The organism is Pseudomonas sp. GW821-FHT09E12 (assembly GCF_059416085.1).
In genome coordinates this window covers 341683-398875 of sequence record NZ_JBWKOM010000007.1, presented here as the reverse complement: position 1 = coordinate 398875, position 57193 = coordinate 341683, and the positions used below count along the sequence as shown (strand labels likewise).

Sequence of the window (57193 nt, the reverse complement as noted above, 5' to 3'; positions counted from 1 at the left end):
CGCTGGATTTGGCCTTCGTCTTTGGGCGCGCAGGCTCGAATGTTTCTACTAATCGGACGGGGATTCTTTCGCTCATGGTCGTTCGCTCATCAGCCTCCATCAGGCAGACGAACTATGCCCAGCGATCTGTTTGCATAACAGACTCAGGTATCGCAATAAAAAGCAGATCAGATGCCCGTCAGACGCCGCCCTGCGACAACTTGCCATACCCGGCCAGGCGCCCGCTATCGGGCGCCGTCGGCGTCTGGCACAGGCCTGCGCCGGGCGCCGTGATGCAGATCAGTCAAATCACCGAATCACTGTCGCTGGCGCGCAGATGACGCCGGCCGTCGGTGGCGCCTGCTACGGTCAATGCGTCGGCTTCTGCTTCGGTGATGTAGATACGCCGGCCTTCGAGGTCGACCGCCGACATCGACCTGGCCGCGTCGGTGATCACGGTCACGGCGCTGGCTGGCAGGCGGGCGTGAAGGTCTTCGGTGTCGAAATGGCAGATCCGGTTTTCGATGCGCAGGCTCATGGTCGAATCCTGTTGTGCGGTGGGTACGGTTTTCAGGGCCCGGCTGCCGTCCGGGGTTCTGCCCGATCGATCAATGGTCGCCCGCTGGCGGATCGCACCTTTTGCCCGGCGTCGCTGTCCTTTGATTAAGGAGGGCTGCCTCGTTGCCCGCCCGCCAGCCAACAAGAACCTGAGAACCCGAACGGAAAGGACCTGCGCATGAACGCCTGGTGGCATGAAGTCTGGGTCACCCTGCAAGCGGAGTTCGCCGACATCGGCGATGCCCGGCAACTCACCCAGATCACCGTACGCCTGCTGATCGCCGCGCTGCTGGGCGGCATTCTCGGTTTCGAACGCGAGCACAAGGGCAAGGCCGCCGGGGTGCGCACCCATATGCTGGTGGCGTTGGGGGCGGCGCTGTTCGTGCTGGTGCCGCAGATGTCCGGCGCCCAGGCCGATGCCATGAGCCGGGTGGTGCAGGGGGTGATCGCCGGTATCGGTTTTCTCGGCGCGGGCACCATTCTCAAGGGCAAGCAGGACGAGGAAGGGCACGTCAAGGGCCTGACCACCGCGGCCGGGCTGTGGATGACCGCGGCGATCGGCGTCTCGGCGGGCGTCGGCCGCGAAGCCACGGCGGTGTTCAGCACCCTGCTGGCGCTGGCGGTCTTCAGCGTGATGCCCTGGATAGTGCGCAAGCTGGAAGGCGACGATGAACCGCCCGGATAAACGCCCTGAAGCGTCGCGGGCACACTCGCCGCCAGCAACGAAGGGATGCCCGCTGCCGGCTGGCGACGGCAGCGACGGGCAACCGATTGTCTACGCTTGTCATGGTTTGGGCGTAATGCTGTGACCGCAAGCGATGACCGGTGCCGGATCGATCGGCGGGTCCTCCTTGGGCGGTGGGGTAGTTTCGGGTGGATCTTCCTCGGGCACCGGTTGCGGCTCGGTTGGCGGCAACGTCGGGTGGTCGATGTTCGGGTCGGGCGTTTCCGCCGGGATCGGGATACTCATCGGCATGGCCTCCTTTGTGCTTGGTTTTGCACAGTCTCCCAAGGTGGACCCTCGCCCCGGCGATTTGATTCCCGGCGCGAAGGGAGGCAAATCCGGGTGAACTTTCCCGGCCCTGGTGTCTCGGAACCTAAGTGCTTCGCTGATCCGCGCGGCCATTGCCGACCCTGGGGCCGTTCCCAAGGGAGGGCGCCGCGCCGGAATAGACCAGCAACAGAGCGTCCATGGGGCGTAAGGAGTGATGCTCGATGACTGCCGAAAAAAGACCGACCGAACTGCAATACAACCCGAACCTGCCCCTGTCGCAGGCCTTGCTGCTGCCGCGTATCGTCATCGAGAACACTCGGCCGCTGATCGACGGTGGCCAGTTCGCGGTCAAGGCGGTGGCGGGGCAGGTGGTGCGGGTCAGCAGCAAGGTGTTCGCCGACGGCCACGACAAACTGGCCGTGCGCATCCGCTGGTGCGCCGAAGCCGACAGCCACTGGCACAGCGAAACCATGGAAGACCTCGGCAACAATAGCTGGGAAGGCCAGTTCACAGTGCCCAGCCAGGGCCGCTACCTGTATTGCATCGAGGCCTGGATCGATCAGTTCGCCAGCTTCTGCTACGACCTGCAGAAGAAACACCAGGCCGGCATCGCGGTCAGCCTCGAATTGCAGGAGGGCCGCAGCCATGTGCTGCACGCCGCCGAGCGTAGCGAAGGGCCGCTGCGCGAGCAGTTGCTGGCGCTGCACCATCAGCTGGCGATGCTGCTCGAAGCCGAGCAGGTGGCGCTGTTCCTGCACGAACGCAGTGCACGGCTGATGGCCGAGGCCGACCACCGTCCCTACCTGAGCCTGAGCCCGCAATACCCGCTGGACGTGGAGCGCGAACGCGCGCAGTTCGCCAGCTGGTACGAGCTGTTTCCCCGCTCGATCACCGATGATCCGGCCCGTCATGGCACCTTCGACGATGTGCACTCGCGCCTGGCGATGATCCATGACATGGGTTTCGACGTGCTGTACTTCCCGCCGATCCATCCCATCGGCCGCAGCTTTCGCAAGGGCCGCAACAACTCGCTGACCGCCGGCCCCGACGAGCCCGGCAGCCCCTATGCGATCGGCAGCGAAGAGGGTGGCCACGAGGCGATCCATCCGCAGCTCGGCAGCCGCGAGGATTTCCGCCGCCTGGTGGCGGCCGCCGCCGAGCACGGCCTGGAGATCGCCCTGGATTTCGCCATCCAGTGTTCCCAGGACCATCCCTGGCTCAAGCAGCATCCGGGCTGGTTCAACTGGCGTCCGGACGGCAGCATCAAATACGCCGAGAACCCGCCGAAGAAATACCAGGACATCGTCAACGTCGACTTCTATGCCATCGAGGCCATCCCCAGTCTGTGGCTGGAGCTGCGCGACATCGTGGTCGGCTGGGTCGAGGAGGGGGTGAAGATCTTTCGCGTGGACAACCCCCATACCAAGCCGCTGCCGTTCTGGCAGTGGCTGATCGCCGATGTGCGGGCGCGGTTCCCGGAGGTGATCTTTCTCGCCGAGGCTTTCACCACGCCGGCGATGATGGCGCGCCTGGGCAAGGTCGGTTATTCCCAGAGCTACACCTATTTCACCTGGCGCAACACCAAGAGCGAACTGGCGACTTACTTCACCGAACTCAATCAGTCGCCGTGGCGCGAATGCTACCGGCCGAACTTCTTCGTCAATACGCCGGACATCAACCCGTTCTTTCTCCATGACTCGGGGCGCCCGGGGTTTCTCATCCGCGCCGCGCTGGCCACCATGGGCTCGGGCCTGTGGGGCATGTATTCGGGGTTCGAGCTGTGCGAGGCGGCGCCGGTTCCGGGGCGCGAGGAATACCTGGACTCGGAGAAATACGAGATCCGCCCCCGGGACTTCAGCGCCCCCGGCAACATCATTGCCGAGATCGCCCAGCTCAACCGCATCCGGCGACAGAACCCGGCGCTGCAGACGCACCTGGGCTTGCAGGTCTACAACGCCTGGAACGACAACATCCTGTATTTCGGCAAGCGCACCGCCGACCTCGGCAACTTCATCCTGGTGGCGGTCAGCCTCGACCCGTTCAACGCTCAGGAAGCGCATTTCGAATTGCCGCTGTGGGAACTGGGCTTGCCCGACGATGCGCAGACCCAGGGCGAGGACCTGATGAACGGCCATCGCTGGACCTGGTACGGCAAGACCCAGTTCATGCGGATCGAACCCTGGCAGCAACCGTTTGGCATCTGGCGCATCAGCGTTGCCTGATTCACACCGGTAGCCGCTGCCGCAGGCTGCGATCGGCCCGGAACGGGGCGCGCTCTTGAGGCCGTCGAAGGTCCTGCGGACCTTATCGCAGCCTCGCAGGCTCGGCAGCGGCTACAGGCGCGATCGGTGTAGCCGCTGCCGCAGGCTGCGATCGGCCCGGAACGGGACGCGCTCTTGAGGCCGTCGAAGGTCCTTCGGACCTTATCGCAGCCTCGCAGGCTCGGCAGCGGCTACAGGCGCGATCGATGTAGCCGCTGCCGCAGGCTGCGATCGGCCCGGAACGGGATGCGCTGTTGAGGGCCTCGAAGGTCCTGCGGACCTTATCGCAGCCTCGCGGAGCTCGGCAGCGGCTACAGGTGCAGCGCTATATCTGCGCGGCACGGACCCATGAATGTTCAGGAGTTACCCATGGCGAAGAAAACCAGGTCAGCCACCTTCATCAAGGACCCGCTCTGGTACAAGGACGCGGTGATCTATCAGGTTCACGTCAAATCCTATTTCGACTCCAACAACGACGGGATCGGCGATTTTCCCGGGTTGATCGCCAAGCTCGACTACATCGCCGACCTGGGGGTGAACACCATCTGGCTGCTGCCGTTCTACCCCTCGCCGCGCCGCGACGACGGTTACGACATCGCCGAATACCGCGGCGTCAGCCCCGACTACGGGACCCTGGCCGACGCCCGGCGCTTTATCGCCGAGGCCCACCAGCGCGGGCTGCGGGTGATCACCGAGCTGGTCATCAACCACACCTCGGACCAGCACCCCTGGTTCCAGCGGGCGCGCAAGGCCAAGGCCGGCTCCAAGGCGCGGGATTTTTATGTGTGGTCCGATGACGATCAGAAGTACGACGGCACGCGGATCATCTTTCTCGACACCGAGAAATCCAACTGGACCTGGGACCCGGTGGCCGGCCAGTACTTCTGGCACCGCTTCTATTCCCACCAGCCGGACCTCAACTTCGACAACCCGCAGGTGATGAAGGCGGTGCTGTCGGTGATGCGCTACTGGCTGGACATGGGCATCGACGGCCTGCGCCTGGACGCCATTCCTTACCTGATCGAACGTGACGGCACCAACAACGAGAACCTGCCCGAGACCCACGACGTGCTCAAGCAGATCCGCGCCGAGATCGACGCCAACTACCCGGACCGCATGCTGCTGGCCGAAGCCAACCAGTGGCCGGAAGACACCCAGTTGTACTTCGGTCAAACAAAGAAGGGCGACGTGAAGGGCGACGACGGCGACGAATGCCACATGGCCTTCCACTTCCCATTGATGCCGCGCATGTACATGGCGCTGGCCCAGGAAGACCGCTTCCCGATCACCGACATCCTGCGCCAGACCCCGGAGATTCCCGCCAACTGCCAATGGGCGATCTTCCTGCGCAACCACGATGAGCTGACCCTGGAGATGGTCACCGACCGCGAGCGCGACTACCTGTGGAACTACTACGCCGCCGACCGCCGCGCGCGGATCAACCTGGGCATTCGTCGGCGCCTGGCGCCGCTGATGGAGCGCGACCGGCGCCGCGTGGAACTGCTCAACAGCCTGCTGCTGTCGATGCCCGGCACGCCGACCCTGTATTACGGCGACGAGATCGGCATGGGCGACAACATCTACCTGGGCGACCGCGATGGCGTGCGCACGCCGATGCAATGGTCGATCGACCGCAACGGCGGCTTCTCCCGGGCCGACCCGGCGAGCCTGGTCTTGCCGCCGATCATGGACCCGCTGTACGGCTACCAGTCGGTGAATGTCGAGACCCAGGCCGGCGACCCCCATTCGCTGCTCAACTGGACCCGGCGCATGCTGGCGATCCGCAAACAGTCCAAGGCCTTCGGCCGCGGCAGCCTGAAGATGCTGTCGCCGAGCAACCGCCGGATCTTGGCCTATACACGCGAATACACCGGGCCCGACGGCAAGCACGAAATCATCCTCTGCGTGGCCAACGTGTCGCGCAGCGCCCAGGCGGCGGAGCTGGACCTGTCGGCGTTCGCCGGCATGGTGCCGGTGGAGATGCTCGGCGGGAATGCCTTCCCGCCAATCGGCCAGCTGAATTTCCTCCTGACCCTGGCGCCCTACGGTTTCTACTGGTTTGTCCTGGCGGCGGAGAACCAGATGCCGAGCTGGCATGTGGAGCCGGCCCAGAGCCTGCCGGACTTCACCACCCTGGTACTGAAAAAACGCCTCGAGGAATTGCTCGAAGCGCCATCGCGCACCACCCTGGAGCAGAGTTCGCTGCCGACCTGGCTACCCAAGCGCCGCTGGTTCGCCGGCAAGGACAGCGCCATCGAGCAGGTGCACATCGCCTATGGCGTGCGCTTTGGCGATCCGCAGCATCCGGTGTTGCTCAGCGAGCTGGAGGTCAGCGGCGGCGGCCAGAGCGGGCGCTACCAACTGCCGTTCGGCTTGCTCGGCGAAGAGCAGATCGGCGCCGCGCTGCCGCAGCAACTGGCCCTGGCGCGGGTGCGCCGTGGCCGCCAGGTGGGGCTGATCACCGACGCCTTTGCCCTGGAAAGTTTTGTGCACAATGTCCTGCAGGCGATCCAGGCGCACACCGTGCTGCCCTGTGGTGATGGCGAGATCCGCTTCGAGGCCACGGAGCAACTGGCCGGGCTCGGCCTGGGCGCGGAATCCGAAGTGCGCTACCTGTCCGCCGAGCAATCCAACAGCTCGGTGGTGATCGGCACCAGCCTGGTGCTCAAGCTGATCCGCAAGGTGGCCAGCGGCGTGCACCCGGAACTGGAGATGAGCGCCTACCTGACCGCCGCCGGCTTCCAGCACATTTCACCCTTGCTCGGTTCGGTGATCCGCCGGGACGGGCAGGGCGAGGACAGCCTGCTGATGATCGCCCAGGGTTACCTGAGCAATCAGGGCGATGCCTGGGAGTGGACCCAGAACAACCTGGAGCGGGCGATCCGCGATGAACTGGCCGACGCCATGTCCGAGCAGGACCAGCACTACAACGCCCTGGGCGAGTTGCGCGACTTTGCCGGCATGCTCGGCCAGCGCCTGGGGGAAATGCACCAGGTCCTCGCGGCGCCGACCGCCAACCCGGCCTTCCGCGCGCGGCCGAGTACCGACAAGGACGCCCAGGCCTGGGCCAGGCAGATTGGCGCGCAACTGGAACGGGCCTTGCACTTGCTCAAGCAGCATCAGGCTGAGCTGACGGCCGAGGATCGACAGCGCGTGGCGTCGTGGAGCCAACACAAGACGGCGATCCTGGCGCATATCCAGGGCCTGGCGAAACAGGCGGTCGGCGGCCTGCGCATGCGCGTCCACGGCGACCTGCACCTGGGCCAGGTGCTGGTGATCAAGGGCGACGCCTACCTGATCGATTTCGAGGGCGAACCGGCCCGGCCGCTGGACGAGCGCCGGGGCAAGCACAGTCCGTACAAGGACGTCAGCGGCGTGCTGCGCTCCTTCGACTATGCCGCGGCGCTGGCCCTCGGCGGCCAGAGCCTCGACGCCTCGGCCCACGCCCTGGCGGCCCGGCAGCGGGTCACCGAGCGTTATCTGCGCGAAGCCCGCGAGTCGTTTGTCCAGGCGTACCGGCTGGCGGCAGCTAGTCTTGCTCATGCCTGGCAGGAAAAGAATGGCGAGGACGCCGCGCTGGCCTTGTTCAGCCTGGAGAAAGCAGCCTACGAAGTGGCGTATGAAGCGGAAAACCGTCCGGCCTGGCTCGCGGTGCCGCTGCGGGGGCTGCATGTGCTGCTAAGTGATATGAAGGTTGAGTGATGTGAAACCCTTTTCCGATACAAAAAGTGCTGGAGAGCAGTCATGAGTTTCTCGAACAAGGAACAGGGTCAGGTCAAACAGGCAATGCCCGCCGCGCGGGATGTCGAGGCACTGGTGCGTGCCGAGCACCAGGACCCCTTTGCCGTGCTCGGCCCCCATGGCGACGGCGCCGGCGGCCAATTCATCCGTGCCTTCCTGCCGGGCGCCCTGAGTGTGCAGGTGCTGGCTCGCGATGGCGTGACAGTGCTGGGCAGCCTGGAGGGCACCGAGGTGCCGGGGTTGTTCGTCGGGCACTTTGCCCAGGCCCAGCCCTATCTGCTGCGCACGCAATGGGCCGGTGGCGAGCATATTGGCGAAGACCCTTACAGCTTCGGCCCGTTGCTGGGGGAGATGGACCTGTACCTGTTCGCCGAGGGCAACCACCGTGACCTCAGCGCCTGCCTCGGCGCGCAGCTGAAAACCGTGGAGGGCGTCGACGGCGTGCGTTTCGCGGTCTGGGCGCCGAATGCCCGGCGGGTCTCGGTGGTCGGCGACTTCAACGTCTGGGACGGACGGCGGCACCCGATGCGCCTGCGTCATCCGTCCGGGGTCTGGGAGCTGTTCGTGCCGCGCCTGGGCCCGGGCGAAGCCTACAAATATGAAATCCTCGGCGCCCACGGCATCCTGCCGCTGAAGTCCGACCCGGTGGCGCTGGCCACCCAGTTGCCGCCGGATACCGCCTCGAAAGTCGCCAGCCCGCTGAGCATCGACTGGCAGGACCTCGACTGGATGCAGGCCCGCGGCGAACGCCAGCGCACAGACGCGCCCTTGTCGATCTACGAACTGCATGCCGGCTCCTGGCAATGCGAGGTGGACGATCTGGGCGAGGTGGCGCGCCAGTACGACTGGCACGAACTGGCCGAACGCCTGATCCCCTATGTGCAGAACCTGGGGTTCACCCATATCGAGCTGATGCCGATCATGGAGCATCCCTTCGGCGGTTCCTGGGGCTATCAGCCGCTGTCGCAGTTCGCCCCCAGCGCCCGCTATGGCAGCACCGACGACTTCGCGGCGTTCGTCAACGCCTGCCACCTGGCGGGCATCGGGGTGATTCTCGACTGGGTGCCGGCGCACTTTCCCACCGACGCCCATGGCCTGGCGCAATTCGACGGCACCGCGCTGTACGAATACGGCAACCCGCTGGAAGGTTTCCACCAGGACTGGGACACCCTGATCTACAACCTGGGGCGCACCGAGGTCCACGGTTTCATGCTGGCGTCGGCGCTGCACTGGCTCAAGCATTTCCATGTCGACGGCCTGCGGGTGGATGCCGTGGCCTCGATGCTCTACCGCGACTATTCGCGCAACGCCGGGGAGTGGGTGCCCAACCGCCATGGCGGGCGCGAGAACCTCGAAGCCATCGACTTTTTGCGTCACCTGAATGACGTGGTGTCCCTCGAGGCGCCGGGCGCCCTGGTGATCGCCGAGGAGTCCACGGCCTGGCCGGGCGTCAGCCAGGGCACCCAGCAAGGCGGCCTGGGCTTTGCCTACAAATGGAACATGGGCTGGATGCACGACTCGCTGCATTACATCCAGCAGGACCCGGTGTACCGCGCCCATCACCACAACGAACTGAGCTTCGGCCTGGTGTATGCCTGGTCCGAGCGCTTCATCCTGCCGATCTCCCACGACGAAGTGGTGCACGGCAAACGCTCGCTGATCGACAAGATGCCCGGCGACCGCTGGCAGAAGTTCGCCAACCTGCGGGCCTACCTGAGTTTCATGTGGACCCACCCGGGCAAGAAGCTGCTGTTCATGGGCTGCGAGTTCGGCCAGTGGCGCGAATGGAATCACGATCAGCAACTGGACTGGTACCTGCTGCAATACCCCGAGCACCGCGGCGTGCAGAAGCTGGTGGGCGATCTCAACCGGCTGTACCGCGAGCATCCGGCGCTGCACGACCAGGACGACGCGCCCCAGGGCTTCCAGTGGCTGATCGGCGACGACGCGATCAACAGCGTCTACGCCTGGCTGCGCTGGAGCAAGGACGGCAAGCCACTGCTGGTGGTGGCCAACTTCACCCCGGTGCCGCGCCAGGCCTACCGGATCGGCGTGCCCTTCGCCGGGCGCTGGGGCGAGTTGTTCAACAGCGACTCCGATACCTACGCCGGGTCCAACTATGGCAATGGCGGCGGGGTGTTCACCGAGGACGTGGCGAGTCACGGCCAGGCGTTGTCGCTGGCGTTGAACCTGCCGCCGCTGGCGGTGCTGATCCTGCAACCCGAAGCGTGATGTCGACTGGCCGCTGCGCGCAGCGGATCGCGAGCAAGCTCGCTCCTACAGAGGTTGCGCGTTTCCTGTAGGAGCTTGCTCGCGATGACATCTGCCCAGACACCCTCAAGCTGTCCCTGAAAACCCAATCCCCTGTAGCCGCTGCCGCAGGCTGCGATCGGGCTCGCAGAGCCCGCAACCCGGACGACGCGTGTGGCCGATGCTCCCTTTGCGTCGGCTGCGCCGCCGATCACAGTCTGCGGCGGCTACAGGTTTTTACCAGCGCATCCGCACACCCAGGCTGCCGATCAGTCCGTTGAGGTCGTTGTCGTCCACGTCGCTGCTGTAGTCGGCGCTCACGTACAGGCTGACGGCGGGGGTGAGCCTGGCCACCAGGCCCAGGCCGACTTCGACCGTGGAGGACTTGCGGCTGCTGCTGATCTTGTCGACCTTGTCCAGGGTCAGGGTGTCGCCGCTGTACACCGTGTGCCACAAGCTGGTGCGCACATAGGGTTCCACCGAGTGCCCGGCGACGTCGTAACGGCCTTGCAAGTGGGCCCCGACGCGGCCGCTCCAGGCGTTGAGGTTACCGGCGGAGCGGGTGCTGCTGTCGGCATTCGGGTTGTCCAGGCTGACGCGCTGGTTGATCAATTGCGCCTGGGGTTCGACCACCCAGTTGTCGCTGATGCCGATGGGAATCCCGCCTTGCACCGACAGGGTCACCGCGCTGCCTTCGGCGGCTTGTCGCTGGCCTTGCTCGGTGCGGCTGAAGCCGCTGACCCGGGCGCCGCTGGCCGACAGATCGACGTGCCAGCCCTGCGGACCGGTCAGGCTCCAGAACGCGCCAAGACTTTGACCCTGGACACTGAAACGGTCGTTACGCGGGTCGCTGAAACCGCCGGGCACGCCCTGGCCGTTGGCCTGGAACTGGCTCTGGCCGCCCAGCAGGCCGATGCGCTGGGTATGCCCGCTGCTGCTTTCCAGGGTGTAGAGCACCGGGCCGCCGGGCGTGTCGTTGATGCTGCTGGCAAAACGCGAACCGAGGTAGCCGACTTCGGTCTGCCGCGCCGCGGGCCCGTACAGCGGGTCCCAGACCTGCGGGCTGCCTTGCACGATACCCAGGCTGTTGCCCTGGGGCTGGCTGGCCGGCATGGGCGTCGCGGATGTCGCGGGTGTCAACAGGCGGTTCAGGAGCAGGTCCTGGTGATACCAGAGCTGCGCCTCGTCCTCGGCAGGGGACGCTTGTACCTCCATGGAAGAACACAGCAATACCGAAGCGGAAACTGTGCACAGAATGATCTTGATCTCTTGTGGGGTGAGTGAAGTTTTCATGGAGGGCTACCTTGCAATCGCATGCCGTGTCTCGCCGTGGCGTCTCTCCTACCCCGAATGAGGGGCGACCGAGTTCGTTGAGGCAAGGCTCGGCGACCCGCTCTAGAGCAGGTATCCGAGGCTTGCCCCTGATTGTATTTCCGGGGGTAGTAAGCTGTAGCTAAGGAGACGACTCCGCGATCGTCAAGAAAATGACCGACCAATGGCGTAGGTAATTCAGGCGCTGTAACCGACTGAAAAAAAGCGATTCTCTAAGTTCTTGTTTGTACGAAAAAACGTCAAGAAAGGTGGGGAAAAGCGATTTTCGGTAGCCCACTACCGACTCGCCCTTTGCGGGCGAGTCGGTGACTTTCCTGGGCCAAGGGCCGCGTCAGGCCTTGGCCAGCGCGCTGGCCGCTTCGTCGATCAGGCCGGCGACCGCGGTTGCCGGAGAGGCGAGAGTGGCCTGGTGGGCCGCCAGACCGATGATCCTCGATGCCTGGGCGAAGGCATCAGAGGTGCACTTCCACCGCCAGCGGCAGGTGATCCGACAGGTGAGTCCAGGGCTTGTGCCCGAGGATCTTCGGTGCGTGGCTGCTGGCGTTGCGCAGGTAGATGCGGTCCAGGCGCAGCAGTGGCCAGCGCGCCGGGTAGGTCTTGGCCGGCCTGCCATGGTGGCGTTCGAAGGCTTCGTGCAGGTCGTCGCGGCGGGCGAGGGTGGCATTGCCATGCAACTGCCAGTCGTTGAAGTCGCCAGCGATGATCACCGGCGCATCGTCCGGCAGCGACTCGAGCAACTGGCACAGCAGTGCCAGTTGCAGCTGGCGATGGCTTTCCAGCAGGCTCAGGTGCACGCAGATCGCGTGCACTTCGGCATGCCCCGGTACATCCAGCACGCAATGCAACAGCCCGCGGCGCTCCGGGCCGGTGATCGAGACATCGAGGTTGCGGTACTGGCGGATCGGGTATTTCGACAGCAGGGCGTTGCCGTGATGGCCATCGGGATAGACCGCGTTGCGTCCGTAGGCGAAGTCGCTCCACATGCTGTCGGCGAGAAACTCGTATTGCGACTGCTGGGGCCAGTTGCCGTAGCGGCTGGCGTGGCGGTCGTGCTCGCCCAGCACTTCCTGGAGAAACACCAGGTCGGCCTGGGTGCTGCGGACCGCGTCACGCAGCTCCGGGAGAATGAAACGGCGGTTCAGGGCGGTGAAGCCCTTGTGGGTGTTGACGGTCAGGATGCGCAGGCGATGGATCGCCGGGGTTTCGTCTGGCGCTGCCGACGTGACCGGACGCCTGGTTGAATCGGTGCTCACGCTCACTCCTCGTAATCAGGGCGGTTACTCATGCGACTGACACTTTGCCGGTCAGTTCAGGTTTGCCCCCGGTCTGCCCGCATCGGGGCAGCCCTACATGAAAAAGATTTCGTAGGACTGGCGCAGCCGCTCCAGCACCACCGGCGTCAGGGTCGGGGCCAGGCCGATGCCCGGATCGCCCTGCAACTGGCTGGCATAGGCATGCGCCGCGTGGCGCTTGCGGGCCACGGTCCAGGTGTCGAGGCGCAACTTGCGGGCACGGTGCCAGGGCAGCAGCTGTTCATCGCGCGCCGGCCAGTGCCAGGCCCACACCGGCACTTCGTGGAATGCCACGCCAGCCTGGGCCGCGGCCTTGGCGCTGGCCCGGCCGACGGCGTCGTGATCGTCGTTGCCGTCTTCGCGCCAGGTGCTGAACACCACGTCATCGGGGCGCAGGTAACGGCCAATGAACTGGCTCAACTGATGCTCGCGTTCCTGCAGCCCACTGTCGGCAAAACCGCCGCGAATCCACTGCAGGCTGTGCAGGGGCAAACCCAGGCGGCGCAGGGCCTCGACACTTTCCTGGGGACGGAACACGCTCAGGCGCCGCTCCGACCACAGGTCGGAGCCGGGGTGGCTGGCGCTGCCGTCGGTGATGGAAATCAGTTGCAGCGGATGGCCATGGTGGGCCAGTACCTGCAGCAAGCCGCCGCAGGTCAGCACCTCGTCACCGGGGTGCGGGGCAATGACCACCGCGCGAAATCCGGGCGGCACCAGGCTGGCAAGGTTGATGGAGGGGACGTCGAGCAGTTGGCGGGCGCCGTTCCAGACCTGCTCCGGCCAGTTGTCGCTCAGGGGTATGGATCTCATGGGTGTCACATCCTTGTTCCGGGGCAGTCGGCGCGCGGTGACGGACCGGGCCGCTTGGGTTCGCACCCGGTATCGGTCCGGGTGCCGGCGCTCCATACCTTGGATTGCCGTCCTGCAAGAGCGTTCAATCATACACAGCCGTTGGCCACCGTCGCAGGGGGCAGCGATTTTTTCCGATGGCGACGCTCAGCTGTTCAAGATAGCGGGGAATGGATATCCGGCACCATCGTACATGTGTCTGATGGGCCGGCCACTGCCCGCCATTCAATCCGGCAAATGGCCAATGACCTGCTCAATCGTCATCCTCGTGCTGCAGTTCGAACAGCAGCAGCGAGCGCCCGGTCACCGAGTACGGGTGGCCGAACTCGAAGCGTTCCTGGCCTTTCACCGAGGGCTGGTTGGTGTCGATCATGCAGGTCCAGAAGCCGCCGTCGGGCACTTGGGGCAGGCTGAAGTTGACGATGTCGTGATGGGCGTTGACCACCAGCAGCAGGGTCGCGTCGGCGCCGGGGCGGCGTATCCCGGTTTCCTGGGCGCGGCCGTCGAGCAGCATGCCCAGGCAGCGGCCGTGGCTGTCCTGCCATTGTTCGATGGTCATCTCGCTGGCGTCCGGGGCGAGCCAGGTGACGTCCTTGACCCCGATATCCTCGTTGTAGTTGCCCACCAGGAAGCGTCCGCGGCGCAGGATCGGGTAGGTCATGCGCAGCTTGACCAGGCGCTTGACGAACTTCAGCAGCGACTTGCCGTCCTCGTCCAGGTCCCAGTTGACCCAGCCGATTTCGCTGTCCTGGCAATAAGCGTTGTTGTTGCCGTGCTGGGTGCGGGCGAACTCGTCGCCGGCAACCAGCATCGGCGTGCCCTGGGCCAGCAGCAGGGTGGCGAAGAAATTGCGCATCTGGCGCAGGCGCAGCGCATTGATCTGCGGGTCGTCGGTGGGGCCTTCGACGCCGTGGTTCCACGACAGGTTGTGGTTGCTGCCGTCCTGGTTGTCTTCGTCGTTGGCTTCGTTGTGCTTGTCGTTGTACGACACCAGGTCATGCAGGGTGAAGCCGTCGTGGGCAGTCACGAAATTGACAGAGGTATAAGGCCGCCGGCCGCGCTGGTTGAACATCTCGCCGGAGGCGGTCATGCGCGCGGCGAAGTCGGCGAGCTGGCCGTCGTCGCCTTTCCAGAAGGCGCGCACGGTGTCGCGGAACTTGTCGTTCCACTCCACCCAGCCCGGCGGGAAACCGCCCACCTGATAACCGCCGGGGCCGATGTCCCACGGCTCGGCGATCAGCTTCACCTGGCGCAGCACCGGGTCCTGGCGGCAGGCCACGAGGAAGCTGTGGCGCTCGTCGAAGCCATCGTGGTAACGCCCGAGAATGGTCGCCAGGTCGAAGCGAAAACCGTCCACGTGCATTTCCGTGGCCCAGTAGCGCAGCGAGTCGGTGACCATCTGCAGCACGCAGGGATGGCTCAGGTCGAGGGTGTTGCCGGTCCCGGAATCGTTGATATAGAAGCGTTTGTCGTCGGGCATCAGGCGGTAGTAGGAGGCGTTGTCGATGCCGCGCATGGACAGGGTCGGGCCTTGCTCGTTGCCCTCGGCGGTGTGGTTGTAGACCACGTCGAGTATCACTTCGAGCCCGGCTTCGTGCAGGTGCGCGACCATTTCCTTGAATTCGGCGATCTTGCCGCTGGCCAGGTAGCGCGGGTCGGGGGCGAAGAAGGCGATGCTGTTGTAGCCCCAGTAATTGGTCATGCCCTTGTGCAGCAGGTGCTGGTCGTTGACGAAGGCATGGATCGGCAACAGCTCCACCGACGACACCCCGAGCTTGCGAATATGCTCCAGCACATCGTCGACCATCAGCCCGGCGAAGGTGCCACGCACCGCCTCCGGCACCGAGGGGTGACGCATGGTGAAGCCACGCACGTGAGTCTCATAAATGATCGTTTTTTCCCAGGGCACGCTGACCCGATGATCGTGGCCCCAGGTGTGGGCCGGGTCGATCACTTTGCATTTGGGCACGAAGGGCGCGCTGTCGCGCTCGTCGAAACTGAGGTCGGCGTCGGGGTGCCCGATGGTGTAGCCGAACAGCGCCTCGGACCATTTCAGCTGGCCCACCAACTGCTTGGCATACGGGTCGATCAGCAGCTTGTTGGGGTTGAAACGATGACCGTTGGCCGGGTCGTAGGGGCCATGCACCCGATAGCCGTAGATCAGCCCGGGGTGGGCGTCGGGCAGGTAGCCGTGGAAGATCTCGTCGGTGTATTCCGGCAGTTCGATGCGTTCCAGCTCGACTTCGCCCGTGGCATCGAACAGGCACAACTCGACCTGGGTGGCATTGGCCGAGAACAGGGCGAAGTTGACCCCCAGGCCGTCCCAGGTCGCGCCGAGCGGGAAGGGCAGGCCTTCGCGGATGCGCGAGGGCTCGGTGGCTTGCGGGGTTTTCGGCGTGGCGGCTGCTTTGGCGGTGGTCATGGGTGCTCCTGCGAATCAGATGGGCGAATGGGCTCCCTGTGGCGCTCGGGCGCGCCACGCACATGGGCAAGGTCGGCAGTGGAGGGTGGCGCGAACGCCTCGCGGCAGAGGCGTCAGCTGGTCGCTGGCTTGCGCGGTGCCCGCGGCTTTTTCGCCGCGCTGCTTTTGCTCCCGGGCGGCAATCCTTTTTCTGCGGGAGGCCGCTTTTCTCCAGGAGGCACCCTTTCTCCAGGAGGTACCAGGGGTGCCGCCGCCGCGGGTTTGGCGACGGCCTTGGGCTTTGCCGCGGGCTTGCCGGATTTGGCGCTGGCGGCGCGGGTCGCCCTGGGCGGCTTGCTCGGGGCCAGGGCCTCGGCTTCGGCCAGCTTGCGGGCCATTTCCCAATGCCGGTGTTCCTGGCCGTCGGGCCGGCCTTCCGATTCCCAGATTTGATAGGCGAACTCACGAATGCGTTTGTCGTCGGTACTCATCGCAATGCTCCTGAACTGAACTCAAGTTTGGATGAAAAGGTTGACCGGGAAATCCCGCAATGCGCTGCTGATCATCAGATCCTTGTGGGGTGTGACTGCCCCCGTGGAAAAAAGTCCCTTCAGGTTTTGTCCTGGCGCGGCGAATGGCAGATGCACACGCGTATCGCCCCAATCCGGCGCGTTGACCCGCGGTTGCGCGCCGCTTTCCAGCAGCCCGGCGACCAGCCTGGGCACGATCACCACGGCGCGCTGGCCCTGGTGTTCGCGCATGAAGGCCAGCACCTTGCCGGCGTGTCGGCCCTGTACCGGCAGCGGCTGGTAAGTGCCCCGGCGAAACAGCTGCGGGTACTCGCCCCGGCGCGCCAGCGTGGCGGCGATCAGGGCCTGCTTGATACGCCCGTCACGCCAGTGGGCCAACAGTTCCATGGTTTCGCCGCAAGGGTCCAGAGCCTGCTGTCGGGCGGCGAAATCCACCGGGCGACGGTTGTCCGGGTCCACCAGGCTGAAGTCCCAGAACTCGTTGCCCTGATACAGGTCCGGCACGCCGGGCACGGTCATGCGCAGCAAGGATTGAGCCAGGCCGTTGAGGGCGCCAGCGGGCGCGATGACCTGGACGGCCGCGCCTATGGCGCTGCGCAACGGCAGGCCCTCGGGGCTGAGCAACAGGCGCTCGATGAAGTGGTGCACGGCACTTTCATAGGCCTCGTTGGCCGCCGCCCAGCTGCTGTGCAGCTTGGCTTCGCGCAGGGCTTTTTCCTGCCATTGCCAGAGGCGCTGGGCATAGTCGCGCAGGCCCTGGCGGTCGTCGCTGTGCAGTTCCAGCGGCCAGCTGCCGAGCAGGGCCTGATAGAGGATCAGCTCGTCGCCGGCGCCGGGCGCCTGGGGATCGCTGCGCAGGGCCTGGGCCAGGCCGCGCCAGTGTTCCACCTGTTCGACGTACCAGGGGCCGAGTTCGCTGAGTACCGCCAGGCGCGCGCGGGTATCTTCGCCGCGCTTGTGGTCGTGGGTGGCACTGGCCAGCAGGTTGTCGGGGAAAGCCTCCAGGCGCTCGCGGCAGGCGGCGTGGAAATCTTCCACCGGGGCGCAGAACTGTTCGGTGGAGAAACCCACATCGTTGCGCGACAGCAGCACCGCCGAGCGATAGAGCGCGGTGTCTTCCACCGCCTTGGCCGCCGCCGGCGAGGTCAGTTGCTGGAAGCGCACGCAGGCATGCTTGAGCACCTTGCGCGGGCGCCCCGGCGGCAGCTGGCGCCAGCCGCGGCCGCCGAGCCACTGTTGCAGGTAGGCCAGCACTGGCCAGTCGGTTTCGCCCAGGGTGTCACGGGCGCCTTGCAAGGCCTGCTGGAAAAACCCCTCATCTGTCGCCGAGCGCCCGCAGGCACCGATGTAGGTGCGGTACACCGGGAAGTGCACGATCAGTTCCTGCAAGGCACGGCGAATGGCGCCGAGGGTCAAGTCGCGGCTCATCACGTCGTTGCGCGCCACTTGCAGCAGGGCCTGGGCCACGCTTTCGAAATCGCTGGCCAGCGAGCCGTTGAGCAATTGCTGGCGCGCCAGCCGGGCCTCTTCGAGAAAGGCCGCCGGCCGTTCGCTGTGCCGGCTCCAGAGTTCGGCCAGGGGGGCGGCGCCTTGCGGGTCGTGTTGCAGCAGCGACAGCTGGTTCATGAACTCATAGCCGGTGCTGCCGTCCATGCCCCAGTCGCGGCGCAGGGTTTCGCCAGCGCCGAGGATCTTCTCGACATAGATCGGCAAGTGCTGGCCGGGACGCAGGGCGTCGACCCGGCGCCGCAGTTTGCGGCAGTAGCCGCGGGGATCGGCCAGGCCGTCGATATGGTCGATGCGCAGCCCGTCCACCAGGCCGGCGGCGATCAACTGGAAGATTTTGCCGTGGGTGGCCTCGAACACCGCCGGGCGCTCGACCCGTAGCCCACCCAGCTCGTTGACGTCGAAGAAACGCCGCCAGTTGATGTCGTCCGCCGCGGTGCGCCAGCTGGCCAGGCGGTAGCTCTGCTGCTCCAGCAGGGCGTGCAGGCGGGCGAAACCCTGCGGCTGGCGCGAATCGTAGCGCGCCAGGTGCTGCTCGATGGCCGCGCGGACCTGCGGGTCACGGGCGGCGTCCTGCAGCTGCTGTTGCAGAGGCTCGGCCTGAGTGTGGGCGTCGGACTGGTAGCGCAGGGTGCTGAAGGCATCGGCCAATGGCTTGAGACGCTCGGCCGGTTCGGCGTCGGTCTCGCCCTGGAGCCGCAACAGTTCGCCATAGTCGCTGGGGCAGATCGGGAAATGATGCTGGTAATGCTCGACATGAAACTCGCCCCGTTCGGCATCGAAGCACAGCCTCAGCGCGCCTTCCTGCAGGGCCACGCCGTAGTCGCTGCCGAGGAACGGCAGCAGCAACTGGCCTTCCAGCAAGGGGTCGGGGGAGTGCCACTGGATATCGAAGAATTCGCCGTAGGGGCTCAGGCGGCCCCAGCGCAGCAGGTCCTGCCACCAGGGATTGTCCGCGCCGCCGACCGCCATGTGGTTGGAGACGATATCCAGCAGCAGGCCCATGTCGTGCTGGCGCAGGCTGCGGACCAGGCGCTCCAGGGCGGCCTCGCCACCCAGTTCGGGGTTGACCCGGGTCGGGTCGACCACGTCGTAGCCATGCATCGAGCCGGCGCGGGCGCACAGCAGCGGCGAGGCGTACAGGTGGCTGATGCCCAGGCGGGCGAAGTAGGGCACCAGCGGCACCGCGTCGTCGAGAGTGAAGCCGCGATGAAACTGCAGGCGCAGGGTGGCCCGCATGGGCGGGCTGTGGTGCGTGGAATCCTTCATCGGTCGCGCTCGTGGGCCTGTTGCCGGGCGCAGGCCAGCAGCTCCAGGCGGCGCGCGGCGTCCGGGTCGTCGAGCAAGGCCGCGCTGCTGCCGGCCAGGCGCCGACGCCAGTTGGGATGGCTGTCGAGGGTGCCGGGCAGGTTGGCCTGTTCGTCGATGCCCAGGGCGTCCTCCAGGGGCAGCAGCACCAGCGGTGCGCGGGTATGGCCGAGGAAGCGCACGCTGGCGTCCACCACCTGATCGGCTTCGTGAGTGTCTTCACGAAAATTCTGCGGGTCGCGACTCAGGGCGTGGCGCAGGCCCTCGCGTTCGCGCTGGCGATGTTCGCGCCAATGGGTTTCGCCGCTTGCGTCCACCAGGCCCAGGCGCGCGCTCCAGTCGATGTCGCGGCCCTGCCACCAGCCGTTGAGGGTCGGCAGGTCGTGGGTGCTGGTGGTGGCCAGGGCGTTGTCCGGCCAGTCGAGGATCGGCCGGAAATGCGTGCCGTGCTCCTGCTCGAACAGCAACACGCGCATGCCGAGCATGGCCCGCGCGCTGAGTTTTTCCCGCAGGCCGTCGGGCACCGTGCCGAGGTCCTCGCCGAGGACGATCGCCTGGTGCCGGTGCGATTCCAGGGTCAGCAGGCGCAGCAGGTCGTCCACCGGGTAATACAGGTAGGCGCCGTCGCAGGGCGGGGCGCCGAGGGGGATCACCCACAGCCGCTGCAACCCCATCACATGGTCGATGCGCAGGCCGCCGGCATGGGCGAAGTTGGCCCGGAGCATTTCGATGAAAGCGTGGAAGCCATTGCGCACCAGGCCCTCCGGGGAAAAGGCGGAAATGCCCCAGCCCTGGCCCTGGCGATTGAGAATGTCCGGCGGCGCGCCGACGGTCAGCGCCGCCAGCAGTTCGTCCTGGCGGCTCCAGGCCTGGCTGCCGCCGCCGTCGGCGCCCACCGCCAGGTCGGCGATCAGGCCGATGCCCATGCCGCTGCTGCGGGCGGTGGCCTGCACCCGCTCCAGGCAACGGGCGATCAGCCATTGGCAGAAGGCATAAAAGCCGATATCGGCGGCGTGCTCCTCGGCGAACTGCGCCAGCGCCGGGCTGCGTGGGGTGCGCCAGGCGTCGGGCCATTCGCGCCAGTCGAGGCTTTCGCCGCGGGCCGCGCGCTGGGCCTGGATGGCTTCGAAGCGGCAGTGGTTTTCCAGGGCCTCGCCACTGGCGTGGCGGAAGCTGGCGAAGTCCTGGTGCAGCGGATGCTCGCCCTGGCAGAAGCCGTCATAAAGCGCGCGCAGGACTTTCTGCCGGGCGTGGGCCGCCACCGGCCAGTCGACCATCGGCTGTTGTTCCAGCTGTTGCAGTTGCGGCCCGAGGCCGCTGGCATCGATCGCGCTGCGCCAGGCCCGCTCGCCGAGAATGGTCCCGGGCGCGGCGTACAGGTTGTTGAGAAACAACCGGCTGGACGGTGAATAGGGGCTGTAGCGGCCGGTGTCGCTGCTGAACATGGCATGCAGCGGGCTGATGGCCACGGCCTCGGCGCCCCGTTCGCCGGCGACCCGGACCAAGTCTTCGAGCGCTTGGGTATCACCATAACCGCCATCGCCTGCGCGGCGCAGCGAATACAGCTGCACGCTCAGGCCCCAGGCACGGGGCGTGGCCTGGTCCACGGCGTCGGCGACGCTGTAGCAGCGCTCGGGCGCCACGGCCAGGGTGAAGTGCTGGCCGGCGATGCTCACCTCCTGATAACCCACCGGCACCAGGCCCGGCAGCATGGAGTTGGCGTCCAGCCTGAGGTTGAGCACACCGCCGTCTTCCAGGTGGATTTCGCAGGGCGTGTCCGGCGCGAAGTAATGCCCGAGGTCCAGGCCCTGGCCGGCGTCGGCGGTCAGCAGCGGCGGCAGTTGCCGGCTCTGCTGCACCTGTAGCAGCTGGCGCAGGCTGGCTTCGATCTGCCGGTCGTTGTCGGCCGGATGGCCAAGGCTGGCCAGCACGGCGCGCAGCACCCGTGGCTCGACCCGTTGCGGGCGGCCGTTGGCGTCGATCCAGTCGACGGCCAGGCCGGCCCGGCTGGCGAGGATTTCCAGTTGCGCGTCGCTCATGGGTGTTCTCCGTCAAGGTCTGGCGTGGGGGCGACTGCGCCGAGGCTGACCAGCGCGCTATAGGGGGCGAGAGTGCCTTGGTGCAACCGCTCGAACGCCTGGGCCGGGTATTCGAACAGGCGCTGCGCCGCGCTTGGCGGCTGTTGCTCGACGTTGTGCGGGCTCAGGTTGAGGTCGATGCGCAGTTCCTGGCCATTGCCCAGGCGCCAGCGGGCACAGAGCGCGCCTTCGGCCAGCACCTCGGCGCCCAGGGCTTCGGCGCCGGGCAGGCAGGGCACGATGTGCTCGCGGCGCAGTTGCAACAGCTGGCGATACAGCGCCAGGGTCTGCTCGCCCTGGACCGGGTCCGCCTGCGGCCTCGACGCGAGGAAGGTGTCCGGCGCGTTCGGGTCGGGAATCTGCTCGCGTTTATGCGGATCGGCGAAGGCGCTGAAGGCGGCGAATTCGCCGCGTCGGCCCTCGCGCACCGCGTCCGCCAGTTCGCCGTGGTGACTGGTGAAAAACAGGAAGGGCTGCGGCGCCGCCAGTTCGTCGCCCATGAACAGCAGCGGGATCATCGGCGACAGCAGCAACAGCACCGTGGCCGCCTGCAATGCCTGTGGCTCGGCCAGGCGCACCAGGCGCTCGCCGAAGGCGCGGTTGCCGATCTGGTCGTGGTTTTGCAAAAACAGCACGAAGGCGCTGGGCGGCAAATGGCTGCTGGGTTCGCCGCGAGGGGTGCCGTGGCGGGTGATGTGGCCCTGGTAGGCGAAGCCCTGGCTCAGGCAGCGCGCCAGTTTCTCGGTGGGGCGTTCGGCGAAGTCGGCGTAGTAGGCGTCGGTCTCCCCGGTGAGCAGCACATGCAGGGCGTTGTGGCCATCGTCGTTCCACTGCGCGTCGAAGTGCTGCTCCAGCAGGCTGGCCTGGTTGTATTCGTTTTCCACGGTCAGCCAGACCTGCCGCGCCGGGTCGATCCGGCGGCGCACCCGATGCGCCAGCTCATGCAGGAAGTCCGGGTCGTCGATCGCATGCACGGCATCCAGGCGCAGGCCGTCGAAGCGGTACTCCAGCAGCCACATCAGGGTATTGTCGATAAAGAAGTCGCGCACGGGCTGGCGGCGAAAGTCGATGGCCGCGCCCCAGGGCGTGTGCCGGTCTTCCCTGAAGAAGGCCTTGGCGTAGTGGTGCAGGTAATTGCCGTCGGGGCCGAAGTGGTTGTAGACCACATCGAGCATCACCGCCAAGCCCAGGCCGTGGGCGCAGTCGATCAGGTGCTTGAGGTCGTCGGGCGAACCGTAGGAGGCTTCCGGCGCATAAGGCAGGACGCCGTCGTAGCCCCAATTGCGATCGCCGGGAAACTCCGCCAGGGGCATCAGCTCGATGGCGGTGATGCCCAGCTCGGCCAGGCGTGGCAGGTGTTTTTCCACTGCGCGGTAACCGCCGAGCACGCCCACATGCAGCTCGTAGATCACCGCTTCGTGCCACGGCCGGCCTTGCCAGTGCGGGTGCCGCCAGCGATAGGCCCGGGGATCGACCACCAGGCTGGGGCCGTCGATGTCGCCGTCCTGGGCCCGGGACGCCGGGTCGGGCACGCGGATCTGGTCATCGACATTGAAGCGGTAGCGGGTGCCGGGCGGGCACTGGCCTATGACCATGAACCAGCCGTTGGCCTGGGGCTGCATGGGCAGCGACACGCCGTCTTCGAGTTCGACGCTGATGTGCTGTGCGTTCGGCGCCCAGAGGGCAAAGCGGGTGCGCTCGGTATCGAGCGCAGTAGCGCCGTGGGGCCAGGTTTCCAGAGTCCTTGACGGCATCCAGGGTGCCCTCTCAGGGTTTGGCCGATTTTCCCAAGGCCTTGGCCACCAGCTGTTCATAGAGTTCGGCGTAGGGTTCCACCGCCTTGCACCAGTTGAAGGGTGCGGCCATGGCCCGGCAGCGCATGGCGTTGAGCAACTGCGGATAGGCGAACACCTTGAAGGCGCGGCTCAGGGCCTCTTGGTAGCTGGCCACGGTGGATTCGTCGAACAGAAAACCGGTGACGCCGTTCTCGATAGTGTCGGCCAGGCCGCCGGTATTGCGCGCCACCGGCAGCGAACCGAAGCGCTGGGCGTACATCTGGCTCAGGCCGCAGGGCTCGTAGCGCGAAGGCATCAGCAGGAAATCGCTGCCGGCGAACATGCGGCGGGCGTCGGTTTCGTTGAAACCGATGTTCACCCCGATGCGCCCGGGGAAACGCGCGGCCAGGGCGCGCATGGCCTGTTCTTCCTCCGGCTCGCCGCGGCCGATGATGGCGATCTGGCCGCCGGACTTGACGATGTACTCGGCCACGCCTTCGGTAAGGTCCAGGCCTTTCTGGTAGACCAGGCGCGAGACCACCGCGAACAGCGGGCCGCTGCTGGGGTCGAGGCCGAACATCTGCCGCACATGGGTGGCATTGGCGGCCTTGCCTTGCCAGTTGCCAATGGCGAAGGGGGTGGACAGGTGCGGGTCGGTGGCGGCGTCCCAGCTTTCGTCGATGCCGTTGGGGATGCCGCTGAGCAGGCCTTGCTGGGTCTTGCTGGCGAGGAAACCGTCAAGCCCGCAGCCGAAGGCCGGGGTGGTGATTTCCTGGGCATAGGTGGCGCTGACGGTGGTGATGTGGCTGGCGTAGGCCATGCCCGCCTTGAGGAACGACAGCTTGCCGTAGAACTCCATGCCTTCCTGTTGCAGGGCATGTTCGGGGATGCCCAGCTCCGGGCAGGAAGCCAGGCTGACCACGCCCTGGTACGCCAGGTTATGGATGGTGAACAGGGTCGGCGTGCGTTGCCCGCGCCAGTGCATATAGGCCGGCGCGAGCCCGGCGGGCCAGTCATGGGCGTGCACCAGGTCCGGGCACCAGTGGATCTGTGCCAGGTTGGCGGCGATGTCGGCGGCGGCCAGGCCCAGGCGGGCGAAGCGGATATGGTTGTCTGGCCAGTCGCGGCCGTTGTTGGCGCCGTAGGGCGTGCCTTCGCGCTCATAGAGTTCGGGGCAGATCAGCACATAGATCACCAGGCCGTCGGGCATGTCCATGCGCCCGATCTTGCAGGCCGGCAGGGCCGCGTGGCCGCCCAGCTCGCCAATGATATGAATCGGGTTTTCGCTGTGCATCACCTGCCGGTAGCCAGGGATCAGCAGGCGTACATCGTGCAGGTGCGCCATGGCGCGGGGCAGGGCGGCCGACACGTCGCCCAGGCCGCCGGTCTTGACCAGGTCGGCGATTTCCGAAGTGACGAACAGGACCTTCTTGCGATTGGGGTTGTGGCGGATCAAGGGCAGTGACGTCTTGCCACCTGGGGCGAGAATCGATGTGGAGACCGTTTCACCGGCCAGCGGCAGAGGATGCTTTCCCTGGGTTTGCAATACGGCACTGGTCATCTGTTTCTCCCGTTTTATTGATCTGTTCCTGGCATCTGCCGGCGGTGTCAAAAGGCCAATCCGGTGGCCGGGCACAAAAAACGTTGCGCATGCGAAAGCCGAACGCAGCCTCATGCGTCGACGCAAAGAGGGTGAAGGGGCCATTGCAAGGATTGCACCAGTCGCGAAGGCCCTACCTTTAACCTGACCCAAGGCGTGAGCCAAAAGTTTCGACTTTATTTCCCTGGGAGTGACTGTCCGGTCACTTTTCGAATTCCAGTCTAGGACAGAAGTTAGAGCGCGGGCGTGACGATTAGGTTTTCTCGGGGCGAAGGTTGCGCTGCCCCGGAATAAAGCCGACGAAAGGCAGTCTCGCGCACCGGCCAGGGGCGAGGCTTTTTCGCCTTGGCGCGAAAACGGTGAGGGGCTGCAAGGGAGCGGTGCGGGGTGAAGGTGCTGGCGCTCGATGATGGTGCAGGGCAGTGCTGGCGCAATGCCCTGGCGTGGTTCAGCCCAACTGGCGGATCGGCTGGCCGGCGGCCCAGGCCTGGATGTCTTCGATCATCTGGGCGAAGAACTGTCGGTAGTTCTGTTGGCTGACATAACCGACATGGGGCGTGGCCAGCACGTTGGGCAGGCGGCGCAGCGGATGATCGAGGGGCAGCGGCTCCTGCTCGAACACATCCAGCGCCGCGCCGGCCAGGCGCCCGCGTTCGAGGGCGCTGATCAGCGCCGCTTCATCGACGATCGGCCCGCGGGCGGTGTTGACCAGCAGCGCCGAGGGCTTCATCCAGGCCAGCGCCTGGGCGTCCACCAGGCCGCGGCTGCGTTCGCTGAGCACCAGATGCACCGAGAGTACGTCGGCCTGTTCGAACAGCTGCTGCTTGTTCACGTAGGTCACGCCGGCCGCCGCGGCCCGTTCGGCGGTGAGGTTCTCGCTCCAGGCGATCACCCGCATGCCGAACACCTGGCCGAACTGCGCCACCCGCTGGCCGATGCTGCCCAGGCCGAGAATGCCCAGGGTCTTGCCGTGCAGGTCGCCGCCCAGCCCCTGTTGCCAGAGGCCGGCGCGCAGCGCGCTGGCTTCGCTGAGCAGGTTGCGGGTCTGGGCCATGATCAGCGCCCAGGTCAGCTCCGGCGCCGCGTGCTTGTAACTGTCGGTGCCGCACACCTGGATGCCCAGGCGGGTCGCTGCGGCCAGGTCGATGGCGGCATTGCGCATGCCACCGGTGAGCAGCAGCTTGAGCCGCGGCAGGCTGCGCAGCAGGGCCGCGTCGAAACGGCTGCGCTCGCGCATCACGCAGATCACCTCGAACGGCGCCAGGCGCTCGCTCATGGCGGCGGTGTCACTGGGGTAGTCATGGATAAAGCTGACCTGGCCAATACCCGCCAGCACCGACCAGTCCACGACGTCACGGGCAACGTCCTGCCAATCATCGATTACCGCGATCTGCACACTCATGAAGGCTCCGGGGAAAACGCATCAATGTGACGCCAGCCAGCCCAGCAGGGCCTGGTGGAATTGCGCCGGTTGTTCCATCTGCGGGGCGTGGCCCAGGCCCGGGAACTCGATCAGGGTCGAGTGCGGGATGAGCCCGGCCACCTGCTTGCCCAGCACCTGGTAGTTGCCGATCCGCGCCTTGACCGCCGGCGGCGCGATATCGCTGCCGATCGCCGTGGTGTCGGAGGTGCCGATCAACAGCAGGGTTGGCATCTTCAGGTCCTTGAACTCGTAGTACACCGGCTGGGTGAAGATCATGTCGTAAATCAGTGCCGAGTTCCACGCCACCCGTGTGTGCCCCGGGCCCTTGTTGAGGCCGGCGAGCATGTCCACCCAGCGCTCGAATTCCGGCTGCCAGCGGCCGTCGTAATAGGTGCTGCGTTCATAGTTGCGGATACCCTCGGCCGACAGCTTGAGCTCGCGGGCGTACCACTGGTCGACGCTGCGGTAGGGCACGCCGAGGGCCTTCCAGTCTTCCAGGCCGATCGGGTTGACCAGCGCCAGTTGCTGCACCTGCTCGGGGTATTGCAGGGCATAACGGGTGGCCAGCATGCCGCCGGTGGAATGGCCCAGCAGGCTGACCTGCCGGACGCCCAGCCGGTCCAGCAGTTGCCGGGTGTTCTGCGCCAGTTGCTGGAAGCTGTATTGATAGTGCTCGGGCTTGCTGGAGGTGCAAAAGCCGATCTGGTCTGGGGCTATGACCCGGTAGCCGGCGTCGCTCAAGGCCTTGATCGAGGTGTCCCAGGTCGCGCCGCAGAAATTCTTGCCGTGCATCAGCAGCACGCTGCGACCGTTGGGCGTGCCCTTGGCCGGCACATCCATATACCCCATCTGCAAGGCCTGGCCCTGGGACTCGAAGGCAAAGTGCTGCAGCGGGTAGGGATAGTCGAAGCCTTGCAACTCGGGACCGTAGGCCGGGCCTTCGGCGGCAAGGGCGGGCAGGGCGGCGGTCAGCAACAGGCCGGGTAACCAGCAGGCGAGGCTCCGGCGGGTGGGGCTTAGGGACATACATGACCTCCGAGGGAAATGAGCTGATCCTGGCGCGGCGTGATAGCGCGACATTAATAAGCAGAGGCCATCGCCAGGGTGAAACGTTCCCTTCGTGGTCAGCCTGGAGGCGTACCCCGTCAGCTCAACCGACCCAGCCGAGGGTCATCCAGGCCAGCACGCCATACCGCGCGCCCTTGGCCAGGGTGACGATCAGCAGGAAGCGCTTTAGCGGTTCGCCCATGATTCCGGCCACCAGGGTCAGCGGGTCGCCGATGATCGGCAGCCAGCTCAGCAGCAGGGACCAGTGGCCGTAGCGCTGGTAATGGCTGCGGGCCCGTTGCAGATGGCGTGGGCCGACGGGGAACCAGCGGCGGTCCTTGTAGTGTTCCAGGCGCTGGCCCAGCCACCAGTTCACTAGGGAACCCAGGACATTGCCGAGGGTGGCGACGGCCAGCAGCAGCCAGACCGGGTGCTGGCCGTTGAGCAGCAGCCCCACCAGCACGGCCTCGGATTGCAGCGGCAGCAGGGTGGCGGCGCCGAAGGCCGCCAGGAACAGGCCGAGGCAGGCGGTGAGGATCAATGGGCCGGGTAGTCCGCGACCACCACGTCCTTGCCGTCCTTGGTCAGGCCGATAACCTGGTAGGCGTCGGCGGGCATGCCGTCCATTTCCATGCCGGGCGAGCCCATGGGCATGCCGGGGGCGGCGACGCCGAGCAGGTCATCGCGCTTGCTCAGGGCCAGCACCTGGTCCGCCGGTACATGGCCTTCGACGAATTTGCCGTTGATCACCGCGGTGTGGCACGACGCCAGGCGCGGGGCCACGCCCAGGCGCTGCTTGACTTCGCTCATGTTGCTTTCGACGTGGTCGTTGACCTTGAAGCCGTTGGCTTGCAGGTGCTCGATCCATTTCTTGCAGCAACCGCAGTTGGCATCGCGGTGCACATCGATCGGGATCAGGTCGGCGGCCTGGGCCAGGGAGCCGACGAGCAGGGCAGACAGGGCTGCCAGGCGCAGAGTGTTGTTCATAGGAAGTCTCTTGATCATCAGGGCGCCTTGGGGCGCGGTGTTGGGCCGACAGGGTGGCGTATTTTGCTACTTTTCTCGAGCGCGGCGCAGCGCTTGTGTTTCAACGTTATACCGAGCGCTGGCCATTCAGGTTGTCTGGTACTGCGCGTTGTCGTTCATCGCGGGCAAGCCTCGCTCCTACAGAAGCGTGCCCGCGATAGGTGTTCATTCGGGAACCGGGCTCAGGATGCCGAGCATGGCCACCAGGCCTAGGATCAACAGGGCCGCCGCCAGTTCCAGGACCATGCTGCGACGCAAGGCGGGCAGGGCTGCCTGGGGCGAGGCCTGGTGCAGCGCCTGCTCCAGCTGCGGAACCAGATGGAAGCGGTTCAATGCGGCGAACACCAGCATGCTGGCGAACACCGCCACCTTCAGGCTGAGGAGCAGGCCATAGGTGCTGGCGCTCAACGTTGCCAGGTCCGGGCCGACGATCAGCAGGTAGTTGAGCACACCGCTGATGGTCAGGACGACCACGATCAGCGTGCCCAGGCTGGCAAACCCCTTCAGGGCATCGAGCAGGTGGCCTGCCTGCGGTTCGTCTTCGCAGGCGCTACGGCGAAGCAGCAGGGCGAAAGCCGCCAGTGCCCCCAACCAGGCGCCGGCGCCCAGTAAATGCAGGATGTCGCTGCCCAGGTGCAGGTAATGCCGGCCGCCTTCGCTCATCGCCCCGTGGCCGCCCCAGGCCAGGGTGGCCAGGGCTGCCGCTGTGCACAGAATCAGGCCGTATAGGGTGAACCTCGGCCAGCCACCGCTGAACAGAAGCAGCCCCCCCGCCAGCAGCAACGCCGCCAGGCGTAGCAGCCAGCTTTGGCCGACAGCGGTTTCCAGCATGAGCGCAGACAGCAGCGCCGGGTCCAGTTCGACCAGGCTGGTCGCGCCACTCATCGACAGCGCCAGTTCCAGCAGCGCGGCGCCTGACAGCAGCGCGCCCAGCACCAGGGCGGTCGCCAGAGGCCGGCGAAAACGCCATTGGCTCTGTGCACCACGCAACCCGTAAAGGCTGAACAGCGCCAGGCCGAATAGCAGCGTCAGATCGAGGTACAGGGCAAAACGCAGGGCGAGGTTGATGAGTTCGCCCATGGCTCAGTTGACTTCGAAGGTCAGGTTGCCGGTGATCGGATGGGTGTCGGCGGACACCGCCCGCCACTCGACTTTGTAGCTGCCCTTCGCGAGCGGGGCGGCGGGGCTGATGATCATGCTTTTCGGATCGCCGCCGCCGGCCACGCTGGCCTTGACCGGCATCGGTGCGTGACTCATCCCGGGCATGCCGGTCATCAGCAGCCGAGCCCCGGAGAACTGGGTGGTGAGGGGTTCCGAGAATTGCAGTTCGATCTTCGCCGGCGCCGCGCCCTTGGCGCCTTCGGCCGGGGTCGAGGCCAGCAGCTTGGGGTGCGCCTGGGCGACGCCAGTGAGTAACAGGCCGGCACCGAAAGTGGCGGCGATGACGAGATGCTTGAGGTGGGACATGCAAGGCTCCAGGCGGCATTGGCCGCGTGCTGTTTTTAGTTATCTATTGAAGGGAAGTCAGAACCACAGGCGCACACCGAGCACCAGGCGGGCTTCGCTGTTGTCTTCGCCTTCTTCACGGGCGTAGTCCGCGGTCTTGCCGTAGCTGCGGCTCCAGGTCACGCCGACGTAGGGCGCGAACTGGCGGTGCAGCTCGTAGCGCAGGCGCAGGCCGGCCTCCAGCGAGGAGAGCCCCGAGCCGATGCCCCGTTGCGGGTCGTTCTTGCCGTACAGGCTGACCTCTGCGTTGGGCTGCAGGATCAGGCGGTTGGTCAGCAGGATGTCGTATTCGGCCTGGAATTCCAGGGCGCTCTGGCCGCCTTCGCCGAGGTAGGCGGTGGCCTGGCTTTCGAAGTTGTACAGGGCCATGCCTTGCAGCCCGAGGGCGGCCCAGGTCTGTGGCGCGCCGGGCTTGAAGTCCTGGCGCACGCCGCTGACCAGATCCCACCAGGGGCCGATGGCATGGCCCCAGAGCGCCTCGACCTGGGCGTTTTCGGTCCGGCCGTTAGTGCGCTCGCCTTCGCTGCGCAGCCACAGCCGGTCGATGTCGCCGCCGATCCAACCGTTCATTTCCCAGGCCAGGGCACTGCCGTCATCGGCGTCCTGGTACTCCAGGCGATCGACCAGCCACAGCGAGTTGATCGCCTTGTCGTGCACGCCGTGGCCGGCCACCGGCGGGAAGGCGGCGCGGCGGTCGGCGTCGGTGAGTACCGGGATCGGCGTGCGGCTTTGGGTGGGCGCGGCGGGTTCCATGGTCTGCAGCGGTTCGTCGTCCATGCCGGTCATCTGGCTGTGGTCCATGCCCGGCATCGGGTTGCCTTGCATGGAGGAAGCCGGCATGGACGCATGATCCATGCTGGAGTGATCCATGCTTTCGGCGGCCTGCAAGGTGGCGGCGCCGAGGCCGAGCAGGGTGGTGAACAGGGTCAAGGCGTTTTTCGGCATCATGCGGTGCTCCCGGCTTCGTCCACTCGTACTTCGCGAAACATGCCCATCTCCATGTGGAACAGCAGGTGGCAGTGATAGGCCCAGCGCCCCAGGGCATCGGCGGTCACCCGGTAACTGCGCTTGCTGCCCGGCGGCATGTCGATCGTGTGCTTGCGCACCAGGAAGCGCCCCTGTTCGTCTTCCAGGTCGCTCCACATGCCGTGCAGGTGGATGGGGTGGGTCATCATGGTGTCGTTGACCAGGGTGATGCGTACCCGCTCGCCATAGGTCAGGCGCAGGGGCTCGGCGTCGCTGAACTTGATGCCGTCGAACGACCAGGCGAATTTTTCCATGTGCCCGGTCAGGTGCAGCTCAATGGTGCGGCTCGGTTCGCGCCCGTCGGGGTCTTCGAAGGTGCTGCGCAGGTCGGCGTAGGTCAGTACCCGACGGCCGTTGTCGCGCAGGCCGATACCTGGGTCGGCGAGTTTCGGCGTCGGGCTCATGGTCTGCATGTCCACCAGCGGGTTGCCGTCTTCCGAGGCCGGGTGGCTTTGCATGGCGCCGCCCATGGTGCCGTGGTCCATGCCCGACATGCCGCTGTGGTCCATACCGGCCATGTTGCTGGAATTCATCCCCTGCATCTGGTCGTGGTCCATGCCCTGCATCTGGCCATGATCCATGCCGGGCATGTCGCCCATGCCAGCCATGCTGCCGTGATCCATGCCCATGTCGGCCATGCTGATCAGCGGCCGCGGGTCCAGGGGCGGCACGGGCGCGCTCAGTCCCGGACGCTGGCTCAGGGTGCCGCGGGCATAGCCGCTGCGGTCCATGGCCTGGGCGAACAGGGTGTAGGCCTCCTGCGAGCCGGGCTCGACCAGCACGTCGTAGGTTTCCGCCACGGCGATGCGCAGTTCATCGACGCTGACCGGCTGCACATACTGGCCGTCGGCGGCGACCACCGTCATCTTCAGACCGGGAATGCGCAGGTCGAAGTAGCTCATGGCCGAGCCGTTGATCAGGCGCAGGCGCAGCTTCTCGCCGGGCTTGAACAGCCCGGTCCAGTTGCCGCCGGGGCTCTGGCCGTTGATCAGGTAGGTGTAGGTATAACCGCTGACGTCCGCCAGGTCGGTGGGGGTCATTTTCATCTGCGCCCACATCTTGCGATCGGCGAGGGTGGCCGCCCAGCCGTCGCGGCTGACGTCCTCGATAAAGTCGCCGACCGTGCGCTTGTGGAAGTTGTAGTAGCCGGGCTGCTTTTTCAGGATGTTCATCAGGCGCTCGGGCGCCTCGTCGCTCCAGTCGCTGAGCATCACCACGTAGTCGCGGTCGTACTGGAAGGGTTCCGGTTCGCGGGCCTCGATCACCAGTGGCCCGTAGACCCCGGCCTGTTCCTGCAGGCCCGAGTGGCTGTGGTACCAGTAGGTGCCGTTCTGCCGGACCTTGAAGCGGTATTCGTAGAGGCCGCCGGGGGCGATGCCGTGGAAGCTCAGGCCCGGCACGCCGTCCATGTTGGCCGGCAGGATCAGGCCGTGCCAGTGGATCGAGGTGTCCTCCTGGAGGCGGTTGCGCACCCGGATGGTCACGGTGTCGCCCTCGCGCCAGCGCAGCAGCGGGCCGGGCAGGCCGCCGTTGATGGTCATCGCGGTGCGCGAGGTGCCGCTGTAGTTGACCTGGGATTCACCGATGAACAGGTCGAACTGCTGGCCGCTGAGGGCGGGCAGTTGGCCGTCTTCGCTGCGTGCCCAGAGCGGCTGTTGCCACAGCCCGGTGCCGGCCAGTACGCCGCCGGCGGCCAGGCCCTTGATAAAACTGCGTCGTGTGGGTTTTACATGCATGCCCCAAGGCTCCCTCGATCCTGCTGGTCAGGTATGGGGCGACCTTAAGTGGCGCGGCCTGTCAGAAAACTGAGGTGAAGATTACAGATTTGTCAGCCAGTGGGGCGCCACCCGTTGCCGGATCAGTGGGCGATCTGTTCCAGGTTGCGCTTGAGGTTGGCCAGCGCCAGTTGGGACAAGTGCTCGATACGCGGGCGCAGGCTGAGCAGGTTGAGGTCAGAGCAGTAGTGCAGGGTGCGCTTGAACAGGGTTCCGTCCCCGTATTTGCACAACTGATAGTGGATCGAGCCGTCTGCTGGCGCAGAACTGAAGACGATCTTGAACTCCTTGGGAAATACCGCGACCAGCACCCGGCAGCTCAGGTGGATCTGCAGGCCGAGCAGGTCGATGGTTTTGCCGAAGCGATGCCCCGCTGGCAATGAGCCAGCCAGGCCGGTGTCGGCGCGCAGGGACGCGGGATGCCACTCGGGCCAGCGATCCGGCTGAGTCACGTAGTAGTAGACGGTATCGATCGGCGCGTCGATGTAGAGCTCATGGCAGATGAGCTCGTCCAAAAGGTGCTGCTGACGTTGTTCCATGATGCACCTCCTTGTTGTAGGGACCCTCAAATATAGTTGCCCCTGCGCCTGTCATGGAGGTGTGGAACAGACCGTTCGGCGGACTTCGGACAAGCCCGTCCAGGCAACTAACCAGTCGCTACGCTAGAGGCCGAAAATCACTGCTTAGTTGTCATGGGTTTGATTGTTAAACAATTGTTTCGGCCAGCAAAAACGGGCCTTCCGGCATTTGTATCGGAAATGTACAAAAATTGTAAAAACCAGAAATATTTGTTGGTGAGACGCCCTGGCGCGTCGATACTCGCGACCATCGTTTTCCCTCAATCAGGCTTTTCAGACGTTTCTTAGTTGAACTTGCGCGATCCTCTTGTTGGCCGCGCAAGACGTATGTCGAAAGCCCGTACACAGGAGTCTTTTATGACAATCGGATATGTCGGCGGCTGGACCAGCAAGGCCGGTCTGCTGGTGCAGGACACTGGCACCCGGGGCAAGCCGGTCAGCCAGAGCGTCAAGGTCAAGCAGATGCTGGCCCTGGTCGGCCAGAACCCGCTGGCGCTGAACGTGTTCAAGATGGATGAAATGAAGCTGCACAAGCAGATCAAGGGGTTCGATCCGGAGAACGTCAGCGCCAAGCAACTGGGCAACATGAGTACGTTCCTGAAAGAAAAGGGCCTGATCAGCGACGTGACGGCGATGACCCTGCTCAATGCCGGCGACAAGTTCGATCGCTTTGGCGTGCAGAAAGACCCGGAGGCCAAGTTCAACGCCCTGGAGTATTTCGCGATCCAGCTGGACACCATCCAGAGCAACAACCTCAAAGGCAACAAGTACGCCAACTACCTGATCCCCGAGTACAAGAAAGCCATCTACGTGCTGCAGAACCTGCAAAGCTACGGCAAGGGCAACGGCACCACGGTGACCGACAAGAATCGCTCCACCAAGGCGTGAGGCGACAAACAAAGGCCCTCGACCGATAAACCGGTCGAGGGCCTTTTTTGTGGCTGGCTGTTTACCGGTCGAGCAAGGCCATCACCGCGTGCGGGTAACGCTCGCCGGCAGTGGCGTCGGGGGTGAAGATCCGTTCCAGGGCCTGCAGTTCGTCAGCGTCGAGGCGGACTTGCAGCGCGGCGACATTCTCCTCCAGGTACTTGCGTTGCTTGGTGCCCGGAATCGGGATCAGGTAATCGCCCTGCGCCAGCACCCAGGCCAGGGCCAGTTGCCCGGCGGTGATGCCCTTGGCCGCCGCGAGTTGCTTGACCTGTTCCACCAGCAGCAGGTTCCTGGTGAAGTTCTCACCCTGGAAGCGCGGGCTGAAACGCCGGTAGTCGTCGGCGGCGAAATCCTCCGGGCTCTTCAGGGCGCCAGTGAGAAAGCCTCGACCCAGCGGGCTGTAGGGCACAAAGGCGATGCCCAGGCGCTGGCAGGCCGCCAGGCAGCCGTTGTCTTCCTGGTCGCGGCTCCACAACGAATATTCGCTTTGCAGGGCGCTGATCGGATGCACCTTGTGGGCCCGCTCCAGCGTTGCCGCCGAGGCTTCGCTGAGCCCCAGGTAGCGGACCTTGCCGGCCCGCACCAGCTCGGCCATGGCGCCGACGGTTTCCTCGATGGCCACGTCCGGGTCGATGCGGTGCTGGTAATACAGGTCCAGGGTGTCCACGCCCAGGCGCTGCAAGGTGCCGTCGATCGCCTGGCGAATGTAGTCGGGGCGGCCGTTCACTCCGCGCGCCGCCGGGTCGCCGGGGTTGCGCACGATGCCGAACTTGCTGGCCAGGAACACCTGGTCGCGTTTGCCGCGGATCGCCTGGCCGATCAGGATTTCGTTGCTGTGGGGGCCGTACATGTCGGCGGTGTCCAGCAGGTTGATCCCCAGTTCCAGGGCGCGATGCAAGGTGGCGGTGGCTTCCCGGGTATCGGTGCCGGTGGTGTAGAAATCGGTCATGCCCATGCAGCCAAGGCCGATGGCTGACACTTGCGGGCCGTTCTTGCCCAGTTGACGGGTTTGCATAGGAGAAGCTCCGGTGGATGGGGTGGCGGCCATTGTTCTCCTCGACAAAAACAAGATAAACCGGCTAAAAGCGCTATCACTATTCGTAATTTCTAAATAATCCGCGACAGGCCAAGCCAATGGACCGTTTTAATGCCATGCGTGTGTTCACCCGCATCGTCGACCTCGGCGGTTTCGCCAAGGCCGCCGACAGCCTGCAGATGCCCCGGGCCTCGGTGACGGTGCTGATCAAACAGTTGGAGGCGCATCTGGGCGTGCAGCTGCTGTTGCGCACCACCCGCCAGGTCACACCGACCCTGGACGGCGCCGCCTATTATCAGCGTTGCGTGCGGCTGCTGGCGGACCTTGAGGAAACCGAAGCGGTGTTTTCCGCCGCGCGCCACAACCCGCGCGGCACCTTGCGCATCGACATGCCAGCGGGGATCGGGCGGCTGGTGGTGATCCCGGCGTTGCCGGCGTTCTCCGAGCGCTACCCGCTGGTCGACCTGGAAATCGGCCTCAACGACCGGCCGGTGGACCTGATCCGCGAAGGGGTGGACTGCGTGTTGCGCGGCGGCCTGTGCCTCGACGACTCGCTGGTGGCCCGGCCGTTGCTGGCGCTGGAGCAGGTGACTTGTGCCAGTCCCGCCTACCTGCGCCAGCGCGGTGTGCCGCAGAGCCTGGACGAGCTGGCCGGGCATCAGATGATCGAGTATTTCTCCAGCGTCAGCGGCAAGCGTTATGGCCTGGAGTTCGAGGTGCAGGGCCAGGTGCTGTTGCCGGAGCTGCCCAAGCAGGTGTCGGTCAACAGCGCCGATGGCTACCTGGCCGCCTGCGAGGCCGGCTATGGGTTGGTGCAGACGCCTTACTATCACGTCGCCCAGCAGTTGGCCGAAGGTCGCCTGAGCGAAGTGCTCCGGCACATCCCGCCACCCAGGATGCCGTTGAGCGCGCTGTACCCGCCGCACCGGCACCTGTCGACGCGGGTCCGGGTGTTCGTCGACTGGCTGGTGGAGTTGTTCGCCCAGCCGGGGATTCACAACACCCGGCTGGCGTAGCTCGACAGTAAAGACAGACGCCCGCGGCGAGGCGGGCGTCGGGCAATTTCGTGGTGGGTTACAAGGGGGGGAAATACTGGCGCTCTGGATGACTTAGCGGTGGTAGTAGTAGCCGGGGCCGCCGTCGTAATGGCGGTGATGCCAGCCGTCGTGAGGGAAGATGATGCAGCCGGACAGGGCCAGCATCGCCAGCAGGGGAATCAGCCGGGCGATTCGACGGAACATTGCGCAGTCCTCAAAGGGCTCTGGGGTTAAAACCGCCGCGATGCAGCGAAAACTCTTCGGCGGCTGTAACATGAGACCCCGTTCGCCCGCGCCCATCCCCGATTCTCGGTAGGCGTTTGGCATCTGTTTCGATACAGAGTCGATACATTTACATGCGGCATTTTCAGGCCGCACCTTTACAGGTTCAGGAACCCGCAATGACCCAGAAGCAACGCTTGATCTATTCGATTGTGATTTCCCTGGTGGTACTGGGAATCATGCTTGGCCTTTCTTACCTGCAGAACGCTGGAATGATCACCGAGAAAATGTTCCAGTACATCGCCATTGGCGTGGCGGTGACCGTGGTCGTGATCAATGGCGTGATGCGGCGCAAGGTCAAGCCTTGAGAGACACCCCAGGCGGCCTCAGTCGCGGCCGTCGAGTATGGCTTCAGCCTGTTGATGCAGGCTGAAGCTCTTGTCTGCATTGAGGGTAATCACGCCTTCGCTGCACAGCCGCTTCAACACCTCGCGCACGCTGAGGAACGACAGCGGGATATCCAGCTCCAGCAAATGACTGTGAATGCCTCGCACCCCCAGGGCGCGCTGGCTTTCGGCTGCCTGCAGCAAGGCATCGATGACTTTCAGGCGAATCAGGCTGGTGCGCAGGCCGAAGCTCTTGAGCAGGTGCCTGATGCGTTCGTTGCGGTTGCGCTCGGCTTGCTTGCCGAAGACACCGGCGCCGGCGTTCAGGGAGGACGCGGGTTGTGCGGTGTGGCCATCCGTTGGCAGTTGCGGGTCGTACATGCAAAAACTCCTTTTCAGAGCCTGATCAGGAAAATGACGGGTGCTCTCACATAACTAGACGAACGAGCCGCGCAAATCATGAGGAATCAGTTGTAGAAAATTTGTGAGGGCTTTGTCGTCGTCAGGTTGGCGGGCGATCGGCGCCTGGCGCGAGGGCGCTAAATTTTCCGTGGCGGTTTCGTCTGTAAGGGCAGGCGGGCTTTGGCTGATACCGGGTCGCGCCGTCCTTTACCGGGCTGGAATCCGTATCCCCTGTGTGCTCATCGGCATGCCGCGCCAGCCTGGGTTGTGCATCTTCTTTCGATCAGGAGTCGGCGTGATTATTTCCAGCCAGTTGCCCAGGTTTTGCCTTGCGGGTTTGTTTCTCGGGCTGAGCCTTGTGGCTCAGGGACGCGAGGTCCAGGGCGGCGAGGCAAGCGCCGATATTCGCCGCACCGGTTTTGGCGTCCCGCATATTCGCGCCGCCGACGAACGCGGGCTGGGTTACGGTATCGGCTATGCCTATGCCCAGGACAACTTGTGCCTGCTGGCCAACGAAGTGCTGACGGTCAATGGCGAGCGTTCGAAGTATTTCGGCCCACAGCAGCAGACCGTCGAGCAACGGGAAAACCTCACCAGCGACCTGTTCTTCAACTGGCTGAACACGCCCCAGGCGGTGTTCGGCTTCTGGCAGGCGCAGACCCCGCAGGTGCGGCAACTGATCGAAGGGTATGTCGCTGGCTATAACCGCTCCCTGGCCGAGCGCCGGGCCCAGGGCCTGCCCGAGCAGTGCCAGGGTGACTGGGTACGGCCGTTGACCGCCCTGGACCTGGTCAAGCTGACTCGCCGGCTGTTGGTGGAGGGTGGCGTCGGCCAGTTCGCCGAAGCCCTGGTGGGCGCGACCCCGCCATCCGCCACGGCGCAGCTGAAGCCATCGGCCCAGGCCTTTGCCCAGGCGGATGCCCGCGGCCAGCGGTTCGCCCTGGACCGCGGCAGCAACGCGGTGGCCGTGGGGCGCGAGCGCTCGTTCAATGGTCGCGGCATGTTGCTGGCCAACCCGCATTTTCCATGGGTGGGCGGCATGCGCTTCTACCAGATGCACCTGACCATTCCCGGCAAGCTGGACGTCATGGGGGCCGCCTTGCCCGGCCTGCCGATGATCAATATCGGTTTCAGCCAGCACCTGGCCTGGACCCACACGGTGGACACCTCCAAGCATTTCACCCTGTACCGCCTGCAACTGGACCCCAAGGACTCGACCCGCTACCTGCTCGACGGCAAGTCCCTGCCGTTGGAGAAACAAGTGGTCAGCGTCAAGGTGCAGGGCGAGGACGGCCAGCTCACGACCGTCAGCCACAGTGTCTACAGCTCGCAATTCGGCCCGCTGGTGCAGTGGCCCGGCAAGCTGGACTGGGACAACCGCTTCGCCTACAGCCTGCGCGACGCCAACCTGGAAAACGACCGGGTGCTACAACAGTGGTACGCGATGAACCAGGCCCGCAGCCTCAAGGAACTGCAGGCGTCGGTGCATCGGCTGCAGGGCATTCCCTGGGTCAATACCCTGGCCGTGGATGACCAGGGCCAGACGCTGTACATGAACCAGTCGGTGGTGCCCAACGTCAGCGCGGAAAAACTCGCCCACTGCAGCGACCCGCGGATCGGCACCCAACTGATCATTCTCGACGGTTCCCGCGCGGCCTGTGCCTGGGACATCGACCCGGCCGCCGCGCAAAAGGGCATCTATCCGGCCAGCCAGCTGCCGCAACTGTTGCGCAGCGATTACGTGCAGAACTCCAACGACTCGGCGTGGATGGTCAACCCGGCCGCGCCGCTGCAAGGCTTCTCGCCGCTGATCAGCCAGCAGGACCTGCCGCTGGGGCAGCGCGCGCGTTTTGCCCTGAATCGCCTGATCGGCACGGGCAAGGGCGAGCCGCTGAGCGCCGCCGACCTCAAGCACATGGTGATGGACGACCAGGTGTACCAGGCCGGGCAGGTGATGCCGGACCTGCTGCAGTTCTGTGCCGCCGACCTGGGCAGCGATGCCCGGGCCCTGGCGCCGCTGTGTGCCAGCCTCAAGGCCTGGGACCGCAGCGCCAACCTGCAAAGCGGAGTGGGCTTGGTGCATTTTCGCAACGTCATGGAGCAGCTGGAGGCGGTCGATAATCGCTGGCGCGTGGCCTTCGATGCCCGGGACCCGCAGCACACGCCGCGCGGCCTGGCGATCGACCGGCCGCCGGTGGCCAAGGCGCTGCGCGCGGCGATGCTGGCCTCGGTGCAACAGGTGGCCGAGTCGGGCCTGAAGGCCGAAAGCCGTTGGGGCGATATCCAGGTGGTCAGCAGCGGCGGCCGGCAGACGCCGATTCATGGCGGCCCGGCCAGCCTGGGCGTGTACAACGCGATCCAGAGCGTTCCCGCGGCCGACGGCAAGCGTGAGGTGGTCAGCGGTACCAGTTACCTGCAAGTGGTGACCTTCGACGAGCAGGGCCCGCATGCCCAGGGCCTGCTGGCGTTTTCCCTGTCCAGCGACCCGGCGTCGCCGCACTCGCGGGACCAGACCGAGGCGTTCTCGAAGAAGCAGTGGAGTGTGTTGCCGTTCACCGAGCAGCAGATCCAGGCGGACCCGCAGTATCGGTTGCAGGTGATTCACGAAGTGGATGATCGGTTGCGCAAGGTCGCGACTCAGTAAGCGCGTTCAATCTGCCGTCAAGCGCAGGCCGCACCCGCGAGGGTAGCGGCCTTCAGCTTTTTGGCGCGGTGCCTGGCAGCGAATTGACGACCGGGTTGCCGTCCTGGTTGCGGGTCAGGTACACCGGCAACACTTTGGGCAGCGTGGTCACCAGGCTCTTGACCGCGGTGACGTCGTAGATGCCGCCGACCCGAATGTTGCCCGTGGCGCTGTCGGCCAGCATCACCGGCTTGCTGAGGTAGCGGTTGATCAGCGGCAGGGCCTCGCCGAGCGCCAGGTTGTCCAGCACCAGCTTGCCCTGGCGCCAGGCCAGCGAGCTGTCGTTGGCAGCGGTCTGGCTGATCAGTGGCTGGTAATCGCCCTGGCGATAACGCGCCTGCATGCCCGGATCGAGAGGCAAGCCAGCGTCGGGGTGGCTGTTGTCGCTGTTCACCAGCACCGAACCTTCGAGCAGGGTGACCCGCACCTGATCCTCGTACATCCAGACATTGAACTCGGTACCGGTGACCCGGACCTGGCCGCTGGCTGCCTTGACCACGAACGGATGGGCGCTGTCGTGGCTGACCTTGAAGAAGGCTTCGCCTTTTTTCAGGGTGACCCGGCGCTGGTCCTTGTAGTTGCTGTAGGTCATCTCGGTGCCCAGGTTGAGTTCGACCTGGCTGCCGTCGGCCAGGGTCACCTGGCGCATGCTGCCGTCGGCCTGGAAATGTTCGTAGGAGGAGGGCAGCCAGCCCAGGCTCCAGCCGCTGTAGGCGGCCAGGGGCAGGGCCAGGGCGCTGATCGCCGCGGCCATGCCGTAGGCGCGCCAGGGTTTGCGCGGCGCCGGCAAGGGCAGGACGGTGGTGGCTTGAGGGCGAGGCAGATGGTCGGCGACTTCCCAGATTTCCTGCATCGCTTCGTATTCGAAGGCATGCAGCGGGTGGGCGTCGCGCCATTGCTCGAAGGCCTGGCGTTCGGCGGCCGTACAGTCCGCGGCATGCAGACGCATGCACCACTGCGCGGCGGCATCGGTGATGGCGTCGTATTCGGCTTCTGTGAGGTGCTGTTCGCTCATTGGCTCTTCCTGGTTTCGCGCATTCTACCCTTCGCAGCCAGGCTTGGAGAACCGCCGTCATGGCTAATGCATATCAAAGTTGAGGTTATTTTTGGAGCAAAGCCTCTGAAACACAGGACTTTTGTCAGCAGTATCCACAGCGGGAGTGAAAAAATGATCAAAACACCCTGGCCGCGGTCATCGCCACTGCCACCTTGCCGAGCTCCGGCGCGCCATCCTCGGCTGACGGCGTGTTGGTGGCGGCTCTGTCTCTTGCTGGCATCGCCGGTGCAAGGTTATGGCCGAGGTTGACAGGGCGCGCGCAAAGCGTTGTTTAATCGTCGGGCGCACTCACTTGGTTGCCTTCTCATGCGCTGTAGCCCATTCCAATAATTAATCCGGAGCTCCAGATGTCTGTATCGCCCCCGGCTGTTGAAACACCGCAGGAACACCTGTCGCTCGAGGCACTGGTGAAACTGCTGGAAACGATCTTTCTGCGCCATGGCACCAGCGCCGAAGTGGCGCGCAGCCTGGCGCACAACTGTGCCGCTGCCGAGCGCGACGGCGCCCACAGTCATGGCGTGTTCCGTATTCCCGGTTATGTCTCGACCCTTAACAGCGGCTGGGTCAACGGCAAGGCTGTGCCGGTGGTCGAAGACGTGGCCCCGGCCTTTGTCCGGGTCGATGCCGGCAACGGTTTCGCCCAACCGGCGCTGGCGGCGGCGCGGGCGTTGCTGGTGGAGAAAGCGCGCAACGCCGGGATCGCCATTCTGGCCATCCGCAATTCCCATCACTTCGCCGCGCTGTGGCCGGACGTCGAGCCGTTCGCCGAGGAAGGGCTGGTCGCCCTGAGCGTGGTCAACAGCATGACCTGCGTGGTGCCCCACGGCGCCGACCGGCCGTTGTTCGGCACCAACCCGATTGCCTTTGCCGCGCCCCAGGCCGGGGGCGACCCCATTGTCTTCGACCTGGCCACCAGCGCCATTGCCCATGGCGACGTGCAGATCGCCGCACGCAAGGGCGAACGCCTGCCGCCGGGCATGGGCGTGGACGGCCTCGGCCAGCCCACCGACGATCCGAAAGCCATTCTTGAAGGCGGCGCGCTGCTGCCGTTCGGCGGGCACAAGGGTTCGGCGCTGTCGATGATGGTCGAGCTGCTGGCGGCGGCGCTGACGGGTGGCCATTTCTCGTTCGAGTTCGACTGGTCCAACCACCCGGGCGCGAAGACGCCCTGGACCGGCCAGTTGCTGATCGTCATCGATCCGAGCAAGGGCGCCGGGCAGAATTTCGCCGAGCGCAGCCAGGAGCTGATCCGCCAGATGCATGGCGTAGGGCTCAAGCGCCTGCCGGGGGATCGCCGGCATCGCCAGCGGGAAAAGTCCCTGCGCGAGGGGATTGCCCTGGACGCCGCGGAGCTCAAGCAGTTGCGGGAGCTGGCGGGGCTTTAAAGCGCGGTTTCAAAACGCAAGGACCAGGCGAGCATGCTGCTGGCCTGGTCCTTTTTTCATCGGGCGGCAAGGCTTGTTACGAACGACGCCCCAGCAACAGGCCCACCACCAGGCCGACGCCGGCGGAGATGGCCACGGTCTGCCACGGATGGCCGCCGATGTATTGCTCGGTAGCGTCCACCATCGGCTTGCTGCGCTCGCGCACGCTGGACACCGAGTCCAGTGCCTGCTTGAGTTTCAACCCGACCTGTTGACGCAGATTCTCGCCTTCCTCACCCACCAGCGATGCGCTGCTTTTCAGGAGCTTTTCCGATTCTTCGATCAACGCTTGAAGCTCGCTGAATTCCTGGTCCTTGATTTGTTCGTCAGCCGCTTGCGCAGCAGTTTTACGAGCCATTGAGTTACTCCTTGCGGGTCAGTGATGCGATGAACAATGGAGTTGCGGGGCCGGCGAAAAGTTGCAGATATTTTCTCCACCCGCTCCATGCCGGCGGGAAAACCCCAGCCGTCACAGTGTAAGATGTCGGCTATTTTACGCAGCAGGAAATTCCCATGAGCTTCAATCTGGCCAACAAGACTCTCGCCGAGCGTGCAGAGATCGAAGATGAAAAGTCCCGTCTGTTCGAGCTGTGGCAGAGCAACCTGGGCAAGGCCAAGGGCGAAGCCGCACGGTTGTTCGGCGAGCGCGGCAAGCGCAAGGGCAAATGGGCCGAATGGGTGCGTGCCGAGCTCGACGGCATGTCGCCGCCGGAATACGCCAACATGGTGCGCAGTGAAGTCAATCGCCTGATGGCGGCGAACAAGTAAGCTCGAAACTGGCGACTATCGCCTCGCGCACTTTCAATACCACCGGATCGATCTGCGCGCTGGTGCGCCAGCCCAGCTCGATCGGGTAGCGCGGCAGGTCCAGCGGGCAGGGCAGCAGCGCCAGCCCGGTCAGTTCGGCGATGCTCCGCGCGGCGTGGGCCGGAATGGTCGCCACCGCCTGGCTGCCCTTGAGCAGGTGGGGCAGCGCGGCGAAATGCGTGGTCGAGGCGCAGACCTGGCGACTCAGCCCCAGGGCCGCCAGGCCCTCGTCGGTAATCCCGATAAAGCCTTGCGACGATACCAGTACATGTTCGCGGGCGACGAACTCGTCGAGGTCGATGGCCTGCTGTCCCGGGCCCAGGCTCGCCGGGTCCGCCAGGCACAGATAACTGCCTTCCCCCAATACCTGACGGCTGAGCATGCGTTCGGCGAAACCGCCGGCGCTGATGGCCAGATCGATGCTGCGCTGCAACAGCGCTTCGCCGACGATCTGGCTGTGGCTCTGGCGAAAGATCAGCCGCAGCTTCGGCGCCCGCCGGGCGACTTCCTCGATCAGGCGCCGACCGTAGGCAATCTCGAAATCGTCCGACAGCCCGATCGCCACCGAGCGGCCCTGATAATGGCTGGCATGGGGGGCGACCATGGCCAGGCTCTGCCGGCATTTGTTCAGGGCCTCGCTGACCACCGGCTTGAGCTGGTTGGCCCGGAGGGTCGGCGCCAGGCCGCGCCCGGTGCGCACGAACAACTGATCGCCGTACAGCTCGCGCAGGCGCCGCAGCGCCGCGCTCATGGCCGACTGGGTGACGCCCAGGCGCAGGGCGGCGCGGCTGGCGCTGGATTCGTCATGCAGGGCTTCGAAGGCCTTGAGCAGGTTGAGATCGACCTGGGCGATATTCATCTGGTTCATATCATTCAGTATCAGGAGGGGCTTTCTGCATGATCGGCGAGGGCCGGACAATGGGCAACACTTCATCGCCACAGGAGTTTCCCCGATGTCCAAGTCCGTTGTCGCCGCGTTGCAGATCGGCTCCCTGCCAGGGGGCAAGGCCGATACCCTGGAGCAGATCCTGTCCTTTGAAGCCGCCATCATAGAGGCCGGCGCGCAGCTGGTGGTGATGCCCGAGGCCTTGCTCGGCGGCTACCCCAAGGGCGAGGGCTTCGGTACCCAGCTCGGCTATCGCCTGCCGGAAGGCCGTGAAGCCTTTGCCCGTTATTTCGCCAATGCGGTCGATGTGCCGGGTGCGGAGACCGAGGCCCTGGCCGGCCTGGCGGCGCGCACCGGGGCCAACCTGGTGCTGGGGGTGATCGAGCGCGCTGGCAGCACCCTGTATTGCACGGCACTGTATTTCGATCCGCAGCACGGCCTGGTGGGCAAGCACCGCAAGCTGATGCCCACCGGCACCGAGCGGCTGATCTGGGGCAAGGGCGACGGCTCGACCCTGCCGGTATTCGACACCCAGGTCGGCCGGGTCGGCGCGGTGATCTGCTGGGAAAACATGATGCCGCTGCTGCGCACCGCGATGTACGCCAAGGGCGTGCAGGTCTGGTGCGCTCCGACCGTGGACGAGCGCGAGATGTGGCAGGTCAGCATGCGCCACATCGCCCATGAAGGCCGCTGCTTCGTGGTCAGTGCCTGTCAGGTGCAGGCGTCACCCCAGGCGCTGGGGCTGGAGATCGCCAACTGGCCGGCCGAACGCCCGCTGATTGCTGGCGGCAGCGTGATTGTCGGGCCCATGGGCGAGGTCCTGGCCGGGCCGCTGGTGGGACGCGCCGGCCTGCTGACGGCGCAGATCGATACTGACGAGCTGGTGCGGGCGCGCTACGACTACGACGTGGTTGGCCACTATGCGCGTCCGGATGTGTTCGAGCTGACGGTGGACGAGCGGGCCAAGGCCGGCGTGCGTTTCATCTGAGGCGACGCCACTCTTCGCGGGTGATTTCCCAGATATCACGGGGCAATCGCCCGCAGACGAAGTCGTCTTCGTCACTGCGGATCAGGCGCATGCCGGCGCGTTCGGAAATCCGCCGCGAGGCCAGGTTTGGCGTGGCCTTGGGCACCCGCATGACCTCACGCCCCAGCACCTCGAACCAGTACTCGGTGACCGCCGCGCTGGCCTCGCTCATATAGCCCTGGCCTTGCCACGCCGGAGCCAGCCAGAAACCGCGGTTGTTGTCGGTCTGGTCCATCAGGCTGACATTGCCGATCAATTGTTCCGGCGCGCTTTTCAGGCGGATCGACCAGTGCCATTCCTCGCCGCGCTCCATGGCCGGCAGCGCCAGGTCGCGCAGGTAACTCAGGGCACCATCGGCGGGATAGGGCCAGGGCACCCGCGCGTTGAGGTATTGCACCACTTGCCAGTGCGCAAACTGCTGCTGGACAGCCTCGGCATCGGCCAGCTCCAGCGGACGCAGAATCAGGCGTTCGGTGTACAGGGTGGGGGACCGCGCCATATGAAAATCTTTCTCCTTGCGGGCAATGAGTTCCGGGGTAATCCATCTGTTGTCTAGTCGAGCATCCAGCTACTGTCGCCTTCGGTGAGCGTGCCTCCGTGACTGGTCGTGTCTCCCAGCCTGGCAACCGCTTTCCCCTCGATGTCCTCTGTCGGTGAACCAGTTTGTATGACGGCACCGCAACTGATGCCATCACCCACCCGGGCGACGGCTTTGCCATTGATAGAGGCGCTTGTTGCCCCACTGACAACCGTTCCCGCTCCGTGTATCGGGCAATCATGGCTATGACCAACAAGTACAACGGGTTTCATGCAAGTTCCCTCTTTGAATCAACCTGGGTTGTCGTCAATGAACGATGCTCTCGATAATGTCTGGCAAGGTTTTGCTGCTCCAGCTTGTCAGCAACACGCTAGGGTCCAATGGTCTTGGCCGTCATTTCCATTTGCGCTGATGTGACAGATTCTCCTTCGAGCGCTTGTTGCGGTGGGGCCGCCGGACGTACGCGCAACAGGCGACAGGTCATCCACCAGCAAAGAGCAACGAAGAAGTTGTAAGGAAAGAACACTAACCAAAGAGGCATCAGCCACCATTTCTTGCCCTGCTTTTCCCCAGGCTCTCCCGTGCGCCAAGGCACATAGTGACGAAATGCCTGACGGGGGGTCAGGCAGATAGAGTTATGAGGCACATACCACCAGTGGGGTTCTTGAGGAACGGGCAGCTTATCCGGGCCATGGGCCATGAATTGGCGGATGTACTCCCAGACTTGCGCAACGAAGATCGGTCGAGGATCACTGGGTTCATTGCTGTCGACACAGATGCTATAGGTCGGCGCCCAGGATTCTGCGATTTGCCTGGCTTGCGGACTGTCTTGGTCAGTACCGAACGCATTGAGGATCAATGAAGTAGTGGTACTGAACGATCGACCGGAAAACTCGGTTCGACCACAGATGCCTGCTTTAACGTTGTTCCAATCACCGACAAGCAGGGTCTTGCCCTTCAGGTAATAGACTTTTTGCGTGTGGCGATTGAAATAGAAGTTCGATTGACTTCTGATCAGGTGGATCCGGTAAAACAGAAACAACGAAATTCCCAGCGGCAAGAGCAGGGGAATGAGCAGAACCCACACTTCATCAGCCGGCGTGTCATTGATCACGGCGCAAAACATCCATAACCACAGAAGCAACGTGACGACTATCGTGGCGGAAAACAGCTTGGCCATGAACGCCGAGTCTGCGGGCATCGGATTGCGCAGGCACAACACGCTTTTTCCCATGGAGATGTATTGGTCGCCGATAGACGGTACAGCTTCTGCCTTGTCTTTTGGGGTCCAGGTCCAGCTGATGGTCATTTGGTGCTCCTTAGTCGATCAGCTCAAACGCTGCAGTAGTGACGGCAGTTTCGTCCCAGCCCTGGTTGGGCTTGTAGGTGACCTCGAGGGATATCCTGTCGCTATCGGTGGCGCCTATTTTATGATTGAAGTGCAGGATCAATCCCGCTTTAACGTGTCGGCATTGAGTCGTTGCGTCAGTTATGGGCAGGGGCGCACGGCTGGCAAGCTTGCCTTGCCAGGTGCTCTGGTCCTGCACGAAACCTGGGAAAAGCACGGCAAACTCGGCTTTGTCGGCCTCGAAATAATTGTCATGCCAGGCGCTGTCTATTCCGTTCCAGCCCAATGACTTGGCCTGGCTGGCGTCGAGCAGTACAGGACCGAAATAGCCTTGGTACCAACCCTTTATTTCATCACTGAGGGAGGCATAACCAGGAAGGCGCTTTTGGCTGTCGAGCTTTATTCCTTGACGTACTTGCCCATCGTTCTTGCGATTGCCAAAGACGCTCCGGGCGGCCCATAGCTCCATGGGCGTATGGTTCTCCTTGTTGGCCCTGGACATCAACCACATGGCTCCTATGACCATGGCGCCGCCGATCAATATCACCGCAGCAGCAATCCAGCCAGCGACAGGGATGGTCGCAGAGGCGCCGGCAGCGGTCCCCACCCCGGCCATCGCGCTTCCCAAGGCAATGCCTCCCTCGAGCATTGCCGCGCTCCCGATGGCCAGGGCGATGCCTCCCCCCCAGGTGTAAGCAGCTGCTGTGGAGTTTCCTGCGTTAAGTTTTTCGTACCCTGAATAGCCGTCAGTGATCACGCCCAGGATAATTCCCGGCCACCCCAGTGCCCGTCCGAACAGTTTGCTCGAAAGGGTGCTCGTGACTCCGGTTCCGAAGGCTGCCCCGGGAAGGCTTTGACTAAAACGTGCTGCCGATGCCACGTAAATGCTACGCAGGCTCACTCCAGTGGCAGCCATTGCCGAAATGGTGCCAAGAACGGCAGATACAAAATTGAGTACATCTGACGTGGCGGGTTCTTTCTTGAGCTTCTCCAGAGCGATGGTCAGGTTGATCATGTTGAAATACAACATGCCGGCGTTGAGTACGCCCCCGCCACTGGTGACTCCCAGCGACTTGAGGGTCGGGCGGACTCTGATGGTCTGGGTTTGTTTGATGGTAACGGTCCGGCTGCCGGTGGTGACAACCTCGGTACTGTGCTGTATTTCCGCCATGCCTCTGTCGAGGTAGTTCCTCACCTCGATGGAAAGAGCGTCAAGCTTTACCTTCGTGCCTGTGATTCGATAACGGGCGGATAACAACCCCATGACTTTCTGAGCGTTGGCTTCCTGTGCCGCAGCCTGGACTTGTTGACGTAGCGTCTGGCTTCGATCCCAGCGGGTCTTGCCGTGCAGTTTTTTCATCACCACCGTGGTGACGTCCTGGGCAATAAGGTCAGTGGAATTTACTGCAGCCGGGAATTTGCCATAAAGCTCTTCTATGACCTGGTCTTTTGCTCCCAGCAGCCCGCCTACCGCATCCGCTTTTTCCTTGAATGGGTTATAGGCGGCAAGCGCGATATAGATGGGGCTGCCATCATTGCTGACCCAGCGCTCCAGGCGCTTGAACCTGGGGTCCTGATCATGACGCCCCGGCAACGGCGAGCCCATTCCGTTCATCAAAATAGCAATGGATTGTTCGAGTCCCTGGGCGGATATCTTGTTGTCGCGGTCGTGCAGATCCAAAGCGGCAGCAATGCTGTGAGCGGTTATCTTATGTTCGGTTTCGGCGGTCGCCAGCCAGCCGTCATGGTTGGTGCACGCGACGTCGAAATGAGCCAGTAATGTTTTTAGCTCCTGGTCGGCTTTTTGCCGCAAGGCGAGGAATTCATTGTATTTAGCGGCATCAATCCGTTTAGCCAGACGTTCACCACCGGGTGAAAGGTTCTTGTCGGTCAGTACCTGGTAGGCCAGTTCGTCATTGCCGGGAACCCGATGCCCCCTGGGCTGGGCTCGATGCCAGTCGGACCGCTGTTTGACGATGCGCTCCACGTCCTTCGCGGGGGTGGTCGACAGCAGTTTCAAGGTTTCCTCAAGAATGGTCGCGGTCAGGTTTTTACGATGGAAGTCCGCGCTGCCAATGGCCAGTTTCTCTACATCGAGTCGCATGCAGGCGGGAAATTCCTGTTGGTCATCGACAGTCCTTTTGGCCTGCACGTCGAGGATCTGGTGTTTTCGAGCCGCAGCAATCAACGCCAGGTCGATACTGATGCCCTGTGGGTCGAAAAGAGCGACTACTGCCGGGACTCTCGGTTGCGTAATCGGGTAGTTCTTGCCCTCGGCGATAATGGTGCCCAGAGGTAAGTCATCGCCAATGGAGTGGCAACTCCAGCCCAGAGGCAGGCGTTTGTCCCTCGGCTTGTAATCCTCAACCCACTTGCCCAGGCCTTCCGCAGGCAGGAGATGTTTTTGCTTGGAAGGGCTTTTTTCACCGCTGGTCAGTTCCTTCATGTCCACTTTCTGCATATGAATCGCGCGCGCGCTTTTATCACTGCAGATCCTTGTGGTGATGCGATTGGTCCATAAATGGGTGCTGTAGGCAATCCAGACCTCGCTCGCAGTATCCGGACAGGTGTCTGCCCAGACCCATGACATGCTACGTCCGGCACGAAACGCATCCCGTTTGTGGTAGTTCTCCAGGCCGGTGTAGTTGAGCTCTTTGTAATGGCCCTGACCGTCGTGTTCATGCACGACCATTTTCTCGCCTTTGGGCCCGCTCATGAAGACATAGACATAGCCCGGACGCAGCGCTCGCAGTGTGTAACTAGCCTCGCGCAAGGCTGGGAAACCGTTCTCAAGCTCGTAACCGCTGCCGCTGTAGCGGTACTGCGCGGACTTGCCATCCCCTGGTAAGACGGCATAGCGGATTGGCACAAGAGGAATGCGGGAGCTGCAACCGGGAGCACTGGCAGCGCTGCCAACCGTGGAATCATTCATTCTGGAACTCCTTTTCACTGATGAGGGCCGTCAGATTGCGCAACCGGCTGACGGGCGATTCAACAGGGTCCTCAAGTAATGCCTTGGCCTGCTCGGAACCCATTGGCTCTGGATATCGGGCATGCAAAAGGACAAAGTCGCGCACGTCCGTGTCGCGCTCGATATTGACGCTGGCCGCTTCTCGAACTTTCTCGCGGACACTCTCGCAGATCTGTTCAAGGCTGAATGCGTTGTACTGCGATAGCGCCTGAACTTCTTCGGCCAGGCTGATGATGAAGTAATCCTGGGTATTGGCGTCGAAGGCGGCCATCTCCAGAGGGTGCAGGTGCAGTCTTTGTTGCGGGTCCGCGGTTGACGCTGCTTCTGGATGGTCGAGCCGAAACCAGCTGACGCGACGATGCCAGTGGGTGCGCCAGAGTAGTTGCTGGATCGGGCCTAGCCACTGGCTACGGTTCGGCTGACCGAGCGCCGATAACCAGGGCTCCAGTATCGTGGGCTGAAAGTTGAAGGTTGCTTGGCTGTGATCGGGGAGGGTGATCTGCACGAGACTGCCCAGATGCCGGGCAAGGGTGTCGAGGTCAACCTGGGTACCGATGATGATCACGCCATCGGCCTCGGACCAATCGGTAATCGCCTGTTCCAGCAAGGCGGGTTTGTCTGTGGCATCGACCAGGAGCGGGCCACGCTCTTCCATGTCCGCCAACGGGCTGTTGGCCCATAACCACCGCCGTGGGGCGAAAGATTCGAGTGCGCGAACCAACTCGATTACCGACGGTGCCACTGCCGAGGCAGCCCCGGCATCCGGCGGCGAAGGTCGATAAGCCCAGTCCTCCAGTCGTTGGGTCGTGAGCAGCAGATACACTCGCGACGTCGATGGCAGCGCCACGCGTGGATCGATGTCGCCCAATTGCACAGGGGTATCGGCAGGTAGAGCGGTACCATCATCCCTGTTCATTTCGCGCTTCCTTTCAAACACGTGCAGTCTTCCAGGAGGCAGGTGCCGTCCGGGCGCTTGCCGCATAACCGGTCCAGAGGCTTGCCGGAGGCCGGAGTGCCGACCACGGCGAAAGGATTGTTGTTTCCGGATGAGGAGTGGTTGACCGCTCCTTTGAAGCGAATGGCGATGCCGTCGAGCGTGATACCGGACTCATCGATGGTAATGCTTCCCCCTGGCCCCTTGATGACAACGCTGCTGCTGGACTTGAGTTCGTAGCGCTGCGTTCGCCGCTCGATGCTTTGTCCTGCCTCGATACGATGGTGCCCCTGAACAGCCTCTTCACGGTGTCCGCCAATTTCAATCCAGTGGTTGGCTATTGTCTTGTCGCGCCGGTTGTTACCGACTTCCTCCGTCCGGTCCTTGCCTGTATGAACAGTGTGGTTGCGGCCAATGGTGAGGAAATCATCCTGCCCGATGTTATGGCGTCGATCGCGGCCAATGGTGACCTGTTCGTCATTGCCTACGGTTTCGCGGCGGTCATGGCCGATCGCAATGGTTTCGTCGTTTTCAACCTGCTCGCTACGGTCATGGCCGACGTAGGTCGTCTCGTCATGATTGACGTGGATGTTCTGATCCTTTTGCGCGTGGACATAGATTTCTTCCTGGTCCTTTTCGTCCTCGAAACGCAGCTCGTTGAAGCCTTCGCCTTTGTGGGTCTTGCTCTTGATCGTCATCCGCGTCTTGTGACGCGGCAGTTCGTAAGGAGGAGGGTTGGTCGCCCGATAAGTTCGTCCTGTAATGATCGGTTGGTCGCAGTCGCCATCAAGGTAATCGACAATGACTTCCTGCCCGATCCGAGGAATGGCGATATGACCCCAGTCAACCCCGGCCCAGTTATGGGCCACGCGTATCCAGCAGGAACTGAATTCGTTGTGTTCGCCTTCCCGGTCCCATGGAAACTGGACCTTTACCCGACCCCATTCGTCGCAGTAGATCTCCTCACTCTCGGGGCCTACCACTGTGGCTATCTGCGGTCCTTCGATGCTGGGTTTAGGCATCGGCTCGGGACGCCACTCTGTATCTTCCGAGATGATCTCGGCGACGTAGTCGTAGCTCACCCCAACCTCCGCGGCCTCATCTTCCTGGCTGGCGTTCTGCACGCCCTTGTGGGTGATGCGAACAGGCCTCCACCAACGGTTGAAGTCGGGTCTGGGGTGCCCTGTGAGTTGGAAACCGACACCGGGTATCAGACGCGGATCGTCACCTTCGACAAGAGCAACCCGAGCATCTCGGCGATGACCGCGTAACCGGTTCTGAGTGAATGGCTTGCCAGCGCTGCTGGCTTTATAGCGGCCCGGATAGTCATAGCGCTCGTAGGTCTGTGCCTGATGCTCCAGTTCTTCGCCTGCAACGTTGTGGTGCTGGGAATAGGAAGGGCGCTTGAATGTGTAATCGCGTTGGGTTTGCTGGGCGGTACGGACATTTTCGGTGTAGCTGAACGCATAAATCACAGGCTGGGGGGCATCGCCGGCAGGTGCGTCGTTGTAGAGAACAGGATCGCCTTCGATACGAGGGTGGATATAGAGTCGGTCGCCGTGGTGCAGCGTGTGACTGTCGGCGGTAAAGGAAAAGGAGTAGTAAAACCCTTCTTCTGCGGCCAGCCGGTCCAGCAGGTAAAGATCGGAGTCTCCTGCCTGTACACAGTACTCGCGAACTAGGTTTTCATTCGTCAGGTGCTGTTCATAGTGCAGGATGCCATGTTCTCGAAGTACGTTTTTCAGAATCGCGGGAACACTTTTCTGCTGGAAAATACGCCAGTTGGAACACAAAGCAAGTCGGCAAAGTTGTGGTTCGACTACCGCGCGATAGCGTGTCCGGTGAAATCCTGTCGTACCTTGTGTGAAGGCTGATACAAGACCGTGTACGTAGCGCACGGCCTGGCTGCCATGCCAGATCGTCAGTAATGCAGGACAATCGAGTACCTGTGCAAAATCTATCGCTGTGCTGTAGCTGGAAAGCTCCAGTTCCAATCGAAAAGGCTCGGAAAGAGCTTCCTCCAATGTGAACGCTACAACGTCGAATTCTATGTGGCTGGAGAGCACTGCAAACGTGAATCTCAGATCCCTTTGTCGCATACGCCATTCCTTTGGCAACAGAGCGAACCGCTAAAGCAAGAAAAACGGTCAGGCTCAAACTATTAAAGCGGTTATCGAAAAATACGGCTTCTAACTACAGATAACAGCAAATGGAACAGCTGACTGTAATGGTGAAAGCGCTATTTCCGGTACAAGTTTTTTGAAGGTGGATGATAAAACCATGAAAGTCGAAAAAACGTGAGGGCATCGCAACAAGATGTTTCTGGCTAGTCGTGGAACGGCTTCATGTTCGCAGCACATTCCTTGTGTGGACCCGGTATTTTTTCAGCGTCCGCCCAACACCAGGCGTTCGCTGAGAAAGTCGACGAACACTCGCAGTTTCGGCAACAGATGTCGACTGCCGGGCCAGAGCACCGAGAACTTGCCGCTGTCGATCTGATAGTCGTCCAGCACCGATACCAGGGAACCGTCGGCCAGGGCGTCACGTACCACGAAGTCTGGAACGAAGGCGATGCCCAGGCCCTGGGTGGCGGCGTGGATCAGCGATTCCAGGTTGTTGCTGGTCAGGGCGCTGCGCAGCAGCAGCGGTGGGGCGTCAGCGGGCAGGCGCAGTTTCCATTCCTGCAATTGCACAGTGCCGGGAAACTTGTAGCGCAGGCAGGCATGTCGCTCCAGGTCAGGTGGGCACTCGGGCACACCATGGCGGGCGAAGTAGTGGGGGGCGCTGACCAGGACGAAACGGAACGGCCCCAGGGTGCGCGATTTGAGCTGGGAGTCCGCCAGCTCGCCGCTGCGGATCACCGCGTCGACGCCTTCGGCGATCACGTCGATCAGCCGGTCGTTGAAGTCCAGGTCCAGTTCGATCTCCGGGTAGCGTTCGGCGAACTCCGGCAGGATCGGCAGCAGCATGCGATAGCCGATGGCGGGCAGGCTGACCCGCAGCTTGCCGCGGGGCTTGTCGCTGATGCGCGCCAGCTCGGCTTCGGCGTCTTCCACCTCGCCGACGATGCGCTGGCAGCGCTCGAAGAACAGCGTGCCTTCGTCGGTCAGGCTGATGCGCCGGGTGCTGCGATTGAGCAGGCGCACGCCGAGCCGTTCTTCCAGGCGCGCCAGGCTTTTGCCCACCGCCGAAGCGGAGATGCCCAGGCGTTGCGCCGCACCGACAAAACTGCCGGCCTGCACCGTGCGCACAAAGGCCAGCATGCCACTGAGGTTGTCCATGGGGATCTCGATTAGAGCGTTAATATCCGTAAAGAACGGACTTTAGCCCTGTTTGTGGATGATTGCGGCGAATCTACCATTGATCGCACCCTAACGTTCCCCCTGAGGTGCCGATGAATTCGCCAACCGATGTGCCTGCTGCCTTAGATCACACTGTCGCCGGCGGTTCTTCCTACGCGGTGCTGGCCGCGGTGTGCCTGGCGGCGCTGATCCTGCCGCTGACCTTCGTCGGCGTGGCCGTGGCGACCCCGGCCATCGGCCGCGAGCTGGGCGGCGGCCCCCTGGCCCTGAGCTGGATCACCAATACCTTCATGCTGAGTTTCGGCAGCGCGCTGATGGCTGCCGGCACCCTGGCCGACGAGTACGGGCGCAAGCGCGTGTTCAGCCTCGGTGTCGGCCTGTTCGCCCTGACGTCGCTGGCCCTGGCCTTCGCGCCTTCGGTGCTCTGGCTCGACCTGTTGCGGGCGGTGCAGGGGCTGGCCGGTGCGGCGGCGCTGGCAGGCGGCTCGGCTGCTTTGGCCCAGACGTTCGAGGGCCCGACGCGGACCCGCGCCTTCAGCCTGCTGGGCACCACCTTCGGCGTCGGCCTGGCATTCGGGCCGATCCTCGCCGGGGTGTTGATCGAAGCCTACGGCTGGCGCTCGATCTTCGTCTCCGGGACCTTGATTGGCGGTCTGTCGCTGCTGTTCGGCGTGCCGCGCATGCCTGAGTCCCGCGATCCGGACGCGGCGGGGGTCGACTGGCCCGGTACCTTGAGTTTCACCGCGGCGCTGGTGGCGCTGACCTGGGGCATTTTGCAGGCGCCGCAAAGTGGCTGGGGCAGCCCGCTGGTCTGGGGGCTGCTGCTGGTGGCGCTGCTGGCGTTGCTGCTGTTCATCGTGGTGGAGCTGCGGGTCAAGCGGCCGATGCTCGACCTGTCGCTGTTTCGTTACCCGCGCTTTGTCGGCGTGCAGCTGCTGCCGATCGCCACCTGCTATTGCTTCGTGGTGTTGCTGATCCTGCTGCCGATCCGCTTTATCGGCGTGGAAGGCTACAGCGAGATCGATGCCGGACTGATGATGATCGCCCTGTCCGCGCCGATGGTGGTGGTGCCGTTGCTGGCCGCGTGGCTGACCCGCTGGTTCGGCGCCGGGACCCTGTCCAGCGTCGGCCTGGTGATTGCCGCGTTCGGGCTCTATCTGCTCAGCCGGATCGCCCCGGGGCAGGCGCCGGCGACCAATGTCTTGCCCATGCTGTTGATCGGCTTCGGTGCCGGTTTGCCCTGGGGCTTGATGGACGGGCTGTCGGTCAGTGTGGTGCCCAAGGAACGGGCGGGGATGGCCACCGGCATCTTCAGCACCACCCGGGTGGCGGGCGAGGGCATTGCCCTGGCCCTGGTGGTGGCCCTGCTGGCCGGCTTGCTGCAACTGTCCATGGCCGCGGCGCTGCCGGAGCATTCGCAACTGCCGCTGGCCGCCCAACAGTTGGCCAGTGGCAACCTGCAGGCCAGCGCGGCCTTGTTGCCCGAGCTGGGCCGGGAGCTGCTGCTCGGGCTCTATGCCAAGGCTTTCACCTGGCTGCTGTATGCGCTGATCGCCATCACCCTGGTCGCGGCGCTGGTGGTGCGGCTGATGCTGCATGAGCCGCGCCGGGCTTGAGGGCGTTCAGCGAAACTCGAAGAACTCGTAGTGCAGGTTGCGCTCGGGAATCGCGTATTCGCGCATCAACGTCTTGACCCGCGCCAGCAAACCCTTGGGCCCGCAGAAACTGATCTGGATCTGCCGTGGATCGGTTTCGCTGGCCAGCCGTTGCAGGGTTTCGCCCAGGCGGTCGGCGCCGTCGGTGTGGCCGATGAAAGCCACCCCGCGCTGCTCGGCCAGGCCCTGCAAGGTTTCGAGGCTGGGGAAGGCCCGTGACGGGTTGCAGCAGTACACCAGGGTCGCCTGGTCGAAGCGCCCGGCGGCGGCATCCTGCAGCCATGAGATAAAGGGTGAGATGCCCACGCCACCACCAATCCAGATCTCCCGGCCGGCATCGAGCCGGCGCTTGAAGCGGCCATAGGGCGCGTAGAGGTCGGCGAGCATGCCGACCTTGACCTGCTGGCGCAGCTTCTGGGTGTAGTCGCCCAGGGCGCGGATCACGAACTCGATGCGCCCGTCGCTGGCGTGGGCGCTGGCGATGGTGAAGGGGTGCGGTTCGCGCAGGCCTTTTTCACGCATGGCGAGAAAGGCGAACTGCCCGGCCTTGAAGGCGAAACCGCGGTGCAGCGGGGTCAGCTCCAGGTGCAGGGAGTTTTTCTCCAGGGTCACCGCGCTGACCCGGTATTCGCCGGCCTTGGCCAGCAACGGATAGAGCAGCAGCTTGTACAGGGCGCCGAGCAGGCCCAGGCCGCAGAGCGCGGTGAGCCAGATACCCGAGGGGTTATCCAGGGCAATCGGCGACTTGAAGCTCAGCCAGTGCAGGATGACGATCGCGAACAGCGGCCCGGACAGCTTGTGCCACCAGCGCCACTGGCCGTAGGGAATGTTGCGGTTCAGCGCCAGCAGCACGATCAGACCGAGGGCGACGTAGCTCAGTTGGCGCACCATGCGCGTCCAGTACTTGGACAGTTCGATGATCGGCACGCTTTGCCAGAGATCCAGGTTGGCCTTGAACACCAGGTGATAGCTGGCGAAGACCAGCGCCCAGATGCCCAGCCACTTGTGGCTTTCATAGACCCGGTCGAGGCCACCGAACAGCCGCTCGACCCAGCGCCAGCGGCTGGCCAGCAGGCAGGACAGGGCCATGTAGGCCAGCGCCGTGGCGCCGAGGACCAGGCTCAGGGTGGCGGAGGTCAGCCAGGTATCGCTGGGGATTTCCAGCAGCACGGTGAGGGTGGTGATCAGCAGGACGCCGACCACCGAGTACCAGGTTTTCAAGGGGGACACCTCCAGAAAGATGGCGCCAGTGTCGGCGCATAGGATGGGTCGCGGGCTGCGCGCGGGTCAGGGCGCAGCCGGGTGAGGGCGTATTTTACTGGCGAAGCGGCAGTCCTGAGCTGATCTGCATCAGCGCCTGCTCAGTGCGGGTGTGGCAAGGGGTTTTCCACTAGCCAGGCCTGGGCGAAATCCAGGTAGGCGCGGACGATGTTCGAGGGCGGGCGCTGGTTCGGATACAGCAGGTGCAGCTGTTGTTCCGGCATCGGCAGGCGCGGCAGCAGGGCTTGCAGGCGACCGTCGCGCACGGCTTCGGCGGCGAGAAAGGCCGGCAGCTCGGTGACCACCTTGGCGGTCAGCGCCAGTTGGCGCAGGTGCAGGTAATCGTTGGCGGCGAACAGCGGATCGGGGCTGTAGGACTGGTCGCCCAGCTGCCACTGTTCCCGGGCATCGGCCTGGCGCGACCAGACGGCACAGGGAAATCCGCGAAGGTCG

The 57193-nt window shown here is 64.2% G+C and carries 48 protein-coding genes (2 of these 48 running past the window's edge); 12 read left to right on the top strand and 36 right to left on the bottom strand.

The genetic code is table 11. The features are described from left to right. A protein-coding gene (ccoG, locus tag AC07PQ_RS22260) for a cytochrome c oxidase accessory protein CcoG (protein WP_493186190.1) crosses the window boundary here: on the bottom strand, positions 1-76 show its 5' portion. 1337 nt of this gene lie to the left of the window's left edge; 76 of the gene's 1413 nt are visible here — the first part of the coding sequence; its start codon is at positions 74-76; its stop codon lies off the left edge, out of view. Between the two features lie 207 nt (positions 77-283). After that, positions 284-517 (bottom strand): DUF3203 family protein, encoded by a 234-nt coding sequence (locus AC07PQ_RS22255; protein WP_102679988.1) that lies wholly within the window; start codon positions 515-517, stop codon positions 284-286. 198 nt (positions 518-715) lie between these two features. Here AC07PQ_RS22255 and AC07PQ_RS22250 point away from each other — a divergent pair, with 198 nt between their 5' ends. Next, complete coding sequence (locus AC07PQ_RS22250; RefSeq protein WP_007930978.1) at positions 716-1222, top strand: MgtC/SapB family protein; 507 nt, start codon at positions 716-718, stop codon at positions 1220-1222. A gap of 99 nt (positions 1223-1321) precedes the next feature. Here the strand turns inward: AC07PQ_RS22250 and AC07PQ_RS22245 are convergent, their stop codons facing one another. Next, positions 1322-1507 (bottom strand): hypothetical protein, encoded by a 186-nt coding sequence (locus AC07PQ_RS22245; RefSeq protein ID WP_493186191.1) that lies wholly within the window; start codon positions 1505-1507, stop codon positions 1322-1324. A gap of 245 nt (positions 1508-1752) precedes the next feature. On the opposite strand from AC07PQ_RS22245, the gene AC07PQ_RS22240 reads away from it, so the two are divergent. The 3 genes from AC07PQ_RS22240 to glgB all read left to right on the top strand — a co-directional run bounded on the left by AC07PQ_RS22240 (position 1753) and on the right by glgB (position 9765). After that, entirely contained in the window at positions 1753-3753 is a 2001-nt protein-coding gene (locus tag AC07PQ_RS22240; protein ID WP_101337840.1) for an alpha-1,4-glucan--maltose-1-phosphate maltosyltransferase, read from the top strand. 408 nt (positions 3754-4161) lie between these two features. Further along, positions 4162-7494 (top strand): maltose alpha-D-glucosyltransferase, encoded by a 3333-nt coding sequence (treS, locus tag AC07PQ_RS22235; protein WP_492570250.1) that lies wholly within the window; start codon positions 4162-4164, stop codon positions 7492-7494. A 42-nt stretch (positions 7495-7536) separates the two neighbouring features. Further along, positions 7537-9765, top strand: a complete 2229-nt coding sequence (gene glgB / locus AC07PQ_RS22230) for a 1,4-alpha-glucan branching protein GlgB (protein WP_493186192.1) — start codon at positions 7537-7539, stop codon at positions 9763-9765. 255 nt (positions 9766-10020) lie between these two features. On the opposite strand, the gene AC07PQ_RS22225 is transcribed toward glgB, so the two are convergent. From AC07PQ_RS22225 to AC07PQ_RS22140, 18 genes are all read right to left on the bottom strand, one after another. Next, positions 10021-11076 carry an autotransporter outer membrane beta-barrel domain-containing protein gene (locus tag AC07PQ_RS22225; protein ID WP_007926790.1) on the bottom strand — a complete coding sequence of 352 codons (1056 nt, stop codon included), beginning with the start codon at positions 11074-11076 and terminating at the stop codon, positions 10021-10023. 491 nt (positions 11077-11567) lie between these two features. After that, positions 11568-12368: an endonuclease/exonuclease/phosphatase family protein gene (locus tag AC07PQ_RS22220; RefSeq protein ID WP_009043699.1), complete on the bottom strand. Its 801-nt coding sequence runs from the start codon at positions 12366-12368 to the stop codon at positions 11568-11570. A gap of 93 nt (positions 12369-12461) precedes the next feature. After that, positions 12462-13217: a PIG-L deacetylase family protein gene (locus AC07PQ_RS22215; RefSeq protein ID WP_007926788.1), complete on the bottom strand. Its 756-nt coding sequence runs from the start codon at positions 13215-13217 to the stop codon at positions 12462-12464. A 292-nt stretch (positions 13218-13509) separates the two neighbouring features. Next, complete coding sequence (gene glgX, locus AC07PQ_RS22210) at positions 13510-15678, bottom strand: glycogen debranching protein GlgX (RefSeq protein WP_493186193.1); 2169 nt, start codon at positions 15676-15678, stop codon at positions 13510-13512. 113 nt (positions 15679-15791) lie between these two features. Further along, complete coding sequence (locus AC07PQ_RS22205; protein WP_493186194.1) at positions 15792-16148, bottom strand: DUF2934 domain-containing protein; 357 nt, start codon at positions 16146-16148, stop codon at positions 15792-15794. A 21-nt stretch (positions 16149-16169) separates the two neighbouring features. Then, positions 16170-18962, bottom strand: coding sequence for a malto-oligosyltrehalose synthase (locus tag AC07PQ_RS22200; RefSeq protein ID WP_493186195.1), 2793 nt, complete (start codon positions 18960-18962; stop codon positions 16170-16172). Further along, positions 18959-21040, bottom strand: coding sequence for a 4-alpha-glucanotransferase (gene malQ, locus AC07PQ_RS22195; RefSeq protein ID WP_007926779.1), 2082 nt, complete (start codon positions 21038-21040; stop codon positions 18959-18961). The genes AC07PQ_RS22200 and malQ overlap by 4 nt, the downstream gene beginning before the upstream one ends. Beyond that, a complete protein-coding gene (gene treZ, locus AC07PQ_RS22190) occupies positions 21037-22833 on the bottom strand; it encodes a malto-oligosyltrehalose trehalohydrolase (RefSeq protein WP_493186196.1) in 1797 nt (598 codons plus the stop codon). Before treZ ends, malQ begins: the two co-directional genes overlap by 4 nt. Before the next feature lie 13 nt (positions 22834-22846). After that, positions 22847-24415: a glycogen synthase GlgA gene (gene glgA / locus AC07PQ_RS22185; protein WP_493186197.1), complete on the bottom strand. Its 1569-nt coding sequence runs from the start codon at positions 24413-24415 to the stop codon at positions 22847-22849. Positions 24416-24902: 487 nt separating this feature from the next. Beyond that, positions 24903-25856 carry a D-2-hydroxyacid dehydrogenase family protein gene (locus AC07PQ_RS22180; protein WP_009043706.1) on the bottom strand — a complete coding sequence of 318 codons (954 nt, stop codon included), beginning with the start codon at positions 25854-25856 and terminating at the stop codon, positions 24903-24905. Positions 25857-25877: 21 nt separating this feature from the next. Next, positions 25878-26903: an alpha/beta fold hydrolase gene (locus tag AC07PQ_RS22175; RefSeq protein ID WP_493186198.1), complete on the bottom strand. Its 1026-nt coding sequence runs from the start codon at positions 26901-26903 to the stop codon at positions 25878-25880. 124 nt (positions 26904-27027) lie between these two features. Continuing rightward, entirely contained in the window at positions 27028-27465 is a 438-nt protein-coding gene (locus tag AC07PQ_RS22170) for a YqaA family protein (protein ID WP_150050955.1), read from the bottom strand. Beyond that, positions 27462-27911: a DUF411 domain-containing protein gene (locus tag AC07PQ_RS22165; RefSeq protein WP_007926770.1), complete on the bottom strand. Its 450-nt coding sequence runs from the start codon at positions 27909-27911 to the stop codon at positions 27462-27464. Before AC07PQ_RS22165 ends, AC07PQ_RS22170 begins: the two co-directional genes overlap by 4 nt. A 204-nt stretch (positions 27912-28115) precedes the next feature. After that, entirely contained in the window at positions 28116-29030 is a 915-nt protein-coding gene (copD, locus tag AC07PQ_RS22160; RefSeq protein WP_493186199.1) for a copper homeostasis membrane protein CopD, read from the bottom strand. Positions 29031-29033: 3 nt separating this feature from the next. Continuing rightward, positions 29034-29417: a copper homeostasis periplasmic binding protein CopC gene (gene copC, locus AC07PQ_RS22155; RefSeq protein ID WP_007926768.1), complete on the bottom strand. Its 384-nt coding sequence runs from the start codon at positions 29415-29417 to the stop codon at positions 29034-29036. 57 nt (positions 29418-29474) lie between these two features. Beyond that, positions 29475-30404 (bottom strand): copper resistance protein B, encoded by a 930-nt coding sequence (locus tag AC07PQ_RS22150; protein WP_493186200.1) that lies wholly within the window; start codon positions 30402-30404, stop codon positions 29475-29477. After that, the gene (locus tag AC07PQ_RS22145; RefSeq protein WP_493186201.1) at positions 30401-32218 is read right to left on the bottom strand and encodes a copper resistance system multicopper oxidase; all 1818 of its coding nucleotides are present in this window, start codon (positions 32216-32218) and stop codon (positions 30401-30403) included. The genes AC07PQ_RS22150 and AC07PQ_RS22145 overlap by 4 nt, the downstream gene beginning before the upstream one ends. 122 nt (positions 32219-32340) lie before the next feature. Further along, positions 32341-32796, bottom strand: a complete 456-nt coding sequence (locus AC07PQ_RS22140; protein WP_007928595.1) for an SRPBCC family protein — start codon at positions 32794-32796, stop codon at positions 32341-32343. A gap of 396 nt (positions 32797-33192) precedes the next feature. On the opposite strand from AC07PQ_RS22140, the gene AC07PQ_RS22135 reads away from it, so the two are divergent. Then, positions 33193-33723 (top strand): hypothetical protein, encoded by a 531-nt coding sequence (locus tag AC07PQ_RS22135; protein WP_007928592.1) that lies wholly within the window; start codon positions 33193-33195, stop codon positions 33721-33723. A 61-nt stretch (positions 33724-33784) separates the two neighbouring features. Here the strand turns inward: AC07PQ_RS22135 and AC07PQ_RS22130 are convergent, their stop codons facing one another. Further along, entirely contained in the window at positions 33785-34780 is a 996-nt protein-coding gene (locus AC07PQ_RS22130) for an aldo/keto reductase (RefSeq protein ID WP_493186202.1), read from the bottom strand. A 119-nt stretch (positions 34781-34899) separates the two neighbouring features. Here AC07PQ_RS22130 and AC07PQ_RS22125 point away from each other — a divergent pair, with 119 nt between their 5' ends. After that, positions 34900-35817 (top strand): LysR family transcriptional regulator, encoded by a 918-nt coding sequence (locus AC07PQ_RS22125; protein WP_101337856.1) that lies wholly within the window; start codon positions 34900-34902, stop codon positions 35815-35817. A gap of 93 nt (positions 35818-35910) precedes the next feature. On the opposite strand, the gene AC07PQ_RS22120 is transcribed toward AC07PQ_RS22125, so the two are convergent. Beyond that, a complete protein-coding gene (locus AC07PQ_RS22120) occupies positions 35911-36042 on the bottom strand; it encodes a hypothetical protein (protein WP_493186203.1) in 132 nt (43 codons plus the stop codon). Between the two features lie 197 nt (positions 36043-36239). Here AC07PQ_RS22120 and AC07PQ_RS22115 point away from each other — a divergent pair, with 197 nt between their 5' ends. After that, entirely contained in the window at positions 36240-36428 is a 189-nt protein-coding gene (locus tag AC07PQ_RS22115) for a hypothetical protein (RefSeq protein WP_007928588.1), read from the top strand. 18 nt (positions 36429-36446) lie between these two features. Here the strand turns inward: AC07PQ_RS22115 and AC07PQ_RS22110 are convergent, their stop codons facing one another. After that, on the bottom strand, positions 36447-36827 hold the full coding sequence (locus tag AC07PQ_RS22110; RefSeq protein ID WP_007928587.1) for a hypothetical protein: 381 nt from the start codon (positions 36825-36827) through the stop codon (positions 36447-36449). Positions 36828-37143: 316 nt separating this feature from the next. On the opposite strand from AC07PQ_RS22110, the gene pvdQ reads away from it, so the two are divergent. Beyond that, positions 37144-39492 (top strand): bifunctional acylase PvdQ, encoded by a 2349-nt coding sequence (pvdQ, locus tag AC07PQ_RS22105; protein WP_493186204.1) that lies wholly within the window; start codon positions 37144-37146, stop codon positions 39490-39492. Between the two features lie 52 nt (positions 39493-39544). On the opposite strand, the gene AC07PQ_RS22100 is transcribed toward pvdQ, so the two are convergent. Further along, positions 39545-40546 carry a FecR family protein gene (locus AC07PQ_RS22100; RefSeq protein WP_493186205.1) on the bottom strand — a complete coding sequence of 334 codons (1002 nt, stop codon included), beginning with the start codon at positions 40544-40546 and terminating at the stop codon, positions 39545-39547. A gap of 389 nt (positions 40547-40935) precedes the next feature. Here AC07PQ_RS22100 and AC07PQ_RS22095 point away from each other — a divergent pair, with 389 nt between their 5' ends. After that, the gene (locus AC07PQ_RS22095; RefSeq protein WP_493186206.1) at positions 40936-41973 is read left to right on the top strand and encodes an Ldh family oxidoreductase; all 1038 of its coding nucleotides are present in this window, start codon (positions 40936-40938) and stop codon (positions 41971-41973) included. 76 nt (positions 41974-42049) lie between these two features. On the opposite strand, the gene AC07PQ_RS22090 is transcribed toward AC07PQ_RS22095, so the two are convergent. After that, the gene (locus AC07PQ_RS22090) at positions 42050-42370 is read right to left on the bottom strand and encodes an ElaB/YgaM/YqjD family protein (RefSeq protein ID WP_087091079.1); all 321 of its coding nucleotides are present in this window, start codon (positions 42368-42370) and stop codon (positions 42050-42052) included. A 155-nt stretch (positions 42371-42525) separates the two neighbouring features. Here AC07PQ_RS22090 and AC07PQ_RS22085 point away from each other — a divergent pair, with 155 nt between their 5' ends. Continuing rightward, positions 42526-42780: a hypothetical protein gene (locus AC07PQ_RS22085; protein ID WP_007928582.1), complete on the top strand. Its 255-nt coding sequence runs from the start codon at positions 42526-42528 to the stop codon at positions 42778-42780. Here AC07PQ_RS22085 and AC07PQ_RS22080 read toward each other — a convergent pair. Further along, entirely contained in the window at positions 42752-43687 is a 936-nt protein-coding gene (locus AC07PQ_RS22080) for a LysR family transcriptional regulator (RefSeq protein ID WP_493186207.1), read from the bottom strand. The two genes, AC07PQ_RS22085 and AC07PQ_RS22080, sit on opposite strands and share 29 nt — an antisense overlap. Positions 43688-43772: 85 nt before the next feature. Between AC07PQ_RS22080 and AC07PQ_RS22075 the strand changes: the two genes are divergently transcribed. Beyond that, positions 43773-44693, top strand: a complete 921-nt coding sequence (locus AC07PQ_RS22075) for a carbon-nitrogen hydrolase family protein (protein ID WP_053261042.1) — start codon at positions 43773-43775, stop codon at positions 44691-44693. On the opposite strand, the gene AC07PQ_RS22070 is transcribed toward AC07PQ_RS22075, so the two are convergent. The 7 genes from AC07PQ_RS22070 to AC07PQ_RS22040 all read right to left on the bottom strand — a co-directional run bounded on the left by AC07PQ_RS22070 (position 44686) and on the right by AC07PQ_RS22040 (position 53804). After that, complete coding sequence (locus AC07PQ_RS22070; RefSeq protein WP_007928564.1) at positions 44686-45231, bottom strand: GNAT family N-acetyltransferase; 546 nt, start codon at positions 45229-45231, stop codon at positions 44686-44688. The genes AC07PQ_RS22075 and AC07PQ_RS22070 overlap by 8 nt on opposite strands. Positions 45232-45284: 53 nt before the next feature. Next, entirely contained in the window at positions 45285-45542 is a 258-nt protein-coding gene (locus AC07PQ_RS22065) for a PAAR domain-containing protein (RefSeq protein ID WP_493186208.1), read from the bottom strand. A 98-nt stretch (positions 45543-45640) separates the two neighbouring features. After that, complete coding sequence (locus AC07PQ_RS22060; protein WP_101337864.1) at positions 45641-46579, bottom strand: DUF6708 domain-containing protein; 939 nt, start codon at positions 46577-46579, stop codon at positions 45641-45643. Positions 46580-46589: 10 nt separating this feature from the next. Then, a complete protein-coding gene (locus AC07PQ_RS22055; protein WP_493186209.1) occupies positions 46590-49550 on the bottom strand; it encodes a T6SS effector BTH_I2691 family protein in 2961 nt (986 codons plus the stop codon). After that, entirely contained in the window at positions 49543-50505 is a 963-nt protein-coding gene (locus AC07PQ_RS22050) for a DUF4123 domain-containing protein (protein ID WP_157832252.1), read from the bottom strand. Before AC07PQ_RS22050 ends, AC07PQ_RS22055 begins: the two co-directional genes overlap by 8 nt. After that, a complete protein-coding gene (locus AC07PQ_RS22045) occupies positions 50502-52622 on the bottom strand; it encodes a type VI secretion system Vgr family protein (RefSeq protein WP_493186210.1) in 2121 nt (706 codons plus the stop codon). Before AC07PQ_RS22045 ends, AC07PQ_RS22050 begins: the two co-directional genes overlap by 4 nt. 285 nt (positions 52623-52907) lie before the next feature. Further along, positions 52908-53804 carry a LysR family transcriptional regulator gene (locus AC07PQ_RS22040; protein ID WP_493186211.1) on the bottom strand — a complete coding sequence of 299 codons (897 nt, stop codon included), beginning with the start codon at positions 53802-53804 and terminating at the stop codon, positions 52908-52910. A gap of 113 nt (positions 53805-53917) precedes the next feature. On the opposite strand from AC07PQ_RS22040, the gene AC07PQ_RS22035 reads away from it, so the two are divergent. Further along, positions 53918-55441: an MFS transporter gene (locus AC07PQ_RS22035; RefSeq protein ID WP_493186212.1), complete on the top strand. Its 1524-nt coding sequence runs from the start codon at positions 53918-53920 to the stop codon at positions 55439-55441. 6 nt (positions 55442-55447) lie between these two features. Here AC07PQ_RS22035 and AC07PQ_RS22030 read toward each other — a convergent pair whose 3' ends face one another. Together AC07PQ_RS22030 and AC07PQ_RS22025 are read right to left on the bottom strand one after the other, a co-directional pair. Then, complete coding sequence (locus AC07PQ_RS22030; protein ID WP_493186213.1) at positions 55448-56701, bottom strand: ferredoxin reductase family protein; 1254 nt, start codon at positions 56699-56701, stop codon at positions 55448-55450. 140 nt (positions 56702-56841) lie between these two features. Then, a protein-coding gene (locus AC07PQ_RS22025) for a LysR family transcriptional regulator (protein WP_101337870.1) crosses the window boundary here: on the bottom strand, positions 56842-57193 show its 3' end. Its footprint extends 536 nt past the window's final position; only the last 352 of its 888 coding nucleotides appear in the window; its start codon lies off the right edge, out of view — the gene reads right to left on this strand; the stop codon is at positions 56842-56844.

Coding starts and splice junctions, on each gene's coding strand:
- AC07PQ_RS22165 (WP_007926770.1), bottom strand. CDS start 27,911: ATGAACAACACTCTGCGCCTGGCAGCCCTGTCTGCCCTGCTCGTCGGC.
- AC07PQ_RS22175 (WP_493186198.1), bottom strand. CDS start 26,903: ATGTCCCTAAGCCCCACCCGCCGGAGCCTCGCCTGCTGGTTACCCGGC.
- AC07PQ_RS22240 (WP_101337840.1), top strand. CDS start 1,753: ATGACTGCCGAAAAAAGACCGACCGAACTGCAATACAACCCGAACCTG.
- AC07PQ_RS22050 (WP_157832252.1), bottom strand. CDS start 50,505: ATGAACAGGGATGATGGTACCGCTCTACCTGCCGATACCCCTGTGCAA.
- glgA (WP_493186197.1), bottom strand. CDS start 24,415: ATGACCAGTGCCGTATTGCAAACCCAGGGAAAGCATCCTCTGCCGCTG.
- AC07PQ_RS22055 (WP_493186209.1), bottom strand. CDS start 49,550: ATGAATGATTCCACGGTTGGCAGCGCTGCCAGTGCTCCCGGTTGCAGC.
- AC07PQ_RS22205 (WP_493186194.1), bottom strand. CDS start 16,148: ATGAGTACCGACGACAAACGCATTCGTGAGTTCGCCTATCAAATCTGG.
- AC07PQ_RS22115 (WP_007928588.1), top strand. CDS start 36,240: ATGACCCAGAAGCAACGCTTGATCTATTCGATTGTGATTTCCCTGGTG.
- AC07PQ_RS22110 (WP_007928587.1), bottom strand. CDS start 36,827: ATGTACGACCCGCAACTGCCAACGGATGGCCACACCGCACAACCCGCG.
- AC07PQ_RS22245 (WP_493186191.1), bottom strand. CDS start 1,507: ATGAGTATCCCGATCCCGGCGGAAACGCCCGACCCGAACATCGACCAC.
- AC07PQ_RS22100 (WP_493186205.1), bottom strand. CDS start 40,546: ATGAGCGAACAGCACCTCACAGAAGCCGAATACGACGCCATCACCGAT.
- AC07PQ_RS22075 (WP_053261042.1), top strand. CDS start 43,773: ATGTCCAAGTCCGTTGTCGCCGCGTTGCAGATCGGCTCCCTGCCAGGG.
- AC07PQ_RS22135 (WP_007928592.1), top strand. CDS start 33,193: ATGACAATCGGATATGTCGGCGGCTGGACCAGCAAGGCCGGTCTGCTG.
- AC07PQ_RS22145 (WP_493186201.1), bottom strand. CDS start 32,218: ATGCATGTAAAACCCACACGACGCAGTTTTATCAAGGGCCTGGCCGCC.
- treS (WP_492570250.1), top strand. CDS start 4,162: ATGGCGAAGAAAACCAGGTCAGCCACCTTCATCAAGGACCCGCTCTGG.
- glgX (WP_493186193.1), bottom strand. CDS start 15,678: ATGACCACCGCCAAAGCAGCCGCCACGCCGAAAACCCCGCAAGCCACC.
- glgB (WP_493186192.1), top strand. CDS start 7,537: ATGAGTTTCTCGAACAAGGAACAGGGTCAGGTCAAACAGGCAATGCCC.
- AC07PQ_RS22225 (WP_007926790.1), bottom strand. CDS start 11,076: ATGAAAACTTCACTCACCCCACAAGAGATCAAGATCATTCTGTGCACA.
- copC (WP_007926768.1), bottom strand. CDS start 29,417: ATGTCCCACCTCAAGCATCTCGTCATCGCCGCCACTTTCGGTGCCGGC.
- AC07PQ_RS22215 (WP_007926788.1), bottom strand. CDS start 13,217: ATGAGATCCATACCCCTGAGCGACAACTGGCCGGAGCAGGTCTGGAAC.
- AC07PQ_RS22140 (WP_007928595.1), bottom strand. CDS start 32,796: ATGGAACAACGTCAGCAGCACCTTTTGGACGAGCTCATCTGCCATGAG.
- AC07PQ_RS22250 (WP_007930978.1), top strand. CDS start 716: ATGAACGCCTGGTGGCATGAAGTCTGGGTCACCCTGCAAGCGGAGTTC.
- AC07PQ_RS22090 (WP_087091079.1), bottom strand. CDS start 42,370: ATGGCTCGTAAAACTGCTGCGCAAGCGGCTGACGAACAAATCAAGGAC.
- treZ (WP_493186196.1), bottom strand. CDS start 22,833: ATGCCGTCAAGGACTCTGGAAACCTGGCCCCACGGCGCTACTGCGCTC.
- AC07PQ_RS22150 (WP_493186200.1), bottom strand. CDS start 30,404: ATGATGCCGAAAAACGCCTTGACCCTGTTCACCACCCTGCTCGGCCTC.
- copD (WP_493186199.1), bottom strand. CDS start 29,030: ATGGGCGAACTCATCAACCTCGCCCTGCGTTTTGCCCTGTACCTCGAT.
- AC07PQ_RS22095 (WP_493186206.1), top strand. CDS start 40,936: ATGTCTGTATCGCCCCCGGCTGTTGAAACACCGCAGGAACACCTGTCG.
- AC07PQ_RS22045 (WP_493186210.1), bottom strand. CDS start 52,622: ATGCGACAAAGGGATCTGAGATTCACGTTTGCAGTGCTCTCCAGCCAC.
- AC07PQ_RS22200 (WP_493186195.1), bottom strand. CDS start 18,962: ATGAAGGATTCCACGCACCACAGCCCGCCCATGCGGGCCACCCTGCGC.
- AC07PQ_RS22060 (WP_101337864.1), bottom strand. CDS start 46,579: ATGACCATCAGCTGGACCTGGACCCCAAAAGACAAGGCAGAAGCTGTA.
- AC07PQ_RS22180 (WP_009043706.1), bottom strand. CDS start 25,856: ATGAGTGTGCAGATCGCGGTAATCGATGATTGGCAGGACGTTGCCCGT.
- AC07PQ_RS22065 (WP_493186208.1), bottom strand. CDS start 45,542: ATGAAACCCGTTGTACTTGTTGGTCATAGCCATGATTGCCCGATACAC.
- AC07PQ_RS22085 (WP_007928582.1), top strand. CDS start 42,526: ATGAGCTTCAATCTGGCCAACAAGACTCTCGCCGAGCGTGCAGAGATC.
- AC07PQ_RS22130 (WP_493186202.1), bottom strand. CDS start 34,780: ATGCAAACCCGTCAACTGGGCAAGAACGGCCCGCAAGTGTCAGCCATC.
- AC07PQ_RS22035 (WP_493186212.1), top strand. CDS start 53,918: ATGAATTCGCCAACCGATGTGCCTGCTGCCTTAGATCACACTGTCGCC.
- AC07PQ_RS22255 (WP_102679988.1), bottom strand. CDS start 517: ATGAGCCTGCGCATCGAAAACCGGATCTGCCATTTCGACACCGAAGAC.
- AC07PQ_RS22070 (WP_007928564.1), bottom strand. CDS start 45,231: ATGGCGCGGTCCCCCACCCTGTACACCGAACGCCTGATTCTGCGTCCG.
- malQ (WP_007926779.1), bottom strand. CDS start 21,040: ATGAGCGACGCGCAACTGGAAATCCTCGCCAGCCGGGCCGGCCTGGCC.
- AC07PQ_RS22125 (WP_101337856.1), top strand. CDS start 34,900: ATGGACCGTTTTAATGCCATGCGTGTGTTCACCCGCATCGTCGACCTC.
- AC07PQ_RS22080 (WP_493186207.1), bottom strand. CDS start 43,687: ATGAACCAGATGAATATCGCCCAGGTCGATCTCAACCTGCTCAAGGCC.
- AC07PQ_RS22120 (WP_493186203.1), bottom strand. CDS start 36,042: ATGTTCCGTCGAATCGCCCGGCTGATTCCCCTGCTGGCGATGCTGGCC.
- AC07PQ_RS22040 (WP_493186211.1), bottom strand. CDS start 53,804: ATGGACAACCTCAGTGGCATGCTGGCCTTTGTGCGCACGGTGCAGGCC.